52 protein-coding genes and 4 pseudogenes (2 of these 56 only partly in view) are annotated in these 56,583 nt (G+C 68.0%); 23 read left to right on the forward strand and 33 right to left on the reverse strand.

Annotated elements, in window-relative coordinates; translation table 11 throughout:
- A protein-coding gene (locus ACIA8R_RS33550) for a hypothetical protein (protein WP_397041952.1) crosses the window boundary here: on the forward strand, positions 1 to 402 show its 3' portion. Its footprint begins 762 nt before the window's first position; only the last 402 of its 1,164 coding nucleotides appear in the window; its start codon lies off the left edge, out of view; it ends in the stop codon at positions 400 to 402.
- Between the two features lie 463 nt (positions 403 to 865).
- On the opposite strand, the gene xerC is transcribed toward ACIA8R_RS33550, so the two are convergent.
- Positions 866 to 2,512 carry a tyrosine recombinase XerC gene (xerC, locus tag ACIA8R_RS33555; protein ID WP_397041953.1) on the reverse strand — a complete coding sequence of 549 codons (1,647 nt, stop codon included), beginning with the start codon at positions 2,510 to 2,512 and terminating at the stop codon, positions 866 to 868.
- Between the two features lie 1,569 nt (positions 2,513 to 4,081).
- Entirely contained in the window at positions 4,082 to 4,489 is a 408-nt protein-coding gene (locus tag ACIA8R_RS33560; RefSeq protein WP_397041954.1) for a hypothetical protein, read from the reverse strand.
- 635 nt (positions 4,490 to 5,124) lie between these two features.
- On the opposite strand from ACIA8R_RS33560, the gene ACIA8R_RS33565 reads away from it, so the two are divergent.
- Positions 5,125 to 5,379: a hypothetical protein gene (locus ACIA8R_RS33565; RefSeq protein WP_397041955.1), complete on the forward strand. Its 255-nt coding sequence runs from the start codon at positions 5,125 to 5,127 to the stop codon at positions 5,377 to 5,379.
- A gap of 309 nt (positions 5,380 to 5,688) precedes the next feature.
- On the opposite strand, the gene ACIA8R_RS33570 is transcribed toward ACIA8R_RS33565, so the two are convergent.
- Both ACIA8R_RS33570 and ACIA8R_RS33575 read right to left on the reverse strand, forming a co-directional pair.
- On the reverse strand, positions 5,689 to 5,811 hold the full coding sequence (locus ACIA8R_RS33570; protein WP_397041956.1) for a DUF397 domain-containing protein: 123 nt from the start codon (positions 5,809 to 5,811) through the stop codon (positions 5,689 to 5,691).
- A gap of 35 nt (positions 5,812 to 5,846) precedes the next feature.
- Entirely contained in the window at positions 5,847 to 6,113 is a 267-nt protein-coding gene (locus ACIA8R_RS33575; protein ID WP_397041957.1) for a hypothetical protein, read from the reverse strand.
- A gap of 10 nt (positions 6,114 to 6,123) precedes the next feature.
- Here ACIA8R_RS33575 and ACIA8R_RS33580 point away from each other — a divergent pair.
- Positions 6,124 to 6,515, forward strand: a pseudogene (locus ACIA8R_RS33580) (transposase); the annotation flags it as partial.
- Positions 6,515 to 6,639, forward strand: a pseudogene (locus ACIA8R_RS33585) (IS630 family transposase); the annotation flags it as partial. The pseudogenes ACIA8R_RS33580 and ACIA8R_RS33585, both read left to right, overlap by 1 nt.
- Positions 6,640 to 6,803: 164 nt before the next feature.
- Here the strand turns inward: ACIA8R_RS33585 and ACIA8R_RS33590 are convergent.
- From ACIA8R_RS33590 to ACIA8R_RS33610, 5 genes are all read right to left on the reverse strand, one after another.
- On the reverse strand, positions 6,804 to 7,250 hold the full coding sequence (locus ACIA8R_RS33590; protein ID WP_397041958.1) for a hypothetical protein: 447 nt from the start codon (positions 7,248 to 7,250) through the stop codon (positions 6,804 to 6,806).
- Positions 7,251 to 7,421: 171 nt separating this feature from the next.
- A complete protein-coding gene (locus tag ACIA8R_RS33595; RefSeq protein ID WP_397041959.1) occupies positions 7,422 to 9,575 on the reverse strand; it encodes an MMPL family transporter in 2,154 nt (717 codons plus the stop codon).
- A gap of 199 nt (positions 9,576 to 9,774) precedes the next feature.
- The gene (locus ACIA8R_RS33600) at positions 9,775 to 10,044 is read right to left on the reverse strand and encodes a hypothetical protein (RefSeq protein WP_397041960.1); all 270 of its coding nucleotides are present in this window, start codon (positions 10,042 to 10,044) and stop codon (positions 9,775 to 9,777) included.
- Complete coding sequence (locus ACIA8R_RS33605; RefSeq protein ID WP_397041961.1) at positions 10,041 to 10,385, reverse strand: ArsR/SmtB family transcription factor; 345 nt, start codon at positions 10,383 to 10,385, stop codon at positions 10,041 to 10,043. The genes ACIA8R_RS33600 and ACIA8R_RS33605 overlap by 4 nt, the downstream gene beginning before the upstream one ends.
- 42 nt (positions 10,386 to 10,427) lie before the next feature.
- Positions 10,428 to 10,853, reverse strand: coding sequence for a MarR family winged helix-turn-helix transcriptional regulator (locus tag ACIA8R_RS33610; RefSeq protein WP_397041962.1), 426 nt, complete (start codon positions 10,851 to 10,853; stop codon positions 10,428 to 10,430).
- Between the two features lie 53 nt (positions 10,854 to 10,906).
- Between ACIA8R_RS33610 and ACIA8R_RS33615 the strand changes: the two genes are divergently transcribed.
- Positions 10,907 to 11,320 (forward strand): RidA family protein, encoded by a 414-nt coding sequence (locus ACIA8R_RS33615; RefSeq protein WP_397041963.1) that lies wholly within the window; start codon positions 10,907 to 10,909, stop codon positions 11,318 to 11,320.
- A 3-nt stretch (positions 11,321 to 11,323) separates the two neighbouring features.
- A pseudogene (locus tag ACIA8R_RS33620) lies at positions 11,324 to 12,513 on the forward strand (DinB family protein).
- Between the two features lie 155 nt (positions 12,514 to 12,668).
- Here the strand turns inward: ACIA8R_RS33620 and ACIA8R_RS33625 are convergent.
- Positions 12,669 to 13,130 (reverse strand): STAS domain-containing protein, encoded by a 462-nt coding sequence (locus ACIA8R_RS33625; protein ID WP_397041964.1) that lies wholly within the window; start codon positions 13,128 to 13,130, stop codon positions 12,669 to 12,671.
- Between the two features lie 839 nt (positions 13,131 to 13,969).
- Between ACIA8R_RS33625 and ACIA8R_RS33630 the strand changes: the two genes are divergently transcribed.
- Both ACIA8R_RS33630 and ACIA8R_RS33635 read left to right on the forward strand, forming a co-directional pair.
- Complete coding sequence (locus ACIA8R_RS33630) at positions 13,970 to 14,242, forward strand: MerR family transcriptional regulator (protein WP_397042035.1); 273 nt, start codon at positions 13,970 to 13,972, stop codon at positions 14,240 to 14,242.
- Positions 14,243 to 14,385: 143 nt separating this feature from the next.
- Complete coding sequence (locus ACIA8R_RS33635) at positions 14,386 to 14,811, forward strand: STAS domain-containing protein (protein WP_397041965.1); 426 nt, start codon at positions 14,386 to 14,388, stop codon at positions 14,809 to 14,811.
- A 308-nt stretch (positions 14,812 to 15,119) separates the two neighbouring features.
- Here the strand turns inward: ACIA8R_RS33635 and ACIA8R_RS33640 are convergent, their stop codons facing one another.
- Both ACIA8R_RS33640 and ACIA8R_RS33645 read right to left on the reverse strand, forming a co-directional pair.
- Complete coding sequence (locus ACIA8R_RS33640) at positions 15,120 to 15,332, reverse strand: DUF397 domain-containing protein (RefSeq protein ID WP_397041966.1); 213 nt, start codon at positions 15,330 to 15,332, stop codon at positions 15,120 to 15,122.
- On the reverse strand, positions 15,323 to 16,141 hold the full coding sequence (locus ACIA8R_RS33645; RefSeq protein ID WP_397041967.1) for a helix-turn-helix transcriptional regulator: 819 nt from the start codon (positions 16,139 to 16,141) through the stop codon (positions 15,323 to 15,325). The genes ACIA8R_RS33640 and ACIA8R_RS33645 overlap by 10 nt, the downstream gene beginning before the upstream one ends.
- A gap of 592 nt (positions 16,142 to 16,733) precedes the next feature.
- Here ACIA8R_RS33645 and ACIA8R_RS33650 point away from each other — a divergent pair.
- The 3 genes from ACIA8R_RS33650 (at position 16,734) to ACIA8R_RS33660 (ending at position 18,086) form a co-directional block, all read left to right on the forward strand.
- On the forward strand, positions 16,734 to 17,210 hold the full coding sequence (locus ACIA8R_RS33650; protein ID WP_397041968.1) for an ATP-binding protein: 477 nt from the start codon (positions 16,734 to 16,736) through the stop codon (positions 17,208 to 17,210).
- A 329-nt stretch (positions 17,211 to 17,539) separates the two neighbouring features.
- On the forward strand, positions 17,540 to 17,743 hold the full coding sequence (locus ACIA8R_RS33655; protein WP_397041969.1) for a hypothetical protein: 204 nt from the start codon (positions 17,540 to 17,542) through the stop codon (positions 17,741 to 17,743).
- Positions 17,744 to 17,780: 37 nt separating this feature from the next.
- The gene (locus ACIA8R_RS33660; protein WP_397041970.1) at positions 17,781 to 18,086 is read left to right on the forward strand and encodes a hypothetical protein; all 306 of its coding nucleotides are present in this window, start codon (positions 17,781 to 17,783) and stop codon (positions 18,084 to 18,086) included.
- Between the two features lie 583 nt (positions 18,087 to 18,669).
- Here the strand turns inward: ACIA8R_RS33660 and ACIA8R_RS33665 are convergent.
- From ACIA8R_RS33665 to ACIA8R_RS33685, 5 genes and pseudogenes are all read right to left on the reverse strand, one after another.
- On the reverse strand, positions 18,670 to 19,392 hold the full coding sequence (locus ACIA8R_RS33665) for a site-specific integrase (protein ID WP_397041971.1): 723 nt from the start codon (positions 19,390 to 19,392) through the stop codon (positions 18,670 to 18,672).
- Positions 19,393 to 19,771: 379 nt separating this feature from the next.
- Positions 19,772 to 20,356 (reverse strand): annotated as a pseudogene (locus ACIA8R_RS33670) (hypothetical protein); the annotation flags it as partial.
- Positions 20,353 to 20,628 carry a helix-turn-helix transcriptional regulator gene (locus tag ACIA8R_RS33675; RefSeq protein WP_397041972.1) on the reverse strand — a complete coding sequence of 92 codons (276 nt, stop codon included), beginning with the start codon at positions 20,626 to 20,628 and terminating at the stop codon, positions 20,353 to 20,355. The gene ACIA8R_RS33675 and the pseudogene ACIA8R_RS33670, both read right to left, overlap by 4 nt.
- Positions 20,629 to 20,943: 315 nt before the next feature.
- Entirely contained in the window at positions 20,944 to 21,888 is a 945-nt protein-coding gene (locus ACIA8R_RS33680; protein ID WP_397041973.1) for a DNA methyltransferase, read from the reverse strand.
- Positions 21,888 to 22,835 (reverse strand): hypothetical protein, encoded by a 948-nt coding sequence (locus ACIA8R_RS33685; RefSeq protein WP_397041974.1) that lies wholly within the window; start codon positions 22,833 to 22,835, stop codon positions 21,888 to 21,890. Before ACIA8R_RS33685 ends, ACIA8R_RS33680 begins: the two co-directional genes overlap by 1 nt.
- A 587-nt stretch (positions 22,836 to 23,422) precedes the next feature.
- Here ACIA8R_RS33685 and ACIA8R_RS33690 point away from each other — a divergent pair.
- The 10 genes from ACIA8R_RS33690 (at position 23,423) to ACIA8R_RS33735 (ending at position 35,956) form a co-directional block, all read left to right on the forward strand.
- On the forward strand, positions 23,423 to 23,836 hold the full coding sequence (locus tag ACIA8R_RS33690) for a hypothetical protein (protein WP_397041975.1): 414 nt from the start codon (positions 23,423 to 23,425) through the stop codon (positions 23,834 to 23,836).
- A 373-nt stretch (positions 23,837 to 24,209) separates the two neighbouring features.
- Positions 24,210 to 25,046 carry a hypothetical protein gene (locus ACIA8R_RS33695; RefSeq protein WP_397041976.1) on the forward strand — a complete coding sequence of 279 codons (837 nt, stop codon included), beginning with the start codon at positions 24,210 to 24,212 and terminating at the stop codon, positions 25,044 to 25,046.
- Between the two features lie 332 nt (positions 25,047 to 25,378).
- The gene (locus ACIA8R_RS33700) at positions 25,379 to 25,798 is read left to right on the forward strand and encodes a pilin (RefSeq protein WP_397041977.1); all 420 of its coding nucleotides are present in this window, start codon (positions 25,379 to 25,381) and stop codon (positions 25,796 to 25,798) included.
- A complete protein-coding gene (locus ACIA8R_RS33705) occupies positions 25,795 to 27,522 on the forward strand; it encodes a hypothetical protein (protein ID WP_397041978.1) in 1,728 nt (575 codons plus the stop codon). The genes ACIA8R_RS33700 and ACIA8R_RS33705 overlap by 4 nt, the downstream gene beginning before the upstream one ends.
- The gene (locus tag ACIA8R_RS33710) at positions 27,519 to 28,478 is read left to right on the forward strand and encodes a PrgI family protein (RefSeq protein ID WP_397041979.1); all 960 of its coding nucleotides are present in this window, start codon (positions 27,519 to 27,521) and stop codon (positions 28,476 to 28,478) included. The genes ACIA8R_RS33705 and ACIA8R_RS33710 overlap by 4 nt, the downstream gene beginning before the upstream one ends.
- Positions 28,475 to 30,346, forward strand: a complete 1,872-nt coding sequence (locus ACIA8R_RS33715) for a VirB4 family type IV secretion system protein (protein WP_397041980.1) — start codon at positions 28,475 to 28,477, stop codon at positions 30,344 to 30,346. The genes ACIA8R_RS33710 and ACIA8R_RS33715 overlap by 4 nt, the downstream gene beginning before the upstream one ends.
- A gap of 29 nt (positions 30,347 to 30,375) precedes the next feature.
- Positions 30,376 to 32,931: a type IV secretory system conjugative DNA transfer family protein gene (locus ACIA8R_RS33720; RefSeq protein ID WP_397041981.1), complete on the forward strand. Its 2,556-nt coding sequence runs from the start codon at positions 30,376 to 30,378 to the stop codon at positions 32,929 to 32,931.
- Positions 32,932 to 33,002: 71 nt separating this feature from the next.
- Positions 33,003 to 33,941 (forward strand): replication-relaxation family protein, encoded by a 939-nt coding sequence (locus tag ACIA8R_RS33725; protein ID WP_397041982.1) that lies wholly within the window; start codon positions 33,003 to 33,005, stop codon positions 33,939 to 33,941.
- Positions 33,938 to 34,924, forward strand: a complete 987-nt coding sequence (locus ACIA8R_RS33730; RefSeq protein ID WP_397041983.1) for a C40 family peptidase — start codon at positions 33,938 to 33,940, stop codon at positions 34,922 to 34,924. Before ACIA8R_RS33725 ends, ACIA8R_RS33730 begins: the two co-directional genes overlap by 4 nt.
- Positions 34,925 to 35,236: 312 nt before the next feature.
- Positions 35,237 to 35,956, forward strand: a complete 720-nt coding sequence (locus ACIA8R_RS33735; protein ID WP_397041984.1) for a hypothetical protein — start codon at positions 35,237 to 35,239, stop codon at positions 35,954 to 35,956.
- A 100-nt stretch (positions 35,957 to 36,056) separates the two neighbouring features.
- Here ACIA8R_RS33735 and ACIA8R_RS33740 read toward each other — a convergent pair whose 3' ends face one another.
- The 6 genes from ACIA8R_RS33740 to ACIA8R_RS33765 all read right to left on the reverse strand — a co-directional run bounded on the left by ACIA8R_RS33740 (position 36,057) and on the right by ACIA8R_RS33765 (position 40,943).
- A complete protein-coding gene (locus ACIA8R_RS33740; RefSeq protein WP_397041985.1) occupies positions 36,057 to 36,524 on the reverse strand; it encodes a hypothetical protein in 468 nt (155 codons plus the stop codon).
- Positions 36,521 to 37,000, reverse strand: a complete 480-nt coding sequence (locus tag ACIA8R_RS33745) for a hypothetical protein (RefSeq protein ID WP_397041986.1) — start codon at positions 36,998 to 37,000, stop codon at positions 36,521 to 36,523. Before ACIA8R_RS33745 ends, ACIA8R_RS33740 begins: the two co-directional genes overlap by 4 nt.
- Before the next feature lie 131 nt (positions 37,001 to 37,131).
- A complete protein-coding gene (locus ACIA8R_RS33750) occupies positions 37,132 to 37,719 on the reverse strand; it encodes a hypothetical protein (protein WP_397041987.1) in 588 nt (195 codons plus the stop codon).
- A gap of 141 nt (positions 37,720 to 37,860) precedes the next feature.
- On the reverse strand, positions 37,861 to 38,337 hold the full coding sequence (locus ACIA8R_RS33755) for a hypothetical protein (protein ID WP_397041988.1): 477 nt from the start codon (positions 38,335 to 38,337) through the stop codon (positions 37,861 to 37,863).
- Between the two features lie 141 nt (positions 38,338 to 38,478).
- A complete protein-coding gene (locus tag ACIA8R_RS33760) occupies positions 38,479 to 39,483 on the reverse strand; it encodes a DUF932 domain-containing protein (RefSeq protein ID WP_397041989.1) in 1,005 nt (334 codons plus the stop codon).
- 269 nt (positions 39,484 to 39,752) lie between these two features.
- Complete coding sequence (locus ACIA8R_RS33765) at positions 39,753 to 40,943, reverse strand: hypothetical protein (protein WP_397041990.1); 1,191 nt, start codon at positions 40,941 to 40,943, stop codon at positions 39,753 to 39,755.
- 415 nt (positions 40,944 to 41,358) lie between these two features.
- Here ACIA8R_RS33765 and ACIA8R_RS33770 point away from each other — a divergent pair, with 415 nt between their 5' ends.
- Entirely contained in the window at positions 41,359 to 42,135 is a 777-nt protein-coding gene (locus ACIA8R_RS33770) for a hypothetical protein (RefSeq protein WP_397041991.1), read from the forward strand.
- A gap of 1,618 nt (positions 42,136 to 43,753) precedes the next feature.
- On the opposite strand, the gene ACIA8R_RS33775 is transcribed toward ACIA8R_RS33770, so the two are convergent.
- Complete coding sequence (locus tag ACIA8R_RS33775; RefSeq protein ID WP_397041992.1) at positions 43,754 to 44,329, reverse strand: ATP-binding protein; 576 nt, start codon at positions 44,327 to 44,329, stop codon at positions 43,754 to 43,756.
- A 283-nt stretch (positions 44,330 to 44,612) separates the two neighbouring features.
- Between ACIA8R_RS33775 and ACIA8R_RS33780 the strand changes: the two genes are divergently transcribed.
- Entirely contained in the window at positions 44,613 to 45,035 is a 423-nt protein-coding gene (locus tag ACIA8R_RS33780; protein WP_397041993.1) for a helix-turn-helix domain-containing protein, read from the forward strand.
- Here ACIA8R_RS33780 and ACIA8R_RS33785 read toward each other — a convergent pair.
- From ACIA8R_RS33785 to ACIA8R_RS33825, 9 genes are all read right to left on the reverse strand, one after another.
- A complete protein-coding gene (locus ACIA8R_RS33785; protein ID WP_397041994.1) occupies positions 45,025 to 45,993 on the reverse strand; it encodes a BTAD domain-containing putative transcriptional regulator in 969 nt (322 codons plus the stop codon). The genes ACIA8R_RS33780 and ACIA8R_RS33785 overlap by 11 nt on opposite strands.
- A 1,563-nt stretch (positions 45,994 to 47,556) precedes the next feature.
- A complete protein-coding gene (locus ACIA8R_RS33790) occupies positions 47,557 to 47,943 on the reverse strand; it encodes an SSI family serine proteinase inhibitor (RefSeq protein ID WP_397041995.1) in 387 nt (128 codons plus the stop codon).
- 1,165 nt (positions 47,944 to 49,108) lie between these two features.
- Positions 49,109 to 49,360: a hypothetical protein gene (locus tag ACIA8R_RS33795; protein WP_397041996.1), complete on the reverse strand. Its 252-nt coding sequence runs from the start codon at positions 49,358 to 49,360 to the stop codon at positions 49,109 to 49,111.
- 150 nt (positions 49,361 to 49,510) lie between these two features.
- Positions 49,511 to 50,050, reverse strand: coding sequence for a DUF6624 domain-containing protein (locus ACIA8R_RS33800; RefSeq protein ID WP_397041997.1), 540 nt, complete (start codon positions 50,048 to 50,050; stop codon positions 49,511 to 49,513).
- 28 nt (positions 50,051 to 50,078) lie between these two features.
- Entirely contained in the window at positions 50,079 to 50,732 is a 654-nt protein-coding gene (locus tag ACIA8R_RS33805) for a 3'-5' exonuclease (RefSeq protein ID WP_397041998.1), read from the reverse strand.
- Positions 50,729 to 51,868 (reverse strand): hypothetical protein, encoded by a 1,140-nt coding sequence (locus ACIA8R_RS33810; protein WP_397041999.1) that lies wholly within the window; start codon positions 51,866 to 51,868, stop codon positions 50,729 to 50,731. Before ACIA8R_RS33810 ends, ACIA8R_RS33805 begins: the two co-directional genes overlap by 4 nt.
- A gap of 18 nt (positions 51,869 to 51,886) precedes the next feature.
- Positions 51,887 to 53,932 (reverse strand): methyltransferase, FxLD system, encoded by a 2,046-nt coding sequence (gene fxlM / locus ACIA8R_RS33815; RefSeq protein ID WP_397042000.1) that lies wholly within the window; start codon positions 53,930 to 53,932, stop codon positions 51,887 to 51,889.
- 53 nt (positions 53,933 to 53,985) lie between these two features.
- Complete coding sequence (locus ACIA8R_RS33820; protein ID WP_397042001.1) at positions 53,986 to 55,050, reverse strand: lanthionine synthetase C family protein; 1,065 nt, start codon at positions 55,048 to 55,050, stop codon at positions 53,986 to 53,988.
- A protein-coding gene (locus tag ACIA8R_RS33825) for a lantibiotic dehydratase family protein (protein WP_397042036.1) crosses the window boundary here: on the reverse strand, positions 55,047 to 56,583 show its 3' portion. The gene runs 494 nt beyond the window's last position; only the last 1,537 of its 2,031 coding nucleotides appear in the window; its start codon lies beyond the right edge, outside the window — the gene reads right to left on this strand; the stop codon is at positions 55,047 to 55,049. The genes ACIA8R_RS33820 and ACIA8R_RS33825 overlap by 4 nt, the downstream gene beginning before the upstream one ends.

Raw genomic sequence — 56,583 nt, forward strand, 5'->3', positions numbered from 1 at the left:
GAGCAGGAAGTCCAGACCCGCAGGGCCGAGCAGGAACGCGACCAGGCCCGCGGCACCGCCGCAGCGCACGCGGCGGAAGCCGACCGGCTACGAGAGGCGCTGATCGTCGAACGTCAGCAGCGCGAACAAGCGGTCACCGCGGCCGCCGTGGCCGAACAAGCCCGCACCCTCGCCGACCAATCCAGAACCGCGTCCCTGAGCGAGACCGAACGACTGCGCACCGAACTCACCGACCTCGCCAACGCCCTGAAAACCGCCCAGCAGCAACGCGAAGAGGCCGTCACAGCCGCCGCCGTCGCCCACGCCCTCCTACGCCAGCAACAATCCCCGCGCGTATCCGATCAGCCAGAAGCCCCGGATGCCGGCGACTCGGCGGAGGAGTCAAGAGCATCGGACTCATAATCCGTGGGTCGTGGGTTCAAGTCCCACCCGCCCTACTCTCCAAAACCGCGTTCGACCTGGGATTTCTCGGTTCTCGCCAGCCTCGGATCGCGTTGTTGATCATGGTTGGTTGCTCGGTGGTTGCTCTTGTGTACGGACCGTGTATCGCGGTAGATCATTTAGGCCGCCACTGTCAGGTCAGACCCCAGAGATCACCATCCGAAGATCAAGCCGGAAGGTCCGCTCAGCGCCGCTGGTCAACGGGGTCTCACGCCCGGTCAAGCCTTGTCCAAGTCGGCTCGTCTTGCTGGCCAGGCCGCTGGTGACCAGCAGATAAAAGATCCGCTGCTTCTCGCTGCCATCCGCTCGCCCCGTTTCACGGCGCAGGGAGGGGATCGATCGGCTGCACGACCTGTGCGCTGACGGCTGACGACAAAAGAGCAGGCCCGCCGGAGGATCGACGGGCCCGCTCAGGTTCGACGGTTCAGGTGATGTTCTCGCCGGTATGGGCCGGCAAGGTGATCAACCGTGCCGTGCGGGCGCCAGCCGCTGCGGTGTTGACGAGGGCCGCGGTGGATTCGGCGGCGGCGCGGGCCACCTCCGGGTAGACGCTGGTGTAGGTGTCGCGGGTGAAGGTGGACGAGACGTGCCCCAGCGTCTCCTGCACGATCTTCAGATCGACCCCGGCGGTGAGCATGAGCGAGGCGGCTCCGTGGCGCAGGTCATGCAGCCGCACCGGCGGCAGCCCGACCTCGAAGGCCAGTAGGTAGAACTGGTCGCTGACCTGCTGCGGATGCAGCGGCCGGCCGATCTCGTCGGTGAACACGAAGCCGCTGTCCACCCAATCTTCACCCGCAGCCAGCCGCTCAGCCGCCTGCCGTTTGCGGTGCGCGCGCAGCGCGGTGACGGTGTCCTCATCCAAGGCGATGGTGCGGTCGCTGGCCTCGGTCTTCGGCCTGCCCTGCACCGGCTCCCAGCCCAGCTGGGTGATCTGCCAATGCACCCCCGCCGTCCCCGCGTCCAGGTCCACGTCCTTCCAGCGCAACCCGACGGCCTCACCCCGGCGCAGCCCGCGCAGCGCGATCAGCCGATACAGCGCGAACAACCGGTGGGTGGCCGCCCGGGCGAGGAAGGCGAACGTGTGCGCGGGCGTCCACACCATCACCGGCGATGGCCTCGGCGTGCCCACATAGACGCTGACCATGCCAGCGCGGCTCAGCATCGCGCCGCGCCGCTGCTGCTCGGCGGCGAGCCGCCGCTGCAACTCTCCGTTCCAGTCGGCGACCCGCTCATCGGTCCACACCAACCCTTTAGGACGCTCCGCGTCCGGCAGTTCGACCACCGCGGCGGGGTTGAAGTCGATCAGTCGATCCTGCTTGATCGCGATGTTCAACGCGTGCCGCAGCGTGGCCCGGATGCGGTGCATCGTTGCCGGGCCGACCGGCCGCCGGTACTTCACCTGCGCCCGCTGCTCGGCATCGCCGCTGGCGCGGGCGCTGGCGATGACGTCGTTGAACTCCTCGATCGCATCGAACATGCCCCCGATGTCGGAGACCCGCAGCCGATCCAGCCGGATATCACCCAGGTAGGGGGTGAAGTACAGGCGGATGTGCGCCTCATACGAGCGCCGCGTCGTAGCGTCGATCTTCCGCTTACGACGCAGAAACTCCTGCATCCACTCGGCGACCGTGATGGTCGGGTTGAGGTCCTGATGGGTGCGGACCTTGCGCCGCACCTCTTCCACCGGCGGCAACGCCTTGGTGTCTTTGAGTACGGACAGCATCAGCTCGGCGATCTTCCGCTGGACGTGTGGGTCCTCATCCAGCGCCAGCAGCGCGCGGGCCTGTTCCAGTTCGGCCTCGACCTCCTCCTGCGTGGCAAACCCCCGCCGCCGCAGCGGATTACGCCGCCGCCCATCAGCGTGCGGGGGCAGCTCCAGCTGATACGCCCACCGGCCGTGGGTACTGCTCCACCGCTCCCCGCCGCCGCCCGGGCGGCGCAGCTTCGGACACGCCTTGCCCAGCTTCTTGCCGCTCGCCTCGTCCCGGCACGAACACGTCTTGAAGGTGGTTCCGTTCATCTGCGGCGTCTTACCTTTCTCGTTGGTTTCTGCCGTGTCGTCGCTGCTCAACGACACACTTCTTCGGCGCCCCGCCGCCCGGGCGGACACGGGCCGTTCATGGGATGTGCACCCGTGCATGACCCCCACCGGCGGGCTGCCGTCCGTCCCGCAGGGGGCGCGGTCGGCCGTCCGGCGGTACGCGGATGCGGGCGCCGTTCCCAGGGGCGGTTGGCACCCCCGTCGGCCCGGTACACGGCCGTGGACGGCCGCAGCGGCACACCACGGGGGCCACCGGTTGGCAGGGGCGGGGGTATCGACGCCCACCTTCAACGCCCGCGTCAAGCGATATCCGCTGGTCACATCCCCCGGACACGCTCACGTCCCGCCCGGACGCCCGGCCGGCACGGCTGGTGGAAGGAGGCGGGCCTCACGCAGATGGCCACCGCTGGTCGCGCGGCGCCGGTTTCCCCTTCCGACGCGAAGGCAGAGCGATAAAGGTTCGGCGAAGCGGCTGAAGTGCACCATCATGTGCCTCGACCTGGCGGGCGAACGTGTCCTGTCACTTGTTCAAATACCGGCCTCAAGAGCCGAGTTCGGACACCGCGTCAGGTTAGCCTTTGGTCAAATCAGCATCGGAGTTCACGCAGAACACTCCGATCAACCACCAACCACACACGATTTCGTAACCATGACATTCAGGGGCGAATCGCCGCCGCCGTTTCATGTACGGATGCCCGAATTCCACGCATTTGCGCTAGCGCTTTCTGAACCTGTGCAACAGCACGCGACACTCTCCGGCATGCGGAAACAGAGCTGCGGGCTTTTAATCCGTAGGTTCCGGGTTCGAGCCCCGGGCGCCCTACCGCATCACACCCCGCCTGACCTGGGATTTCTCGTTTCCTGAGCCTCTATGAGAGGCGAGAATGGCCGAGTTCGTGCTCATCACATGCTCTTCGGCACGCGCCCGGCGCATCGGGGCCGGGCCGCGGGTCGAAATATCACGGTTCGAGCTGTCCGCTACCGCTCGCCTCGACCCACACCACACAGCCAAACTCGTACAACGCCCACCAGCAGGCCGGGTGAATCGCTGGACGAGCGGAACACGCCGGGCTTGATCGCATACTCGCCCGAGCACTGGCCAAGCCTGTCGTGCTCCACCTCGCGCATCAAATCGATCCGAGATTTCTCCCGCCAGGCCATGGGGCTCGGCGGTACTTGCCAAGGTCCTTCGAGTACCCTCCCTTCGACCGGCATGACTACTGGTTGTCATGACCGGGCGATGGCTGCTTCCGCAGTGAAGGCCGGTGCGGGTCGTCCTGCGCCGAAGATCGGTGTTGGCGTTTGGGTCTGGCTTCCCGCGCGCCGTCCTCTCGAACGAGACGCGCGACTATGCCATCTCTGGCATCCCGGGCGGAGATGACACCATCAGATGATCTCCACCGTGCCGAGGTGGAAGAGTTCCGTTCCCAGAATCGTCCGCGGACGATCAGAGGGGAGGCCGGGCATCGCAAAGTGCCTGTGAGGTGGGGCGCTCATGTTGAGAGCCGCCCCGATCAGCCGGCGGCGTCGGCCATGTTCGGCCCGGCGTTCCGGATGGTCCGGGCGGCTCTCACAACAGGCGCGCCGCCACGATCCCGGCTAGGAGCCGGGCCGCTGCTCCTCCACCTTCATCGACTCCTCGCTCTTGCGGTGCTGGGCGCTGATCCACCTCAAGCAAACGACCCCGACCACAATCATGACGCCCACTCCCGCGATGGCGACAAGCCACCCCGGCGCCGAGGCCAACTGCAGGAGGCCGGCCGTCAGAGCACCGGGCACGGCCGCAGCGATGACGACCATAATCAGGGTCTGCGCCAACCTCGTGGTCACGTGGTCGGCCGTCTCGGTCACCATCTTGAAGCGGAAACCCTTGAGGAGCTCCACCTCGATGTTGAGCTTGGTCGGGCTCCGGTCGGCCAGGACATCCGCCCTGACTGACGGAGCGCCTTCCTCTTGAGTGAGATCGGTGGTGTCGACGTTATGGATGTCGACTTCGGACTTCTGCACGGGCTTGGGCTTTCTCGAGAAGTGTCCGCCGATGAGCGGGGCGATCAGGTGACGCTGAACACAAACCCAAGATCCCGCGACTCCCGCAGGGGGCTGCGGACACCCGGCGGGATCTTTCGCGGCAGCCTACCACCAACCCCCTCTCACGAACACACAAGAGTCACACAACGGTCATACGTCACTCATCAATCAGTCGCTAAAATGAAGCATTGTGATGCATGACATGCAGCAAACAGCTTGACCTTAGCCTTCGCTGTTCGTACGATCCCCCGTAACAACCGATGCAACAAGATGCACCTTGCGAGGGGAAGCGTGAGATGCGTCGCTACATCGGGCTGATCCCTCAGGACCCCAGGAGGCGAAATGTCGAAGCGACAACCGCGAGCATCGTGACCCCACTCGACGGCACCGATGGCCGCCCCCTGTCTGCGCAACACGTCCATCACCGCAACCGTCAAAACGCTCCTGGCGCGGCTGGGCATCCCCTCCGTCCGCCGTCCAAGCCGCCCCACCTCGCCCTCACCCAGCACCAAGGCCCCACGGCAAGTTTCGCTGCCCCCAGCCGTGGTATGCCTCGCCCGAGCCCCAAGTCGCCACTAGGGGCCGGGGACTCCGCAGAGGAATGAACTGACACCATGGCCAAGAACGGAACTGCTGCCCAAGATGAGACTGCTGTTACGCAACGGCTAGAGCGGGTCACGGTGAACTTGACCCCTCGATCGTCACGTGCACTGGATGAAGCCGTGAGCATCACCGGCGACAGCAAGACCGACACCATCAACCGTGCCCTGCAGGTCTATGCCTACCTTGAACGCATCCAGCGCGAAGGTGGCAAAGTGTTCGTCCAAGACGCCGACCAAGACCTTCCGGAACGGCTGAAGTTCTTCTGACGTCTTTCCGGCGGCCTGCAACAACGCGTCAGACCATCGGTCTTCACGCGCAGCGGGTCCCGAGAGGCGGGTCCGGCCTTCCGGCCGGGACCCGCCTTCGTGTTTTCACTCGTATGGGCCCGCCGGCTACTTGTGGCATGGCTCTCTTACCACTGGCCAGCACCTCAAGAAAGACACAAGCGCAGCGGGCCGAGGCGTCATGCTGTCTTGGCTGCTTGGGGCAGGGTGCATGGCACAAGTGGTGAAGTCATTCGCAGTCGCTGTTCAACCCAGCCAACGAGGCCCTATCTCCTTCGATAGCAGTGCTGGTCAGAAGTCGAACTCGCCCTTCTTGGCGCCGTCGATGAACCCGGCCCAGACCGAGGGCAAGACAACATATGCGGGATTTTCAGGATGTTCGGAGTCTCGCAGCCTGTACCGCTTCAAAGTCATCGCATAGGGCTTGAGCTGGTCATTCTCCGGAGCGGCTACGCCGCTCGATGGCACTCGTTGATCGACCCGACGGCACACCAGTCGCCGAGTTCCTGCTCCACATCAAGGACACCGACGCCTGGTGCCGCTGGAGCGACGAACCCTTCGACGTCCACGAGTGTCCAGGCGCACAGGATAGGACCATAACGACTCGGCAACATGTCCGGATAAGCGTTGATGTGCTGCCTTATGGACGGACTGAGCCGGGCCACGTTTTCATCCAGCACCAGATAGGTTCGCGCCCGCAGGTAACGAATGGCCAAGAGCCGATGGGGCTTCCCCCTCGCCCCGTCCCTGACCGGCGGCAACCGCAACGACATCACCCAGGTCATGCCGCTGCTGCGGTCGATGCCGCCGGCGGGGATCGTCGCGGCCGGCCCCACACCGGCCCAAGGTGTTGTACGCCGATCGGGGATGCGACCACGACAAGTACCGGCGGATGGTCTGGGCCACCGGGATCAAGCCGGTCATCGCCCGCCGGGTGCCGGGCACGGCTCCGGCCTGGGCATACGCCGATGGGTGATCGAGCAGAAGATCGCGTTGCTGCACTGGTTCCGCCGCCTGCGCATCCGCTGGGAGATCCGCGACGACATCCACGAAGCCTTCATGACCCTCGCCGCGCGATCATCTGCTGGCGACGCCTAAACCGCTGTTCATTCTGTTAGGACTTCTTAAACAGATCCACGCCTTCTTCCGTGCCCGTTCGCCCGATCAGATGCTCACCGCGGCAGCGCCCTGGACCAGCCCCTGGCTGCCTGCGAGTTACAGCGGAACTTTTGGAATGCCGCTGGGCTGCCCCGGACGCCTTTCACGTCGCGTAGCCGCTATATGGCGTGCCGGAAACTGCACACCATATAGCGGCGCTTATCCTGCCGTTACTCCCTGAAGCCCCTTACGGCATCCGACTATGGACACACCGTCACGGCGTCACGGTCCTTGTTCCCGAACACCTTTCACACGCTCTCCGGCGGCGGTGGCGCAGATGTGTTGCACCAGGAGTAGCCATAGAAGGTGTCGCCGGTGTCACCATCCGAACCGCCATCATTGTCGGCAAACCAGTACCATTTGTACTTCCCCGCAGCGCCGTCCCATGTGGAGCCACTGACAAAGTGGTTACCGGTCCTGTGGGAGTGTCCCCACGCCAACTGCATGTGGTCTCCGCCGGGGCTGTCATTGATAAGGATCGCGCTCGCGCTACACCGGGTGTCTGCGTGCGCTGCGGTTGCCCCGCCCATCACGACCATGGCCCCTGCCATGGAAATGGCCGTGGCGCCGAGGGCACCCCATCGCCTGAGATTTGTCTTCATTTCTTGTCCCTGTACGTAAAGTCCTTCGAAAGTTCCTGTGCCAGAACCCACTTCGGCGGATCCGGCCTGCACAGCATACTTACGGTCGATCATGTAAGTCGTTGGCAGAGAGTGCACCCTCCTTAGCACTAGGCGCAAAGGCATGCACCGCTCGTGCCCGCATGCTGCGGTGCATGACACCGTCGAACCAGGAGATCGAAGGATTGGCGGGTGAGCGCCGGGCGCCGGCGGGCGGGACGCCACCCGGCACGCCGGCGCTTCCTGCTACGGCATCGGCGTCGCGGGGCGGCGCATCCAGGTTCGCTCTCCGAGCAGCGTCATCGCGGCCGGCAGCAGCACACCACGGACCACGGTCGCGTCGATGAGGATGGCAACCGCCATGCCCAGTCCCAGCATCTTGTACTCGATGGCCGACAGTGTCACGAAGACCGTGAAGACGCCGATCATGATGAACGCGGCGCCGCTGACGACCCCGGCGCTGCCCGCGATGCCACCGACGATCGCCTCGCGGGCGGAGGCGCCGCCGAGCCGGCGTTCCTTGATCCGGCTGAGGATGAAGATGTGGTAGTCCATGCTCAGCCCGAACAGGATGACGAACATGAACAAGGGCAGCCAGCTCACCACCCCGCCATAGGAGACGAATCCCAGCAGCGACTCCAGATGGCCGTCCTGGAAGACCCAGACCAATACCCCGCACGCCGCGCCGATGGACAGCAGGTTGAGCAGGATCGACACCAGCGGGATCGTCCACGATCGGAACGTCACGGCAAGCAGCACGAAGGCCAGAGCGAGGACGAAGGCGACCACGATCGGGGTCCGCTCATTCACCTGCGCAGCGAAGTCGTGGGGCGTGGCGGTCTTGCCCGTCACAGCGTAGGAGACACCGGTCACCTGCCCGAATGTCGCAGGCAGCGCCCGCTCGCGCAGCATGGCCAGCGCCCGATCGGCCACCGGGTCGGTGACGGCCCCGGCCAGTGGAACGCGCACCACCATCACGTGGCCGACCGCAACGGCGGTGATCGGTTCGAGCAGCATGCCGCCGCTGGAGATTGTCTGCTGGTGCAGCCCTTCGATCGCGGCGCGTACCCGCTGGGTGTCGGCCGAGCCGCCATCCCGGCGTGCGAGGACCACGCGAGCGGCCGTCGCCGCGCCCGGAAACGCGCCCTGCATCGTGGTCGCGGCATCCACGGCCGGGGAGATGCCCGGCGGCAGGCTGGAGGTCACGGCCGCGTCCTGGAGCCTGATGCCGAGGACGGGCAGCGCCAGCACCAGCAGCACCATGCTCACGGCGGCCCCGCTCAGCACCGGTCTGGCGACCACCGCCTGGGCCACCTGCCCCCAGATGCGGGACTCGCCGGCCGCGATCCTGTGTCGGCCCAGCAAGGGGATGCGGGCCCAGTCCACCCGGTGCCCCAGAACCGCCAGCAGCGCGGGCAGTACCGTCAGCGAGCCGAGCACGGCCAGGCCGACGACCAGGACCGTGCCGGCGGTCAGGCCCTTGAAGACGTCCACGCCGGTGAACAGCAGGCCGGCCAGGCAGAGCATGACGGTCAATCCGGAAGCCACGATCGCGTGCCCCGAGGTCTGTGCGGTACGCCGCAGCGCCTCGCGCACGTCATGGCCCGCGGCGCGTTCCTCCCGGACCCGGCGCAGGTAGAACAGCGAGTAGTCGATGCCGACCGCCATGCCGATCAGCAGCACGATGGCCGAGGCGGCGCCGTTGAACGGCACCCACTGCCCGATGAACCCCAGCAGTCCGAACGTGGCCGCCACGACGGTCGCCGACAGCAGGAGCGGGATCCCGGCGGCGATCAGCGAGCCGAACACGGCCAGCAGGATCACGATGGTCAGCGGCAGAGACGTCGTCTCGGCACGCCCGAGGTCGTTCTTGATGCCCTTGTCGACTGCACCGGACAGACTGCGGTCGCCCGCCTGGCTGAAACGCACCCCAGGATGGCTCCGCTGAGCCTGCTCCACGGCTGCGACTGCAGCGGCGTAGTTGTCGTCGAACCTTTCGTCTGGACCGACGACTTCGAAGGTGACCAGCCCGGAACGACCATCGCGTGACACCCAGCGCTCCCCGTGCGCCGCCAGCGGCGAGCCGATGTCCTGGACTGCCTGCGGTGTCCGACGCAGCAGCGTCACCAGATCTTCCGCGGCGGCGCGCAGCTTCGGGTCATCGGAGAAGAGGCCTGTGCCTTCACGCGGCTGGATCAGCACGTTCTCTCGTACGGAGTTGCCGCCGCGCTGGGCGTCCACCATCTGCTGGGCGCGGCCTGCCTCGCCGGGGTCGACGGCGCGCGCGTCGTCGCCCGAAACCAGCGCGCTGGACAGCACGGCGGCCAGGACCAACGCGGCCCAACCAGCGATGGCCAGGGCGCGGTGCCGGACCGACCAGCCCGCGACGGCCGCGATCACGCCGGTCCTGGCCCTCGGAGGCCCAGGCGCCGTGCCGTCGCGAGGGGCCGATTTGCTTTCGGGCAGCATGAACTGCTCTCCTCGTTCTTGGTGGAGTGTTCCTGTGGAACTCGCCTGCCGGCGAGGTGGTACATCTCCCCCTCCCGGGCCGTCGAGTTGCAGCTCGGCGGCCCGGAATCGTGTCTGGGGGGTTGGGGTGCTACTCGACAACCTTGAGCATCAGCTCAATGGCGTCGGTACGGTCGCGCAGCGCCGAGAGCCGGTCATTGATCTCGGCGAGCTGCCGTCCGATGTCCTGCTGGGAGGCGGCGGCGGCCTCGGCGATCTTTTTGTACTCGTTCTCGCGTGCCAGCTGCGCCTTGGCCCGCCAGGAGATGGCGAATTGCCAGATGACCGTGACGACCACGACGGTGATCAGGACGAACACGCCGATGGTGCCGATGACTTCCTGCCACTCATGCTCGTTCATCGCTCCGAGTCCTTCTCGGTGGTCAGCGTCCGTGTTGCGTCCAGGATGAGCTCCGGCGTCAGGTGGATCGAGAACCTGCGCAGCTCGTAATACTTCATTGCCTTTCCTTCTTCCGACAGCTCCAGCTGCGAGGCAACCAGGCCGGCGGCCTCCAGCTTCTTCAAGTGGACCTGGAGCAGCGCTCTGCTGATGCCCAGCTCACGCGCCAGTCGGCTCACGTAGTTCCGGCCGCCTGCTAGGGCCGCGATGACGCGCAGCCGATGCGGGCTGGACAAGGTGGCCAACACCCGCACCAGGTCGTCTCCCGTAGGCGCGGGATCACTCACCTCGACGTCCAGCACATGCCAACAGACATTAGCAGGTGCATAGCCAGGCTTACCGCCCTAGCTGTCGCGGGGGAGCCGGGCCAGAGTCTGCACGGCGCACAGGAAGGTGGCGCGGTCGGCCGGCGGCAGCCGGTCGAGCAGGCGGTCCTCGCCGGCTTGGATGGCGGTACGTACGGACCGGTGAAGGAGGGCGCCTTCGGCGGTGATCGCGAGGATGCGGGCGCGCCGGTCGCGGGGGTCGGGGTCCCGGGTGATCAGCCCTGCGTCCTGGAGCCTGTCGAGGGTGCTGATGATGCGGGTCTTGTCCGCGCCGATCGCCTCGGCTAGGGCGGCCTGCGTGCGCACGGCGGTGTCAGCCAGGGCGGTGAGCACCGCGTAGCCCCACATGGAGATCCCGTGCGCGGCCAGCACGGGCTGCTCGGCGGCGATGAGCGACTGCACCAATGGCTGGAGCATGGCCGCGAGATCAAGGCGATCTGTCACAGCACCCAACCGTACTCGTTGACAGATGATAAGCAAGTGTAGATTATATGCGAATGCCTAGTAATCCTGGTGTCCGACTGATTCGCGACGAGCGGCTCACTCAAGCCGTCGACTACGCCTACGCCGCGGTCGCCGACATCCCCGTGCGCTGCGTGTGGGTGGCCGGCGCCTGCCCCCTCGACCTTGACGGCAAGACTGTCGCCCCTGGCGACTACGCCGCCCAGAGCCACCAGGTGATGCGCAACCTCGTCACCGCGCTCGACGGCGCCGGCGCGTCCCTGACCGACATCGCCAAAAGCACCGTCTACGTCGCCTCCTCCCGCCAAGCCGACCTCGTCACCGCCTGGGAGGTCTACCGCGAGTACATGGGGGACCATGACGCGCCGAGCACGCTGCTCGGGGTGACCGTGCTCGGCTACACCGATCAGCTGGTCGAAGTCGAGGCCGTGGCGGTGGTCCGCGCCTGATGCATGTTCGAGCCGTTGGGACGAGCCGCGCGAGACACGGGGAATCCCGACGGGCCGCACGCCCGCCGACCTGTGACAGCGACCGGGACCAACCTCCTCGGCCTTGTCAAACACGTGGCCACCATCGAGGCCAGGTACTTCGGCAAGGTCTTCGACCGCCCTTCCCCGAACCGCTGCCCCGGTGGCAGGACTCCAACGGCAGCGATCTGTGGGCGACCGAGGACGAGACCCGCGATCAGATCATCGGGTTCTACCGGCGCACGTGGGAACACTCGGACGCGACGATCAACGAGCTTCCCCTCGACGCCCCCGGCCACGTGCCGTGGTGGCCGGAGTCAACACCGGCCAGGCACACGAACCTGTTCGCCATCATGGTCCATGTCCTCGGCGAGTCCACCCGGCATGCTGGGCACGCCGATATCCTGCGCGAGGGCCTCGACGGCCGGATAGGGTTGCGCGCCGAACACGAGAAGCAGATCGACGAGGAAGCCGGGCAGCCTACTGCGCGAAGATCGAGCAAGCCGCCAGGGCGGCCGCATCAACCAAGGCTTGACCACAATCACGCCACCGTGGCCCCGTCAAGGGCGGGGCCACGGTTCACCTCCAGGCAAGATCACTTAAACGCCAAGTGTCGGAGTCCTGCGACGCGCCCCAAACGACCTCGAGGCGCTCTCCACACGCTCGGTTCTTCATGGGCCTGGGCTACGTTCGGTCAACTTGGCCTACGTGAAAGAAGAGACCATCATCCTCTGACCTGCTGGAAGGGTCCTCCAACCCTAGACAACCAGGGGAAAATGGCGGACATGGGCCGCTCTACTTTGCGGCTGGTGGCACCGACCCGAGTGCCGGGCCTGCTACACCTGGACCGGTACCACCAACGCCAAGGGCACCTGCGCCGGCGGCTACACCGGAAACTGGTACCTGCGCCTGAGCTGCGGAGACTTCAACTCCCCCACCCTCCGGACCTCGGCCAAGCAGACAGGGGATGGTTCGGTCTACGTCAGCTGCCCGGCGGGGCAGTCCGCGATCAACAGCTGGATCCTCAAGGACCAGCCCTAAGCAGGATCAGTCAGAGTGCCAGGTGGGTGCACATAAAGACGAAGGGGCCTGGAGTGGCTCTAACACCCCAGACCCCTGCAGCACACAGCGTAATTGGCCCGGTGCTCGGGTTCTTGTCACCAGCCGCAAAGTAACGCTCAGCGAGGAAACACCTCACGCTGGGTGTAGCGGCCGGGCACGCCCTGACCGGCGGCGGCCCAGAGTTGCGGAAGTGACCGCCGAGGGTGTGCCAGGACAGGTGCTTGAGACCGCAGGCACTCTGATCGGTGATCCTTGGCCTGGCCGGGGTTTACCCGGCGACCAGCTGCGTAGAGCCACTCGGCACGGCGACCGGCGGGCCGGGAAGCAGCCGGAAGATCCGGTCCAGGCCGGTGCGGTGCAGCAGCCGTGCGCACCCGCCGCGGGCCCCGGCCAGCACCAGCCGGCCGCCGAGCTCGCGCGTTCGCCGCTCCGCGCCGATCAGCGCGCCCACACCTTCGAAATCGCAGAACGCCAGCCTCGACAGATCCACCACCACCGCGGCGGGCCGGCTCGCCAGCACGCGGTCCGCCTCCCGGATGAAGCCGGCGGCCGTCGCGGCGCGCAGCTCACCCCGCAAGCCGATCACCGGGCACACCGCCGAATGCCACACCACGATCGCCAACCCGTCCCCTGCGCCCCTGATCGTCGCCCTTGCCCCGTCGTGGTCCTGGTCGTGCTCGCCCATCGCCATCACCTCACCCCGGCTCTGCCCGCTTCTCGCGTCGATCATGTGGCGAGAGGGCAACATCTTGCCTGACGCGCGCAAGGAAATCTGTTGCCGCAACAGTAGACATTCGCGCGGAGAGCGGCTAGAGTTCCTGACATCGCAAGGGACGGATCCACGCGGGCAGCGCAGGACGAGCAGCACGACGAACTGCCCGGACGGACGTGGACAGCAGCAGTACAGAACGAAGTGAAGGCAGAAGGTCGGACTGCCGGGGCCGGCGCAGTAGAACAGGGCCCGGGTGGTGGACGCGCTGCCGTTGCACGAAGGTGGCACCAGAAGTCGAGGTGCCGGAAACGCAGAACAGAAGCAAGTGAAGTGAAGGCAGAAGGTCGGACTGCCGCGGCCAGGTGGTTGAGCAAGAGGGCCGGGGCGGTGGACGCGCTGCCGTATGCAGGAAGGCGGCACCAGCGGTCAGGGTGCCAAGGCACGGATAACTGGAAGGGAGTGTTGAACGCCATCAGGATCGCCCGTCGCCGGCCGCATGTCGCCGCACGGGTACCGCAGCTCCACGAACAGGACGGTGGTCTACGGTCACGCTTACGCGATCCCCGCACCCCCGCATCTGGCGGCTGGCGCGGCATAAGTGAACCGCCCCTGCAGCACGCAGGCAGGGCCGGTCGATGGTGTTAAACCTCTGGGCCCCGGCGCATCATGGCGCCGGGGCCCCTGTTCGCATTCGGGAAGGTTGAATGGATCAAACACCTCAGGCAACAGTCACCGCCTCCAGGCGGGAGCAGCCCCGCCTCACCGGCGCTCACCCAGCCCCTCATCCGGCCCAGGAGGTCGACGCGGCCGCCAGTCCCGGGCAGCGGCTCGATGACGAGGACTATCCCGCCTACAGCATGGGCAGGGCCGCCGAGATCCTCGGCGTCACCCCGACGTTCCTGCGCAGCCTCGGCGCCGCCAAGCTGATCGAGCCGCTACGCAGCGAGGGCGGCCACCGCCGCTTCTCCCGCTACCAGCTGCGCCTGGCCGCCCGCGCCCGCGAACTCGTCGACGCCGGCACCCAGCTGGAAGCGGCCTGCCGCATCATCATCCTGGAAGACCAGCTCGCCGACGCGCTGCGCATCAACGAAGAACTCCGCCAGCGCGAAGAACTCCGCCAGCGTCACTGACCGCTCCCGGCCCCCGGCCACACCCGGGGGCATCAGGACAAGCCGCACCCGAAACACCAGGGAGCCACGACAAGTCCGCGACAGCCAGACCGGCGCGGCGCCGGCCATTGAAGCTGACCGCCCTTCTCTGAGAAAGACGTCCCGTGACCGAGGACCACGGCTCCCTCGAGAGCTTCGCCGTCTCCATCGTCGTGCACCAGGACTACATCGTGGCGCGCGTGGCCGGCGAACTCGACTACCAATTCGCCGGCCTACTGCACCACCAGGTCAAAGATCCCTGGCAGGCGGCCCTGTCCAGCGCGCTGGTGGTGGACCTGAGCGGCGTGACCTTCTGCGACTCCACGGGCGTCGGCGTCCTGGTGCTGCTGCTGCAGCAAAGCCGCCAGCAGCAGGCCGGCCTGGTGCTGGCACAGGTGCCGGCCCGGCTGGAACGCATCCTGTCGATCACCGGCCTGCGCGCCGCGTTCCAGGTCGCATCATCGGTTGAACAAGCCATCCTGACCGTGACCGCGACACGGGCCGTGACACCGCCCCTGGGACCCTCGCCCAAGCCGCCGGAAGCGGGCTGACCGCCTGCCCCTGGGCCGTCACGATCAGGATTCCTCCGGCCGCAACGGCAGGTGTTCACTCACCTCGGAGAACCTCGCCGACGCCGGATTCCGTTCCAGATCTCTCTGACCGCCGCTGCCTGGAGCAGGGCTCGGGGTGGCCGGCCATAGCTTCCCGCGCGGTGCGTGACCAGCTACTCATGGTGTGTGAGGCATCCGTGCTGGGATCTTGGAGAAACCGGGGCCAGCGCCTGCTTCGAGGTGACGTTCAGGCGAGCTCACAGGGCCTCGGCTTAGCCGAGGCCCTGATCGTTGCCGTCGTCGAGGGGTCAGAAGTCGAACTCGCCCTTCTTTACCCCGTCGATGAACGCGGCCCATACTTCGGGGCGAACAACAAAGGGGGCCTGATCAGGCGCTTCGGTGTCACGGATGCCGACACGGCCGCCGGACAGTGGTGCGACTTCAATGCAGTCTCCGCCGTTGCCGGTCGAGCGTGTCGCCTTGCGCCAGGCCGCCGTCTCCAGCTCGGCCGTCAGGTCCATTTCTCCACCATCTTCCTGATGAACTCGACCGACGCCCTCTGAGGGAGAGCATCCGCCCGGATGGCGTCCAATTTCATGGTAACCATTTCAACCACCTCGGCATGGCTTGTGACGAGCGGTTCCGCGGCGGTCTCCAGGTACACCGTGCGACGGGTGCCATTGGGAGCTTTCGCGATGACGATACCTCCGCTCAAGCCGGGGTTGGCGCCCAGCGGGCAGATCTGCACGGTGATGTGTGGGACGTGCGTAGCCTCCAGCAGTCGCTCCAATTGCTCGTGCATGACTCCAGGATTGCCGATGGGCCGGCCGAGTACCCCTTCGTCCAGTACCACCAGGTAGCGAGGCGGATTGGTGCGCGTGAGGATCTTCTGTCTGGCCAGACGGGTAGCCACGAGGGCATCGATGCGTTCGGCGTCGTAGCCGTTCTCGCTTTCCAGTAGGGCGCGGGCGTAGTCGGCCGTCTGCAGCAGCCCGGGGATCACCAGAGGCTGCCAGGTGCGCAGGGATTGGGCCTGTTCCTCTTCCTGCAGCCAGGGTGCGAACCAGGTTGGGGCGGTGTCGCGGTGGTGCGACAGCGAAGTCCACAGGTCACGCAGGCCGGGCCCGAGTGCCTTCTCGACCTCGGTGAGGAATTGTTCGGTGGGCGGGCGTTTGCCGACCTCGACCGCGCCGATCTGGCTGGATGAGTACCCGGCGCGGCGTCCGAGTTCGGCCTGGGTGAGCCGGGCTTCCTCGCGCATGCGCCGCAGCTCAGCGCCGAATGCCGCTGTCCTGCTCTCGTTCGGGTCGAGTTGGCGTGGTGCGGGCATGTTCCACCTCCACATGATTGGTCCCACATCGGCCACGCATCCCACACGCATGAATGCGACAGGCTGTCGGATGAATGGCGGCGAAGACTGCGCCACAACTTACCTCCAAGACACCAAGCTATGGAGAGAACACAGGGAGTCAAGGGGCTCGCCCCCCTTCATTCCACAAATGATCTCGTGAATGGTGCGGCACCTCCGGCCACAAAGAGAGCAAAAGCGACAAGAGGGTGTTCTACGTGAATTCGCATTCGTGTGGTGATTCGGTGCGCCTCGGCTTGGCCTTGCGTCAAACACGGCACGCCGTCATCCAGATCGGGAAGATTCACGCCGGAATCGAACTGGGCGCCCGAGAGCAGACCGCCGAGGCTGGCAGAGATTTTGAAGCATTTCGAAAACCAGACGAGCTGCGGCTGACGGAACTTGGCCTGAAATCGCGCGTGCGGCCTTGCCGACTCAACGTCAACCGCAGGGCCTCATTCTCTGACATACGCAGGGGTCGGCGATCATCACAGCGTGTGTCTACACCTCACATGGACGCCGAAAGTGCTGATGAAGGCTGGGAAGTAGCGAGGCGAATACGGTGATCTATCCCATGACTCCCATCACCCACTTCGAGGAACTTGGTGCCACCCAGCTAACGTGCAGCGACCAAGCGCCATACCTAGCGCGTCAGGCAGTGCGCACATGGCTGGGAACCGGACACGCCGCCTACGAGATCGTGACATTGGCGACCTCGGAGCTGGTCACCAACGCCGTGAAATACACCGACGCCACCACCGCTGACGGCTCCCCTTGCCAAATCACACTCAAGTTGTCCCAGGACGAGACCGTCCTGCGGCTGGTGGTGACCGATCCCGGCTCACGCTGCTCGACACCCGCACACATCCCCATGCAGGGGGCGAATCTGCACTCCGAGCACGGGCGAGGACTGGCGATCGTGGACAACCTGTCGCGCAGCCGGTGGGGAAGCTACCGGACGCCCGGAAGTGAAACCCGCTGCGTGTGGTGCCACCTGGACCGCAAGCCCACCCCAGCGCAGCTGGAAGAGCTCTTCCAGACCCCGATCTAACCCGCCGCCGGACCACGCCCTTGGGTTCTGGCTGACATCAGACAACGGGAACGCATTCATCCGACACCATCACCTGATCACGGTCCTAACGCTGTTCGTCACCGCCGGACTCGTCGGCTGGATCACCGCCTCCCCCGAAAGCGCCCCCCTTCCCGGTCATCGTCGCGGTGCTCGTGCTGGGGCCGAACGTCTTCGCCGCCGCGCTCGGGCACCGGTGGCGAGCTCGCCGCCGGCAGGCCAGCGACCGCTCACTGTTCTGCCGCTGACCACCTTCACCCACGATCCCGACCTCACGACTCTTCCCCTCTCTAGTGAAGGAAGGTTCCTCCATGTCCCGTGACAAGGTGCTCTGCGCGATGGCACTGCTCCTGACTGCCGGGTTCGTTGCCTTCGTGCTGCTGGCCCCCGCCACCCTGGCTCGGCCGGCGTCCCAGGCGGTGCTCGGGTCCATCCTCTGCGGCGTCGTTGCAGTGATCGCGTGGAAGGTCTTCCTCGCCCGGCGTTCCACCGGCCGTAACCAACCACCTGCCTAGAAGTCGCCGCTGACCATCCTCTCTGGGAGACCGTCTCATGTCTGAACCTGTCCCCGCCGCCGTGGCCGACCAGGCCAGTACCTACCTGGGCGACCTGCAGACTCTGCTGAAGGCGCAGGGCCTGCACACCCGCATCCTCACGCAGCCTGAGCGGCTGCCGAGACTGAGAGTCATCAATCCCGGCTGCGCCTCCCTGTGCGAGGTCATCATGGCCGCACCGGTAGAAGGCGAGTGGAGCTTCTGGTGGTCGTGGGCCGAACCGATCACCCCGGTCAGGGACGCGGCCATCGCCGCCAGACGCATCGGCCACGTGCTGACTCCGGCCGCCCATCAGTTCGCCTGACCTGCCCAGGGCGGTAGCCGCCTCCGATATCGTGCGCCCGCCATCCCGCGACGGCGGCGCACAGGACTTGAGAGACCGCCAAAGCTGCCCGTTCGGCACCATCGGACAGGCTCCACAAACCCTGTCAGCCGCAACCCGTCATCGGGGCGGGAGCCTGCGGCTGGCAGCGCTCTCACCCGGCCGTCCGGGAGACCCGGTGAGAGCACACTTCTCGGGCGCGCTCGACCGTCGACCAGACGAGCTCGACGCACTCTCGAGATGGAGGTGACCGCGAAGGCCTGGAGTGCAGGCGTGGACGCGTCACCCCCGACGTGGCAGGCCGGTAGGCGGAGACCGGCCTGCCACCTGTCCGGCGGCGATCACGGCGGTGCCCCCGTCCGCCTGATCGCCGCCCAGGGCGGCCCCTCGATTGAGATGGCGTCGCAGACGCAGAGCCGTGCGACGTGAGGGGCCGCCCACCTCCGTAGACGTCCGGCAGCAGCACGCCACCTTCCCAGCCTGTGCTGCTGCCGGACCGAGACGCTTGGAGAAGCACCGCGGTCACGTCCGCAGGCCACAGCACCGACGTGCTTCTTCAGGACGGCTACCTGGTGGGCAGGTGGATCACTGCCCCCTTCGTCTCGCTGGGCATCTCCGTCCTTGTGGGATCAGTGGCGGCTCGTCCGAACGGCACTGGCCGGGGCGTGGGAACGGCCGGTCCGGTGAGAAAGGCGGCGGTTGCCTCGGCGGCAGCCGCAGCCGCCTCGGGGTAGACGCTGGTGTAGGTGTCGCGGGTGAACGCGGAGGTCTTGTGCCCTAGTGTTTCCTGCACGATCTTGATGTCTACCCCGGCGGCGAGCATCGCGGTGGCCGCGCCGTGGCGCAGGTCGTGCAGCCGGACCGGTGGCAGGCCCGCCTGGTAGCAGATCTGGTAGAAGCGGTCGGTCACATGCTGGGGATGCAGCGGCCGCCCGAACTCATTGGTGAAGACGAACCCCGAGTCCACCCAGTCCTCGCCCGCGGCCAGCCGCTCCCGAGCTTGCCGCTTCTTGTGTTCTTTGAGCAGGGCCATGGTCTCGGTGTCGACGGCGATCTCGCGATCGCTGGCATCGGTCTTGGGAGTGCCCTGGATCGGGTCCCAGCCGAGCTGGGTGATCTGCCAGTGAATCCCGATCCTCGACCGCTCGAAGATGACATCGGTCCAGCGCAGCCCCACCCCTTCCCCACGCCTCAGGCCGCGCATCGCGATCAGCCGATACAGGACGAACAACCGGTCCTTTCGCGCGTGCATGAGGAAGGCGTTCGTCTGCTCGGGCGTCCACACCATGACCGGCGAAGGCCGGGGCGCAGGCGGCGACCGGGTGGACCCGCTTACCCTGGCAGGTCCGCTTGAGCCAGTCCAGATGAGCGGCGTGGTCCTCTCGCCACTGGGTCACGCGCTCCACGGTCCAGATGACCGGCTTGGGCCGGGTCACCACACCGAGCTCGACAACGGCGGCGGGGTTGAAGTCCAGCAGCCGATCCTGGCGAATCGCCATGTTGAGCGCATGTCGAAGCGTCGCGCGGATGCGGTGCATCGTGGTGGGGCCGACCGGACGCCGATACCGGACGGCCTGTACACGGGCGGGGTCACCGCTGGCGCGTTCGGTTGCGATGATCTCGTTGAACTCCTCGATCGCGTCGAACATGCCGGCGATGTCCGACACCCGCAGCCGGTCCAGCCGGATGTCGCCCAGGTACGGGTTGAGGTACAGCCGGATGTGGGACTCATAGGCGCGTTTGGTGGTCGGCTCGATGGCGCGCTTGCGCTTGAGGAACTCCTCCAGCCACTCGGCGACGGTGACGTTCCGGTTCAGGTCCTGATGCGTGCGTACCTTGCGCCGCACCTCTTCGGTGTCGGGAAGCTGCTTGGTGTCCTTGAGCACCGACAGCATCAGAGCGGCGATCTGCCTGCGTACTGCCGGTTCGGAGTCCAGGGCCAGCAGTCCGCGAGCGTGATCCAGCTCCGCCTCCGCGTCCTCCAACGTCGCGAACCCGCGCCGCCGCAGCGGGGTCCGCCGCCTGCCGTCGGCGTGCGCGGGCAACTCCAGTTGGTAGGCCCACGTGCCGTGCGTCGAGCTCCACCGCTGGCCGCCGTCTGTGTGCGTGCTGCGCAGCTTCGGACATGTCTTACCGATGTTCTTGCCGGTCTCGGGATCGGTGCAGGCGCAGATCTTGTGCGTGGTGCCCCTGGCGATGGTCGGCCCCTTGCCCACCGTCGGCTTGACCAGCTTGTTGGCCATCGTGGTCATCCTTCCTCGCTGGTCGGACGGCTGTCGCCGCCCGGGCTGATGTGATCGAGTCGTTCTGCTGATGGGTCGAGTAGCGCCCGCAGCCCGCGCACCGGTACGGCGTAACGGCCGCCGATGCGCAACACCCGGCACGGGAACTCCCCCGCTTTCGCGAGCCGGTATGCCTTGGTGCGGCCCATCCCGAGCAGCCGCCCGGCCGCCAGCAGGCTCACCACCTTTGGCCGCTCGGCTGCCCCGGCTGCGAGGAGCTCGTTCGGGGTTGTCCTGGTCATGCGTCACCTCCATGCGCGTTGATGAACAGGGGCCGGTCGGTGCCGCGCGGGATGCGCGGCACCGTTCAGCCGGTGCGGGCTGTGGCGGGCGCTACGCCGCCGACCCGCCCGTGTCCGGTCCGGGGCCGGGGGTGGCCGTCCCCGTTGACGACGGGGCGGTCACAACCCCCGGCACGCCGGGGACGGGCGGGGTTGGGTTGGCGACGGGCGCTATCGACGCCCACCTTCATGGCCTGTGTCAAGCAAAATCCGCAGGTCAGGATACGAATCCCTGGTCCTGGCCCGAATACGGGCCGGGACCAGGGCCACGGGGCGCTACTTCAGCTCGCGGCCGTCTGGACGGTGCGAGCCGGGCGCGGCTGGCCACGGGCGAGGTGTCTGCGGGCGAACGAACACCAGCAGGTCCTCGTGCGCGACCGCGTGCACGGGCAGGCCGCGCGCCCATGCCTTGCGCGCCTCGTAGAGCTGGAAGAACGACGCCCGGTTGAGGAGGTGGCCGTCTCCGAGGCCGCACAGGAGGCACACGATCCGGTCGGCGAACACCAGCCCGGCGGCCTCAGCCACCTGATGAACGTGGCCGGGCAGATCGACCAGCTCGCCGCGAACCCGGTACGGGCGCACGGTGATCGCCACCACCCCGCCAGGGCGCAGCAGGTCCCTACATCCGGCCAGGATGCGGCTGAACCCTTCCAGCAGTGCCGGGAGTTGCTGATGGGCGAGGTTGCCGCGGTCGGCCGAGTAGTGGTGGTTCCACTTGCGCACGCCGGGCTCGCCGGTGTCGCGGGTGGAGCGGATGTGCCCGTGAGTGTAGGTCCCGTAGGGCGGAGAGGTGAGCACCAGCGCCGCCCGCCCAGCCAGGTCCGGCAGCAGCCGGCTGATGTTACGGGCGTCCCCAGCCACAACCTGGCCGAAGCCGGTCGCGCCCTGCTTCTTGGCGAAGCCGAGGTTCGCCGCAGCCAGGCGCACCCACTGCTCCTCGTACTCCACGCCCGCGGCGTGCCTGCCCAGATGGGCGGCTTCGACCAGGGTGGTGCCGATCCCGCACATCGGGTCGACCACCAGCTCCCCCGGCCGCGTGTAGGTGCCGATCACGCGGGCGGCGATGGAGGGGAGCATCTTGCCTGGATGCCCCATCGACTCCGGCAGATACCGGCCGCGCCGCTGCAACCGCGACGGCTGCTGCCCAGTCGCCCATACTGATGTGGTCGTCGTGATCGCGGTCGCCTCGGTCGAGGGCCGGTCCTTCGTTGGCTTGATCATCAAAGCTTCCCTCCCGCTGGTGCCGCCGTCGCCAGCTCGTTGGCTTCGCCGTGCTGTTCGGTGGGCCTGGGTTCCGGCATCGATGGACTCGAAGGCGTCATCGGCTTGGTGAACAGCAGCACGTCGCTGTGCGCCCTCGCGCTCGCCGGCAACCCGGCATGCTCTGGCGACTCCTGCCAGGCGGCCAGCGCCTGACGGGAGAGGCGGGGTTCGATGCGGTCGCTGCGAGCGGGCTGGCGCAGGGCGATGATGTGCTGCAGATACACCAGCCCCGCCTCACGTGCTCGGGCGATGATCTCCGGTAGCGGATCGACCACACGGTCAGCGCGGTGCAGTCCGGTGACCACGGCCAGATGCCCGCCGGGCTTCACCAGCCCCGCCATGTCGGCGAGGTCCAGGACCTGCGCCTCAGGGCTCGAGTCTGGCCGGCCAGCAGCAGCGAGCGCCTGCGGGCAGGACCGCTCGGCCACCACCAGGCCCGCGTTCCCAGCTAGGTCGGCCAGCACTGACGGCCCATGGTCTGCGGGGTCGGTGACGCGCAGGTCGGTGACCTCCAGGTCGTAGTCCGGGTGGGTGCGCGCCAGCCGGGTCCAGGTCACCCCCGCCAGTCCCGCGTCGGCGAAGACGGCCACCGGCAGGCGGCCCGCCGTCAGCGCGGCCGACACGACCTGGTGGTCGGTGGCGCCCAGATGGATGACGCTCTCGCCCACGCGGGTGCAGGCGGCGATCAGGTGACGGGCCAGCGGTCCGGAGACCGGGTGGCAGCAACCCGCCTGGCAGGTGGCGGCTACTTCGGTGTCGGCTGCGGCCAGCCACACCGTCAGCGGCACGTGTCCCCGTGAAGGGTCCTGAACCTCGCGGCTGACGCACAACTCCCGGAAGAGATCGATAGCCGGGGTGGAGGTGGTGGAGGTGCTGGACGATGAGGTGGTGGTCGGTTCGGTCATGTGGGTGTGGCCCGAATACCGGGTCAGCGATCCCTGTCACTGATCCAAATACCGATGCAGGAGCCTGGGTTGGGACATCAGGTCAAGCAAAGATCCCGTAATGCCTACCCGTATCGGACTCGCCCTGGCTCCTGCCCGGGGCCTCTCACCGATTGTCCACAGGCTGTGGCCAGCCTGCGCCAACCGGGCCGCCTGCTCGCTCATCGAGACCGCGCCAGCATCCTGTAGGGCGCATTACCGGATTTCGATTACGCCATTCACCCAACGTCCTCGCTCGATTACCCACAGGCTGGTTTGGCGGGTCGGACGCTGGAGGGGGGTCCGACCCGTCCCGGGTTGTCCAGACCCGGCCGCACCCTCGCCTCAGGCCAGCACCCCAAGACTGCCGCCGCCGTACCACCGCCAAACCTCGCCAACCTCCGCCTCTGTTCCTGTTTTCGCAGGTCACGGCTTTCTTGTACACGTGCCGTACACCTCTCGGGCAGCGATCCATCGCCCCCCTTTATCTCGGTTGGCCGCCACGGCCCGGCAGCATCGACCTAGGGTGGGAAGACACGCCCCAGCCGTGTCAGCGGGAGGTGGTGCACATGCCAGACCGGAAGAATGAACTGGCCGAACGCCGCTTCGCCAGGCTCGTCGATCAACTCAAGGCAATGATGAGCGCCGGCCTCAAGCCGGAGTACCGCGGCTTCTACGGCCAGCTCATCCTCACCCACGACGCCGTGACGGAACTGGGAGAGCTCGCCGGCCTACGACGAGCCGCCCGAGCAGCCGGACGCCAGCTCGGCTGGCACGTACGCACTCACGTCGCCGACAACGAAACCCTCTTCATCATCGACGACCGTGACCCTCCGCAGGAGATCCGCCAACTGGCGGACCGTCACGCGGCCGAGGCTGTCTCGGCTGTCATCACCCGCGCCCGGAACGAAGCCCGCATGCGCCGCACCAGCCAGCCCACCGCCTTTCCCGGCCAGCCGGACGACGTGGACCAGGATCACTGAACGTCCGGTCCGGCGGCCAAGACTGTGACCGGAATGCAGCGCTGGATCACCAGACCGAACTTGTGAGACCGCGGCCAGATGATGGCCCTACCCCTTGACGCAAGCTTGACCCGGCAGTGTCGGCGACGTCTTGTTATCGCAGGTCAACGCAGTTTCCTGCGTCCAGTACCGCGAAAAGCGATCTCCTGCCCGCCTGTGTCCCCCCGCCCCACATTCGGGGTTTCCGCAGGTCACGCATGGTTCCCGAGCATGGCTAGATCCTGGTGTGATCATTGCCGTGCCCGATGTCTGATCATTTCCCGCCCGGTTCCTGCACAGGCGCTCTGACCAGATGGCGACGTCCGAACCGAACCTCCTCTTCGGGAGCGTCGCCATGTTCCACACCTCGGTCCATCTCTCCACGGACCCCACCTCAACCACCACCACGTCGACCACCTCGGCCGTCACGACCGCGAGTTCGCTGCCGCTGGACGTGGCCGGGCACGCGTTCGAGCTGCTCATGCGCGGCCCGCAGCCACTGTCCGTCGATGGAGCCGAGCTCGGGGAAGGGCTCCCCGCTCGGCTCATCCCGCTGGACGAACTACGGCACCTGCTGCTGCACCCGTCCTGCACCCGCGCCATTCGCGACCATGTGTGGCGGCACCTGATCATCCAGGCCCGCACGCACCGGGGCGCGTGGATGGTCGCCGCCGTCGCACTCGCCCGCCCCATGCTGGGCCGCCTCGTCACCGCCCTGACCGACAAGACCCACATCGGACAGAGCGGCCATCCGGACCGGCTCACCCGCATGGATCAGGAAGACCTGGAAGCCGAAGTCCTAACTGCCTACATGGAAGCCCTGGTCCGGGTGAACCTTGCCTGGTCGCACCCGCTGCTGCGGCTGTCACGGCTGACGCAGTTCGCCGTGCTCCGCGCTCTGGCCGTCGAGCCGCCGCGTCCGCTGGCCGACCCCGACCTGCTCGACCGCGCCGAGAGCGGGCAGCAGGCGCTCACCTACCCGGCCGGCCACCCTGACCTGCTGCTCGCCCAGGCGGTCGCCGAAGGGATCACCACCCTGGATGAGGCGGAGATGATCGGCTTCACCCGGCTGGAGGGCATCTCGCTCAGCTTCTACTGCCGCCGCCGCGGCCTGCTGTACTGCACCGCGCTCAAGCGCCGCCAGCGCGCCGAGAATGCCCTCTACCAGGCGTTTCTCAAGCGCAACCTGTAGCGATCGGGCTGGCGCCAGCGCAAGGTCGCCAGCAAAGACGACGCAAAATCCGCTGGCCACCATGTCCCAACTCGACGCTTCGACCTGGTCTTTGGACAGGTGAAGGCAGCGCGGAAGATCGCCGAGCCCGGCAGCGGGACCCGTACCTGGTCACCGGTCCCTGTCACCCGGCCCAGCCCACGCTCCGCACCTCGAAGGAGGAAGCCCACCTCGGCCCCGCAGCCGGGTTCGGCACCTCCGCGCCGCCCTCTTCCCGCACCATCGGCCCGCGCAATCGCTCGCCCGCGACCGCGACCGCCGTTCGCTCCGCTTCACGCCCTGGGAGGCAGCACATGACCCGCCCGCGCCGCACCACTTCACCGCATGCCCACAGCTTCAAGATCTGTCTCATCGTTCTGGTCGTTCTCGGCGGTCTCGTCATGGGCACCCTGCTCGAATACGTGATCGTCCATGCCGTCGCCTTCGCTGCCGCCCACGCCGACTCCACCGGCCTGGACTCGGTCAACGCGGCAGCGGCTCCGTCCTCGCTGAACGCGGTGATCGACAACCTGCGCAACGTCATCGTGGGCCTCCTCGTAGCACTCGCCACCCTGTTCCTCACCGTCGCAGGAGTCCGCTACATCCTGGCCGGCGGCGACCCAAGCGAAGTCGAAGCCGCCAAGAAGGGCCTGCGCTACGCCGCCCTCGGCTACGGCATCGCCGCCCTCGCCCCGCTCCTGGTGACGATCCTCAAAGGCATCGTGGGCGCGTGATGATCCGCCGCCAGGAACCGGGCGGAGCGGGAAAGCGGCGGACGGCCTGGCTGGTTCGGGCCTACTTGAGCTTCCTGCTCGCCGCCGCAGCAGCCGGGCTCGCCGCACCCCCGCCAGCCCGCGCCGAGCCCACCCCGACGCCTTCGGCCATCACGAGCCCGAGTCCGGCTCCGTCGCCGCAGGTGACCTGGATTCCGCCTGCCACCACGCCACCTTCCGTTCCGTCCGGTGGGGTGCCGGAGTGCGGGTGGTTGGATGTCGGTTGCAAAATCAACCAGGCGATGAACGGCTGGTTCACCAGCCTTGTCACCGACGCGATCAACCCCGCCTTCGTCCTGGTCGGAAGCACCCTGCTGGCCGCCCCGCCGCCGATGATGCTGGAGCGGGTCCGGGAGCTGTCCGGCCATGTCCAGCTCGTCGCCAACGCGCTCCTGGTGCTCATGGTGCTGGCCGGTGGCGTGATCGCGATGGCCCACGGCAGCCACCCCGGCAACTCCACCACGCCCGGCGAGATCATCCCACGCCTGATCGTCGCAGTGATCGCGTTGAACGTCTCGCTGACCATCTGCCAGTACGCCATCGAGCTGACCAACGCCATGGTCACCGCGCTGCTCGGCGATGGAGTCGACGGAATGCGCGCGGGGAACCTGATCGCGGCCAAGGTGGACGGCCTGATCAAGGCCCCTAAGGGCACCGTGCTCTTCCTCGTGCTGCTGATCGGCGTGGCGGCGCTGATGGGCCTTGTGCTTGCGTTGATCGGCCTCATCCGCATCACCCTGCTCGTGTTCCTGATCATCGTCGCGCCGCTCGCCCTGCTGTGTCACGCGCTGCCGCAGACCGAAGGGATCGCGCGCCTGTGGTGGCGCTGCTTCTTCGGCCTGCTCGCCATCCAGGTCCTGCAAGCCATCGGGCTGATCCTGGCGTTCAAGCTGTTCCTCACAGACTCCGCCGCCGCCTACCCCCTCGCCCCCGCCAACCCCGGCACGGGCGATGCGGTCGAGGCCACGATGCGGCCCACGTTCAACCGGGCCCTGGACGCGCTCATCTTGATCGGTGTCCTGTTCGTCCTGATCAAGATCCCTGGCTGGGTCGCCAAGACGATCTGGCAGCAGGGCCAGCCCACCACGCTCAAACGCCTCGTCAAAGCCGTGATCGTCTACAAGGCCCTCGGTGCCGCCCGCTTCCTCGGCAAGACCGGCCGAGCCGCCGCTGCCCGCAAAGGCGGTACGGCAGGAGTCCACCGGCACGGCGGACCAGGCAACGGCATGAGCGGCCCCGGTCGAAGCCCGAAGCCGGGCAGCCCGACCAGGCCCAAGCGCCCTGGCCCCACAACTCCAACCAGCCCGCAGACGGGAGCCGCCATGCCCAACCGTTCACCGTCCTGGCGGCAACTCGAGCTCCCGCTCAACATGCCGGCGTCCATCCCATCCGCTCCAACCCAGGAAGCGGCTGCCGCCTCAGCCCGCCGGGCCCGGCAGGGCACCCAGCTCGCGATGCCGTTCCCGGTCGCCCGTGTCCCCCGCCCACCCGCACCGCCGGGTGCTGCGCCGTCGCGCACGCCTTCGGCGTCGGCGTCGGGGCCGTGGATTCGACCCCGCCCGCCGTGGGTGCAGGACCGGCTACCCGGCATGCCCACCCGCGCGCCCCGCCGCGGCCAGCTCCGCCTGCGCCTTGACCCGGCGCCCCGCCGCACCCCGCCCACTCCACGAGGAGGGAACGGATGAAGCACGAGGCAGAGCCGCCGCCACTGGCCCGCATTCCGGCCGACATCAACCAGCCCGACAAGATCGCCTACGGGCTCTCCTTCCGTCAGCTCCTCATCGTCGCTCTGACCGGCGGCATCGCCGCCGCTGTCTATTACCTGTTCCACCAGCTCCTGCCCGTCGTCATCCTGGCTGCGATCCTGCTCCCGCTCATCGCCCTCGGCATCGCCATCGCCCTCGGACGACGGGACGGGCTGAGCCTGGACCGGTTCGCCCTCTCCGCCGTACTGTTCGCCTGGACTGCCAAGAGGCTGGTCGCCGCGCCGGACGGAGTCACCGAGCCGCCGAGGTGGTGCCGCCTGCGCGGCAAGCTGCCCGCGCCCCTGCGGCTCCCGGTGCGGGCCATCCGCACGGACGGCGCGCTCGAACTCGCAGACGGCGGCGTCGCCGTACTGGTCGAGACCGGCACCTTGTCGTTTCACCTGCGTACCACCGGCGAGCAGGCCGCGCTGGTCGGCGGGTTCGGCAGGTGGCTGAACTCCCTCGAAGCACCCGTACAACTGCTGGCCCGAGCACGGCCGGCGGACCTTTCCGACCTCATTCAGTCCGTCGAGGCCCAAGCAGAGGTCCTGCCGCATCCGCCGCTGGCCCAGGCAGCGCGCGAGCATGCCGCCTACCTGGCCGAGCTGAACACCTCCCGCGAACTGCTGACCCGGCAGGTTCTCGTCGTGCTCCGATACCAGGCGGCTTCTGGCCGAGGCCGACGGTCAGTACGGCGGGACACCTCCGCTGCGGTGGTCTTGCGCCGGGCGGCAGAAGCCGAACGCGCCCTGGCCTCGCTCGGCGTGACCACTCGTGTCCTGGCCGCCGATGAGGCCACACACGCGCTCACCGAATGCCTCGACCCCGGCGCCCGTCATCCCGCCGGCCAGGTCCTGCCCGACGAACTCATCACCTCGACCAGGAGTACGTCATGAAACTGCGCCGCCGTACCCGAGAGCAGCGGCCGAGCGCCCTCACCAGCCCAGCCGCCGTGCAAATCGGCATCCGCGCCATCGCCCTGCCCAACGCCGTCGCAGCGTCCTTCGCCGTAACCGGCTACCCCCGCGAGGTCGGCGCTGGCTGGCTCGAACCCCTGCTCACCTACCCCGGCCACCTCGACCTGTCCCTGCACATCGAACCCATCCCGCAGCAGGTCGCGGCGATGCGGCTCCGCCGCCAGCTCGCCCGCCTGGAATCGGCCAGTCGCGCCGACGCCCAGCACGGCCGCCTCCAGGACTTCGCCGCCGAGGCCGCTGCCGATGACGCCACCGACCTGGCCGACAGCCTCGCCCGAGGCCACGGCCGCCTGTTCAGAGTTGGCCTGTACCTCACCATCCACGCCTCCAGCGAGGTCGAGCTGGCCGCTGAGGTCGAACGCGTGCGGGCGCTCGCCTCCTCGCTGTTGCTCGACGCACAGCCTGCCACGTTCCGCGCGTTGCAGGGGTGGACGACAGGTCTGCCGCTCGGCGTCGACTCCCTGAACCTGACCCGAACCTTCGACACCAGCGCGCTCGCGGCGGCCTTTCCGTTCACCTCACCCGACCTCGCTACCGAGATCGGCAAGACGAGCGTGCTGTACGGACTGAGCGCCACCGGCTCCGGCGTCGTTCTGTGGGACCGCTACGCCCAGGACAACCACAACTCCGTCGTGCTGGCCCGCTCCGGTGCCGGCAAGAGCTTCTTCACCAAACTCGAAACGCTCCGCCTGCTCTACCAAGGGGTCGAAGTCGCGGTCGTCGACCCCGAAGACGAATACGCGCGCCTGGCCCGCGCGGTCGGCGGCACCTGCCTGAGCCTCGGCGCCGCCGGGGTCCGGTGGAACCCATTCGACCTGCCCGCCAGCCACGGCCCACGCGATGACGTGCTCTCGCGCCGGGCGATGTTCCTGCAGACGCTCACCGCCACCATGCTCGGCGGACAGCTCACCGCCCAGGCCAGAGCTGTTCTGGATTCGGCGATCATCGCCACCTACGCGGCTGCTGGGATCACCCGCGACCCCGCCACCTGGACGCGGCCCGCGCCCCTCCTCGCCGATCTGGTCACCAGCCTTACCAGAATGGAAGGGCGAGGAGGAGAAGCCACCAATTCGGCCGGGGCGGAGCTGGCCGCCCAGCTCGCACCCTACGTGTCCGGCTCCTACCGCGAGTTGTTCGACGGCCCCACCACCACCCATCCGTCCGGGCACCTGACCGTGTTCTCGCTGCAGGACCTGCCCGAGGAGATGAAAGCGGTCGGCATCCTGCTCGCCCTGGATGCGATCTGGCGGCGGGTGGCCAACCCCCGCGACCGCAGGAAGCGCCTCGTCGTCGTGGACGAAGCCTGGCTCCTCATGAGGGAGCCCGAGGGCGCGCGGTTCCTGTTCCGGATGGCGAAGGCCGCACGCAAGCACTGGGCCGGGCTCGCCGTCATCACCCAGGACGCCGCGGATCTGCTCGGCTCAGAGCTGGGGCAGGCGATCGTCGCCAACGCCGCCAATCAGGTCCTGCTCCGCCAAGCCCCTCAGGCTATCGGCGCGGTCGGGGACGCCTTCGACCTGACCGACGGCGAGCGCCAGTTCCTCCTCACCGCCGAACGCGGCGAGGCGCTCCTGGTCGCCGGCCCCGCCAGCCGAGCCCCCTTCCACATCATCGCCTCTCCCCAAGAAGCAGACCTGATCACCACCGATCCCGCCCACCTGGCCGAACTCGAGCAAGGCGATCAGCGCGCCCCGCAACCGGCCGGGTCCGCTTGTCCGCTCGATGCGCCCGGCTTCACCGAGTTCAGCCGTGACCACCAGGACGATGAGGAAGGCGACCCCTTGTGATAACGGACCTGCGTTTCAGCTCACGATTGATGCCCTCGGACCTGAGCTCACCCTGTCTGCTGTGCGGCATCGATGAGAACCACGTCCAAGACGCTCTGGACTTCCTCGCCCAGCTACCTACCCGCCTGCCCGAGTTCGCTCTCGCCCACGGGCCCTTTCTACTCGCCGTCCTGGCCCTGACCTGGGTGGTGGACCGCGCGGTGCGCTCCCTACGCGGCTGGGCCCGTCACGCCGACATGATCCCCCAGGCCCGGCTCATCGAGATCTCCTCCCCGCCGCGCAGCGATCCCGAAGGCGCAGCGGTGCTGTGGCGGCAGCTCATCGGCCTGCTCCGCCCCGCATGGAAACGGTTCTTCGACGGGCAGCCGCATCTGGTGTGGGAGTACCACGGCAGCGACGCAGGAGTGCGCATCCGGCTATGGGTACCCGGAACCATCCCGCCCAGCATCGTGGAGAAGGCCATCCACGCCGCGTGGCCCGGCGCGACCACCACCATCAGCCCCGCCACCCCGCCCATCCCCGCAGAGGCGAAGGTTGCGGGCGGGCGGCTCGTACTCGCCGCGCCCGAGCACTTCCCGCTCACCACCGACCATGACCACGACCCGGCCCGCTCACTGCTGGAGGCGATGAGCGGACTGCGCGAGGGCGAGCACGCCGTCGTACAGATCCTCGCCCGCCCGACCACTGGCCGCCGCCTGCGGCACGCCTACCGGGCCGCCGCCCACCTTCGCGGCGGAGGCAGCCGACACCACCTCGGCCGCCTCTTCGACGAGGTTCTTCAGCTGCCCGACAGCCGCTACCGCCACCGCACAGGCGAGCTCACCCGCGACTTCCCCGAGCGCGCCGAGCAGGTGCGCGCAATCCTGGCCAAGGCCGGCCAGCCGCGTTACACGGTCGCCATCCGCTACGCCGTCTCCACCAGTCGCGAGCCCGCTGCAGCCCCGCAACCATCCAATGTCCGTGCCGGTGCCACGACTTCTCCGGACCTGGTCCGCGGGTGGCTGCGAGGTCAAGCTCACACCTTGGCCGGCGTCTTCGCTCTCTACACAGGCAGCCACCAGTACCTGCGCCGAGCACGCCTCTGGCGGCCCGGCCGCGCGATCAGCTCGCGCCGCCTCGACGACGGCTGTCTGCTGTCGGTCGCCGAGCTGGCCGCGCTCGCCCACCTACCGTGGGACATCGACGCCCCCGGCGTCACCCGCGCCGGAGCCCGCCCCGTCGCCCCGTCACCGGCCATACCCCGCAACGCGGCCGGTGGTACCGCACGCATCCTGGGCGACGCCGACAGCGGCCCACAGCGCCCCGTCGCGCTACCGGTGCGGGACGGGCGGCACCACACCCACGTGCTCGGCGGCACCGGCGTCGGCAAATCAACCCTGCTGGCCAACCTCGTCCTGGCCGATGCGGCCGCAGGCCGGGGCGCCCTGGTCATCGACCCCAAGGGCGACCTGATCACCGACATCCTCAACCGTCTTCCGGCACGGGCCGTGGGAAAGACAGTCGTGTTCGACCCGCAAGATGCAGGGCCGCCGCCGTCGATCAACATCCTCGCCGGGCCTGATCCCGCCTTCGCGGTCGACTCCGTTGTCACCATCTTCCACCGCTGCTTCTCCACAGCCTGGGGACCACGCGTAGACGACCTGCTCCGCTCCACCTGCCTCACCCTCACCTCCGTCCTGGGCCGCAAGGCGGCCCTGGGCGAGGTGCCGAGGTTGCTAACAGATCAGGCATTCCGCGCGCAGATCATCACCAAGCTGGATGACGGGCTGCTGGGCGGGTTCTGGGACTCCTACGAAGCCCTCACCCCAGCCGGGCAGGCAACCGTCATCGGCCCGGTGATGAACAAGCTCCGCGCCGTCCTGCTCCGGCCGTTCGTGCGGCAGGCACTGGCCAGCCCGGACACCACCGTCCCCATCGGCAAGCTCCTCGATCAGGGAGGGCTCGTACTGGCTCGGCTACCCAAAGGGATCTTGGGCGACGATGCGGCCCGGCTGTTCGGCTCTATCCTGCTCGCCCACACCTGGCAGGCCGCCACCCGCCGCTCCAACCTCGCAGAGGCCGACCGGCTGGACGCCTCCCTCGTCATCGACGAGTGCCACAACTTCCTCAACCTGCCCGGCCACGTCAACGACGTCCTCGCCGAGGCGCGCGGCTACCGGCTCTCCCTGGTACTCGCCCATCAGCATCTCGACCAGCTACCGGCGGACCTGCGTGAAGCGCTGTCGGCTGACGCGCGGAACAAGGTGTACTTCAACGCCTCGCCCAAGGACGCGAACGACCTCAAGCACCACACCGCGCCCCTGCTCACTCCGCACGACCTCACCCACCTCGGCGCCTACCAAGCAGCCGCCCGACTCATCATCGGCGGACAGCAAACCTCCGCGTTCACCCTGCGCACCCGGCCCCTCCCCGCACCGATCGAAGGCCGGCAAGAAGCAGTCAGGCAGGCGTCCCGAGAGCAGTTCACTCAGCCCAGCCGTACCCCCCGGTCTCCCGTCCGCAGGGCCCGTCAGATCCGCGTCGAGCTGGACCTGCGCCCTGCCATCCACAGCCAGACGACTACGCGAGACGAGCAGCTCGACTGAGGCTTTCTCGGCCAGCCACTCCCCCGCCACCACAGCTCCACCAGCATCCATCTCAACCTTGGAGAACCGTCATGCCCATCACCCGCCGCCCGCTCGGCCTGCCCCGCTTCGACGCCGCCGCCATCGCCCACGCCGCAGCCCGCCTCACCCCACGCGACTACCAGGTCCTGGAGCACCTTCTTCACCACCGGGTCCTGACCACTCACCAACTGGAAAAACTGTTCTTCACCAAGCCGCAGCCCACCCGCCGCCGCCTGGGCATCCTGCGTAGCCTCGGCATGATCACCCCCTACCGGCCCTGGACGCCCACAGGCTCCTATCCACACCACTGGATACTCGGCCGGGCCGGAGCCGAACTCCTCGCGCTGCGCGACCAGACCACGATCAAGGAACTGGGCTATCACCCGGACCGGTCCATGAGCGTCGCGGTGTCATCGCTACGGGGTCACCAGGTCGGCGTCAACGACTTCTTCGTCAACCTCGCCCACCTGGCCCGCCACCGTCCCGACACCCAGCTGCGGGCCTGGCTGTCAGAGAAGCAGTGCGCCCAGATGTGGGGCGACCTGGCCCGGCCCGACGCCTACGGATGCTGGGCCGAGAACGGCCGCCAGATCGACTTCTTCCTCGAACACGACACCGGCAGCATGACCCTGGCCAAGGTCACCGGCAAGCTCGCCTCATACAGCGACCTCGCCGACACCACCCGCATCACCACCCCGGTGCTGTTCTGGCTGCCCAGCCGCACCCGCGAATCCAACCTCCGCAAGCTAATCATCACCACTGACCTGCCGATCGCCACCGCCGTACAGACCGAACTGGACGACGGCCCGGCCGGGCCCTGCTGGCTTCCCACCACCGCCACGGCCGGACAGGGAAGGATGCGGCTGGCCGACCTCGCCAACGGCTGGCCCCACCTCACCCTTGGCCAAGCCCCCGGACAATCCACCATGGCTGAAGACGGCGACGCATTCCTTGACCGCATCTTCGGCGCGGAGGAGCCGGGAAGGTGAAGGTCGCCGCGGCCGGCGCCGCTCTCCTGCTGCTCATCGTCTTGGCCTTCCTCGCAGCCGCCACCATCATCGTCACCGGCTCGGCAACACCCGGCGGCATGGCCTGCGCGATCACACCCGCGACGACGGCGAGCAGGACGGCGGGCGAGCCGGTCGCGGCGCCCCTGACCGCTACCAGCCTCGCCACCGCCATGACCTTGGACGGCGAGCAGCAGGCCAACGCCACGCTCATCGTCGAAGTCGCGATGGAACGCGGTCTGCCCGCGCGGGCGGCGGTGATCGCCGTCGCCACCGCCCTGCAGGAATCCCAGCTGCGGAACCTGCGCTACGGGCACCTCGATTCGCTGGGGTTGTTCCAGCAACGCCCCCTACAAGGTTGGGGGACGCGTGAGCAGATCCTTGATCCCCACTATGCGACCGGCACCTTCTACGACCATCTGGTCAAGGTGAAACGCTGGGAGCAGCTCCCGCTCCCCCGCGCCGCCCAGGCCGTGCAACGTTCCGGCTTCCCTGACGCCTACGCGCAATGGGAGGCACTCGCGCAACGCGTCGTAGATGCCTCGGCCGGGACGTGCGTCACGATCATTCCTGGCGAGCAGGTCGCCGCAGTCATCGCCTACGCCCACGCCCAGCTCGGCAAACCCTACGTCTGGGGAGCCGAAGGACCAGCGTCCTTCGACTGCAGCGGGCTGACCATGCGCGCCTTCCAAGCAGCCGGGATCTCCATCCCGCGCGTCGCCGCCGACCAATGGCGATGGGGACCCCCCATCCCGAGCGGGCAGGAACAGCCCGGCGACCTCGCCTTCTTCCGCATGGAACCAGACGGGCCCGGACACGTCGGCATCGTCCTCGGAGGCGGCCAGATGATCCACGCACCCAACAAGCGCACCGTCATCCAGATCGACACCTACCAGCGCAGTGACTTGATCGGGTTCACCCGCCCGGCCGCCCACGCACCCACCAGCCAGCCCGACCCGCGCTGACCATCCGTCACCCGACGCACCGGCCCCGGATGACGCGCCGTTCGGCATCCCGACACGGGGGCTGTTTGGAACGCCCTTACCGGCCGCCATACGGCCCGTACAGCGCCGCCAATGGGCCCTGCGGCACACCGTGACAGGGCCCAACCGGTGGTGACATGACGCCGCCACAAACGTGACCCGCCGGGTTGCCGACACCCCTATCCGCACGGTGAGCTGCGTGCTTCTTACCCAAAACCCCTGATTACTCAGGGCGACTTGACCGATACTGTTCGGGAAGATCTTGTTGTGGCACCAGGTGAAGGAGGCGCCCCCGTGCGCGCGATGCGGCTCGCCCCGTCCCAGCTCGTCGTCAGCCTGCCCGAGGATCTCAACCACCCGATCAAGATCCGAGCCAAGCACAAGGTCGCCGGCATGCTCCTGCTCGACCGAGATCATGCCAGCCGCCTCGACCGAGGCTGGAACGTGCCCGGCGTCTACATCCTGCTGGACCGCCCCGACGCGAAGGGCCGGTGGGGCGCCTACGTCGGCAAGGCCACCAACCCGGGCCTGCGTCACCGAGTCCTGCAGCAGCTCAAAGACCGCGACCACTGGTACAGAGCCCTGCTCATCCGCTACGAATCCAACGACGACGAAACGCTGAACAGCGCCGAAGCCGGATGGCTCGAAGGCGAGCTCTACAACTGCCTTGAAAGCTCCAGACTGGTCGACCTCCACAACCGAAGCAGACCCCAAGACCCCACCCTGACCGAGGACGACGAAGCCAGCCTCTTCGACTACCTGCTCCCCATCGAATCGGTGCTCCACTTCATCGGCCACACCCTCACCCCCCGAGCATCCGATGCTCTCGACGGTGATGGCCCTTTCACAAGGAGGATCGAATCCAAGGCCGAGCCTGGCTCAGACAAGCCCAAACCATACGTAAGCATCTTCGGATATGGCCCCAACCCGTATCTTCTCCAGAACCCAACCATGGAAGAGGCAATGGCAAGGTTCGCGCTGATCTTGGCAGGAAAGCGCCCCATATCGCGCTGACGCCGCCACACACCCTCTTGTGAGCCGGTGGTGAAGGAGGTGTGCCCCGGCCAGCACACTGGACTTGTGCTGGACGGGGCATACCTCCTACATCACCGGCTCAGCTACCGCCATACTCCTCCTCGTTGTGCCCGTACTCGTCCACGTCACCGCTGGACTCTCCGCCGAAGATCCGGCAGGCGAGCTCCTCCTCGGCCGTGAGGATCACCGCCGACAGCTCGGGAACGCCGGTGGCCAGCGCCTTGTACAGGCGGTGCCAGCCGTCGATGATCAGCATGCCGCCGTTCGGGACGGTGGCCACGATCAACGGCTCGGACAGATCTACGTGGGCGGCGTGCTCGGTGCTGATGGCGATCAGCCGGAGCATGCCCGCCCATTCCCTGGGATCGATCCGGCCCTGCGGGGTGCGGGCGCGGGTGAGCTTCTTGGCGGTGGTGATGTCCCACCTCCATGCCATCATCTGGAAGAACTCCACCCGCGAGCTATCCGGGTGGCGCGTGCCGGGACGGCTCGTGGCTGGCGGCTCGGGCGCGCTGGAGGGATTGCCTGTGGCAGTGCTGTTGCTCATGCCTTCGCCTCCTGCGCCGAGCTGCTGCTGGGGGCCTCTGCTGGGGAGGCCGGCTGGAGTGTCTTCGCCTGGGCCAGGAAGGTTCGAGCCGCGTCTTGCCGGATGAGGGCCAAGGCCCGCTCGAAGTGGGCCAGGGCGAGTTCGTGCTCGCAGTGCAGTCCGAGGATGCGGCAGCTCGTAGCGGTGTCGAGCGCGCTGGCGTCGTCGTCCAGGTAGGGGCTGATCCAGGAGACGAACCTGGCCACCGTCTCCTCCGAGGCCAGGCCCCGGCCGCCTCGGGCGTGCCGGATGTGCCGGTCGACCAGCAGCCACCACCCGGCGAGCGTCTGGGCATGCAGGATGTCGTAGAGCACCTCCGCACTCAGCCGCTCGCCCCGGCTCAGCCGCCGTCCGATGGTGTCGGCGTTGTGCTGCCGCATCTGGCGGGCCTGCTCGGTGATCGCCTCCACCGACACCGGCTCGCTTGGGTTGAGCACGGAGGTGGCGGCAGTGCCAGTCTTGGGTGCAGGAGCCGGTGCATCGGGGTGTTGTGGGTTCCGCATGGGACTGTCCTTTCGTGACGTGGTGGGGTCCGCACCGGGGCGCGCTGGCGCGGGGTGTTGGTCGTTCATGACGCGTCCGCCGACGCTGGGGGCATCACCGGGGACGCTGCTGAATCGTCGGCGTGGCGGTGGTTCACGGGTGCGCCCGGAGCCGGGATGTCGGCTTGGTCGCCGGACTCGGTGGCGAGGTAGTGAGTCAGGATCTGACCGCTGGCGTTGAGGAAGTCGCGGGCGGCGATGCGTGAGGCGTGGGCGAGCGCGTGCTCGAACAGCGTTCCGGGCCGCCCGGCCGGTGCCTCGTTCGTGAGGTAGTGGCGTGCCCAGGAACGCACCCGCCGCACCGCGTGATCACAGGCCAGCCTCTTGACCGTGATCTGCACGTCCACCAGATCCCACCAGCCGCGCGATGATCTGGTGTGCTCGGCGGCGAACAACTGCTCGCCCGACAGCCAACGTCCGTTCTGCAGGGCGGCAACCGCCTCGGCCGCCGCCGCGTAATGCGCGTGACGTGCGGCGGTGATCTTCTCGAACGTCAGCTCGTCCAGCGAGCATTGCGTCTGCCCGGCCCAGACATTGGTAGTGCCCGAGGTCGGGGCGGCGGTGGGCGGCCCGTCATCCGGGAGCGGGGGGCGCGGCCGGTACCGGTCATTCATCGCATGCGTTCCTTTCGTCGGGTGACATGGATAGGTGCGGGATGAGGGTCATGAGGTAGCCCGCTGGTCCGGCGCTCCGCCCTTGCCACTGCAGGCAGAGGGCGGGCGAGACCATGCGGACAGCGGGTGTCAGCCGCACTGTCACAGCAGGTACTCCTTGGCCGAAGCCCCAGACTCCGCAACGGCGGGCGTTGCTGCATGAGTGGCGGGGCCGTCAGCCGGGTGGGCGTCTCGTGCGGGCGGTGGGGTGAGTGCGTCGGCGAGATTCTGGGTGGCGTCCAGGAAGGCACGCGCGCCGCCTCGGCGGGACTCGGCCATCGCCAGGGCGAACAACCCGCCGTTGGTCAGCGGGCGAGCGTTGATCAGCAGGTCCTGTGCACGTTGCCGGACGATCTCCAGCGCGGTCGCGCCGTCGACGGTCTCCTCGCGGCCGTGGGTGAGGTCGGCGACCTGCTGCCACCACGACATCCGCTGGTAGGCGTAGGCGATACGGCCCAGGTCCTTGTCGCGCAACGTGCCTTCGTCGTCGAGGGAGGCGATGCGGTTGAGGGCCTCGCCGAGCTCATGCCGGGTGAGACAGGCGTTGTGCAGGACTAGGTCTTCGAGTCGTCCCATCATGAACTCCTTGAATCGCGGTTGATGGGTTCTGAGAGCGGGCGTCCGATCCTGCGTAGCCCGGGGCACGGGGACGCAGGGCCGTGGTTCTGGCGGCGGTTCCGGTACGGCCCCGCGCTGCGGGCCGTACCGGAACCGTCGCTGTCAGGCGGTGGCCAGGAGGCGGAATGCGCGGGCCTTGATCTTGGCGTTGTCGTGGTCATCGAGCAGGGCACGCTCCGCGCGCACCGTGGCTACATCGCGGCTGCCGAACACCGGGCTCTTGTGGTCCAGCCGCTCGGTCACCGCGTTGTAGGCGGCCCAGCGGGTGTTACGGATCGGCTCCTGGGTGGGGGCCTGCGCGAACAGGTACTCCAGCTCGCGCATGGTCAGGTCGTGATTGCGCTTGGCCAGCTCCTTGGCGTCGGCGGGGAGTGGGTGGAGCCGGGTGGCGAACTGACGGAACTCCTTGACGTCCATCGGGACCGCGAGCAGCTTCTCGGCCTCGGCGGCGAACGCCTCACCGTGCTTCCACGTGAGTTTCAGCGCCTCGCGCGCCTCGGCGATGCGTCCGGCCACGTTGCCGGTATGCCGGACGGTGAACTTCGATGCGTGGTTGGCCAGCGCTGCCCGTTCGGTGTTGGCGCACACCACCCGTACCGGGGTCGCGACCGTTGTGAACGCGCCCCACCCGTCATGCCGGGAGAACGCCGCCATGTAGAGGTCGATCTGGTCGAACCCGCCGACCATGAGCGGCTCGGGCAGGCGCATGGTGACGAACACGCGCCGCCCGTTGTTCAGCGATCCGCCGGTGTCGAAGATCGCCCCTGACTCATCTACGAGAGTCTGGAGAAAGTCGGTGACGTCCTCGTTCTGCAGGACCTGATACTCCTTACCGACGCGGCCGAGCCGTTCCGGTCGGCCGGTGACCGGGTTGGTACGGACGACCAGGAAGTCCTCGTCCGTGACGACCGGCTGGCCGGTGACGGGGTCGGTGACCTGACCGACCGGCACCTTGCGCACGTTCCACCCGGCGAGCTGGGCGTGGGACAGGAGCTCCTCGGCGGTCATCGGGCCGGGCGCGGTGTAGCCGAGCCCGTGCCAGCCGGGCTTGCCTGCGGCGGCGAATCCGGCCGAACCGTCGGCGAAGATCTCGATCTCGTGAGCCATGACAGTGCCTTTCTGATGTGAGGTTCTGATGTGCGGGCACGCGGAACAGACGCGATGCCGCGATGGGTGTTGTCAGTGGGGGTCCCGCCCCGGCCCCGTGCGGGCCGGTGTGCCGGTGATCAGTGGGTGAGGGACGTTGGTCCGGCGCGGGGCCGGGGCCGTGCTCGGGCGCGTTGCGGGCCGGTGCGGGCGGTCCGGTAGGGGTGTGTCCCGCCCGCACGGGGCCGAGGTGGGCGGGCTGGTAAGGGCGGCCCGCCCAACCTCGGGCTTCAGGCCGCGTCGTCGTTCACGTCGGTGTCGGTGTCGGTGTCGTGGGTGTAGGCGGGTGCGGCGAGGGTGGGCTTGGCGGTGGGGGCGAGGCCGAACCGGCGGGGCCGCTCACATGTCAGCACCGCCTCGCCGAGGCTGACCAGCCGGTCCAGGGCGTTGGCCACCGCACCGGACGAACGGTTGATGACCTTCCCGATCTCGTAGGGGGTGAAGTCCTTGTCGGGGAACTCGCTCAGGTGTGCGTACACCAGGTCCCGCAACGCACCCGGCCGAACCGCGTCCCCCGCGCCCGCGCCGCCACCGGCCCCCGGACGGGACGCCGACACCGGACGGGCCGGGGCGGCGGTGCCGGTCAGCGCCGCCCGCGCGTTGCGGTGTGCCGAGGCGACCTTGGTCATTGCCATTTCCAGGCACCCCAACGCCATCACGGCGTTGCCCTCCTCGTTCGCCGAAATCACCCCGCCGAACAGGTTGACCAGTTCCGCCAGTTCCGCCCGTGCCCGCGCCCACGCCGGGTCATCCGCCACAGGCTCGCGCGCGTCGAGGTCGCCGTCCGTCCCGTCCGGATCCTCCCCGGGCGCCTCATCGGCGATCAGGTCCTCCTCACCGATCGGTTCATCCGCCGATGCCGGATCAGCCGAATCGATCACGACCGAAAGCTCCTCTTCCGGCTCGGGCACCGCGCCAACATCCGGGATGTCGGCATCCGTGCCGGGTGCGGCGATCGCCTCGGGCTCGGCGTCCGGCGTCTCAGGGGCCGGGGCGGGCGCGTCGGCGGCACCGGTCGGCTCCGCGTCGGCGTCGGTGGCCGTAGCGGCGTCGGCGTCGGCGTCGGAGATGATCGGAAACCACCGGTCAGCCGCCCGCCCGCGCCCACCCTCGCTCACGCCCGGCTCACGCCGCGCCCGGCCGTCCGCCTCGAACTGGTTGAGGATCTTGCCCGCCGCCATCCGGCTCAGACCCGCCGCCGCCCCGATCGCAGTGGCCGACCCGCCCGGCTCGGCGTTCAGCGCCGCCCACACCGCCATTTCGCGCCCGTCGGCGTCCGTCGCGGGGTCAGCGTCCGGGGCGGCGGTCGCGGGGCTGTCAGGGGCCGTCAGGGGCGCGGTAGCAACCGTTCCGATAACGGCGACTTCCGCACCAGCGGCGACGGTTTCGGTAGCAGTCATTTCCGGGGTGTGAATAGCCATTGCGTGATGCCCTTTCCGGTCGAATTCCCGACCCCGTCCGGGCCGGTGTTTTTCGTTTGCGTCACGACCATCCCTCGCCAATAACCCGGATGGCAAGCCGATCCGGCATCAAATAATGTCACCGCGACGGCTGGAGAGGCTGACCTAACAAAACAAGCGCTGATCTGCGAAAACATCTTGCGAGAAGGTCGCCGGATCGACTTGACATTCCGGGCCGGCCCGACTCTTCACACAACAAGAAGACGACGGCGAACGATGCCGTATTACCCGAATAACCGCACGAAAGAATCTGCGAGATGAACACGAATCCCGGTTGACATCAGTACGGAAACGAGCGTCCATGGAATTAGGCGGGAAACGCCGCTAGAACACCGCCCCGGAATAACGCCGGGCCACAGGAAAGGGCACACCACAGATGACGCACACCGACCTCGGAACTGGCAACGGGAACGGCACCGCCGCCCGCCGCACCGTCGAACCCGCGCACGCCCGCGCCCTCGCCGACCATGGCCCCGGATGGGCGATCATGTGGGACGACCGCCACGATAACCCCGTCATCGCCCGCCCGGAACGCGGGGACGACGGCACCCTGCTGGAAATCTGTGCCTACGAGCACATGTTCGGCCTCGGCGGGGATTGCGACACCTGCGACGACGCCCACACCTGTGAGGCATGCATGCCGGGCGGGCAACCCGACTTCGAGGCGATCGCCGCCCACATGACCGACATCCTCGGCGACTACTACCTCAGCCGCGCCGACATCGCCGCGTACATGCCCCTCACGCTGCCCTACACCCGCGCCCTGCGGGCCTACGGCTACCAGCGCCACCTTCAGGGCAGCCGCCGCCCCGGCAGCCGCTCCCCCCGTATCTATGACACCTACAGTCAGGAGTACCGTTCGCCTGAAGGCCACCGTGTCGAGGTGAACATCCCGCTGACCGCGCCCGACCCCGCCCACGGGGACGCGCCCGCGCCGCCGCTCACGATCCGATGGATCTACCTCGGCCGCATCGCCTCCGGCGGCACCTACCCGCGCACGGATCTCCGCGCCGACATCCCGCCCGCTGACGTGGCCGCGATGATCGCCACGCACGTGGACATCCACCCGCCCGCCGTTCCGGATTCCGTCCCGGACGCCACCGCAGGCGGCGCGGACGGGCCTGACAGCGCCGCCACACCCGCCCGCGTCTAACCCCTACCCCCGGCAACGCAACCGGCCCCGGCACCACCCTGCGGCGGTACCGGGGCCGCGCGTTTGCCCCAGCCGCTCAGCCCACGTCGAAGAACCCGTGCCCGGTCGCGTCATCCAACGCCGCCAATCCCAAACACCCCACCCCGCACGGTTGCCGCGCCCGCGTCGCACCCGCCACACGCCCGCGCCGGGTCGGCCGGACAGAAGATGTCGATCATGCCGTCAGGCAACGCGGACGGGTCCGCCACAGAGCGGGCCCGGTTCAATATCACCGACGAAGGCACTGCTCCCCGCACAGGACGAGGTCACCGCGAGGCCGGCCCGCGGCCAGGCCGCTGGCCGGCAACTGCTGATGGAAGAAGGGTAGGGCGGGGCGCAGAAGCGGAACGAGAGAAGACAAAATGATGGTGCAGGCACCCGCGAGAACGCGCGCACACATATTCAATGGAGTCGTCTATAGGCGATTCGGGGCGGCCAGCGCAACAGCCGAGACCCGCATGACGTGAGCGCACGGCACACCATTGGATGTCGCGCTCTCAGCGGCAACACCGGACGCGACAACAAAACGCGACACCGGATGCGACACCGAACAACGTCCAGTTTTTGAGTCCGCAACAGTGAACGCGACACCCACACTTCCAGGCTCACTCTTGCGCTCGGCGGTGGGTTCGCCTCGCCCCTTACGCGAGGCGAACCCACAGGGCCGCCGCCAGGGCCGCCAGTGCACCCCTCCGTGCCGGAGGGGCGGACCGGTATCAACACCCACCTGCACCCCAGGTGTCAAGCCCGCCCCGCACCCACGGCCGGACGCGGCCCGCAACCTATGCCGCGATGCCGCCAGCCAACTTCGGGGGCCTGGACCGGACACGGCGATGACGACGTCGAGCACCTTCCTCCGGCCCGGCTCGGCGGGCCGGAGGAGTCGATTCCCCCGCTCGCGGGTCTGGCCGTGACCGGTCACGCCGCCGACCCCATGGCCACCATCCACCCTGCCGCCGCGCCACCCGCGCCCCATCAGCGCCCGCGACCGCCCACGTGCCCGTCACCGACCGCTCCGCCGCCATCACGCCCAACGGCGGCGCATCGGCCGTCCACGGACCGCTCATCCCCGCAGCGACCCCACCACCCACACTGTCCGCACCCGCCTCCGCGCCGGGTGCGGACGCCGAGGCCAACAGCGGCGGCACGCTAGAGGGTGCTCCGTTGAGCAACTCGGCCAATCTCGCCAGGGGGCAGACCCCAAGCACTCGGTGCTCGACCAGGCCAGCGAGCTGCGATCCTGACTCGACAACCGGCTGGGCCGGGATCGGCGGCAAGGCATGCCGCAGTGCCTGCGGCCCGGTGGCACTGATCATCACCTGCTTGCCGCGCAGCGCCAGCCACCGGTAGCCCACCACCAGGAAGGCCCAGTCAGGCCAGCCCCGGCGTAGCGCGGCGAGTGCATGCCGCGCCCACGGCTCCTGCCCGTAAGCGGACACTTGGTCCGCCTTCGACCTCAACTCCTCTCCCGCAGCGCCGCGGAAGGGTCCAGCCCGACACCCCTCCTGACGGCTAGAACCGGGTCTAGCGGCCGATGGCAGTCCCAGAACGCCACTCGGCTCCTCCACCCGGTCACCTGTCACGTCATCCGAGGAGGGTCCGGCAGCCCCTCCATCAGGGAGAGCTCCGCCCACACCGCGTGCCCGGTCGCCGCATTACCCGCCACCCCGGTGCGGTCCGCCAACTCTGCCACCGCGGCCAGCCCCCGGCCGTCCTCGGCAGTCTCCGGTATCGAGCCAGGCGTCTGAGAAAAGTCCGGGACCGGGCCGCCACCCAGGTCATAGACCACGATCCGCACCGACTCCGCCCCGCGCAGCACCTCGACCACGAAGAACCCCCACTCTCGACCCGAGAAGGAGTGCCGCAGCGCATTGCTGACCAGCTCGGCCGTCACCCACCGAGCATCGTCGGCCCGCCCGGTGTCGGCCAGGAGCTGCCCGACCCTCCGGCGGGCGGCAGCCGACTGATCCGCCCTCCCGGCGAACGCCCGCCGCCAGGCCACCCCGGCCCACAACCGCGAGGAATGGAACGTCGACATCACCAGCCCCGGCGCCAGATCCGGGAACTCCTCCATCAACGACGGCTGCTGACAGCCTCGCGGAATGAGGGCGTCGACCGCCTCGCCCGAGATCGCGTGCTGCGTGAGCTTGTCCATGCGGAGCTATCCCTTCCGGTCACGCCCCCGGCCGATCCAGGAGCGGCCAGCACGATCATCCACCTCGCCGCCCGTATCACACCCCCAACCCCACCACACCTGCACCGCACCCCCGACCTGCGGCAACACCGGTACTCCCGCCGCCCACACCCGGCGGACCACTCGGCGATCACCCCACGTCCAGACTGGAGCCCCTCCACCAAGCCCACCTACCGTCCCCCAACCCGAAACCCAACGGGCCCGCCACGCGCAACCGCACGCAAACGCGAAGGGACACCAGGCCATGTCCGGCACCGGATACCAAACCCTGCTCGACTGCCGACGCCGCAGCCGCTACCTACGCCAGCACGGCTTCACCACCGACCAGATCGCCGTCATCCTCGGCCTGGACCACCCCGCCACCCCACTACGCCTCTACCGATATGCCGCCGGGCTCACCGCAGCACAGACGGTCGACGCCTTCCATCGCCTCGCCCGCACCGACGGCACAGGACTGCGCGAGTCTCGCCTGTATGACTACGAGAACTGGCCACAAGCGGGCCGGCGCCCCTCGGTCTTCACCTTGCGCCTGCTGGCCCGCATCTACGGCACTCGCCCCGCGCACCTCATCACGAGCGACGCTCTGGTCACCTACTCGCAGCGCGACCAGCACATCATCCGCCACCTCGGGTGCATCGACAGCTCCCGAGACACGCCTAGCGGATGAGCCGTTCGTGCATCTGCCGAGCCTGCGCGCTCGGCACCGCGTCGATCTCCGCCATCCGTTCCTTCAACAGCTCAAACGTCCGCTGAACCGCGTGCAGGCGCCCCAGCTCACCCTGGATCGACATCAGCAGGCACCACAGCACCTCGCTGTGTGGATCGACACGCTCCACTGCCAGCCGTAGTACGTCCACCGCTCGGTCCGGGTCCTCCGTCCGCGCCAGTTCGGCGAAGCGCTCGGCAGCGTTCACCGCCTGCCGCTGTGCCGCTTGCCGCAGTGGAAGCACCCAAAGATCATCACGTCCAGCCAGCAACGGCCCCCGATACAGGGCCAGCATCTCCTGCAGGGCAGCCAGTCGGGCGGCCCTCCCCTCCACGGTGCCCGTTCGGACGAAGGCGGACTCGAACCGCCACAAGTCCACATCGAAGTAGGCGGCCGCCAGTTGCCTCTGCTGTCTTACCTTCACCACGAACTTCACGCCGACCCCCAGGCCGGATGCCTGCCGCATCACCTGGTTGAGCTGCCGAACCGCCGACTCCAGCAGGCGACCGCCACGATCATCGTCGCCAGGCCACAGCGTGTCGATGATGCCCTGCGTCGACATGCCTTCCCGCGTGGCCGACAGCAACGCGAACAAATCAGAGGCCTCTGCCCGGCCGAAGGAGAGCTCCGAGTCACCGTACGACAGCCGCAGTGCTCCCAGCACTTCGGCCTTCGCCTTTCCACGGGCCGCGACGAACTGCGATGCCACCAGCGCCGCGGAGGAAGAAGCTGCCGGCGCCTCGGTCGCTGAAATGCCCGTCTCACCTGCGTCTTTCTTGGCCTTGCCCGACCGAGGCGCATCGACATCGGCCTCTTCTACAGCCTTCTCTTCCGTTTGCCCGATGCGGAAACCTCCGACGACGAACCCCGCCACGGCCGCGTCGATCTCCGGTGCCGTCACATCGGCAGCAGCCACCATGTCGTGGCCTTGCCCGCTCTCAAGGGGGTGCGCAGTAGACCCAGCCTGGGAGGCCGGAAGCGCGGTACCCGGTCGAAGTCGTCGACGGATGATCAGCGCGGCTCCCAGCAGCATGACCAGCAGCCCGAACGCCAGCGCGGTTCCAAGTGGTCGCCTCACCTCAGATGTGGTGCCGGCAGGGTTGGCCGATACATCTTCTGCACCGCCGCCCGCTGCAGGCAAGAGAGGCGATCGTGACACCGAGGGCGATGGGGAGGGCAGCGGCGGAGTACCTGGCTTCATTCGCGCGTGACGCCGATGCGAAGGCGCGCGGTTGTCCTGATCGTGCCTGCGATGAACTCGCCTGATGGTGTCATTTCGGCTCGGAACAGGCTTCGACGGACGATCTGGCCGTGGGACCGTCTCCCGCCGCTTGCGCGGCTCGTCTCTGCCCGGCTCGTCTGCTCCGTGTTGCCTGCTCGGCACAGGCGCAGGTACGGGCACAGGCGTTGGCCGGGGACGCTTCTTTCTGGAGGGCGAGCTCTTCGGTATGGATTGCGCCTGTGGCCCCGGTGCTGGTGCTGGTGCCGTCAATCTTGGTACCCGCTGAGTCTCGGCCATCCGCCTTCCGAGATCGACTGGCCGACCCTCCGCCAGATCCCCGCGGACCAACGCGCACAGCTTCTCGACGTCGAACATCTGGCGTGCCTGCTCGGAGACATATTCGGTCGGACAAGCGGGATCTGCATGGGCCAAGGCCATGCTTGGTTCACTCAGCAATTCAAACGTCAATGCACCCGCGATAATAATTCGACCCAAAAGCTCGGAAGCCTCGCTCTTCCGGTCATTTGTAAGGCATTCCCGAATCACCAGATTCCTCCAGAGGGGTTTGTCTACGTCAAGGATGTACCACCACACCCCTCGCATGACGACAAGGAAACGGAATGCGCATCACAAAGACTTGAAGCCGCGCCGAACCCCGCGCTCGTCGGCTCTTATTCCAGTACCCCGACGCTCAGCCCTACAGCATGACCTGCGAGCCGATGAGCACGCCGCAGGCAAGGTGATCGCACTGCTAATCTGCACCGACCTTCAGGGCACGCCATACGCTTTCGAGGTCACTTATCTGAAGCACCTCGGCAAGCGCATAATAGGAGGGGAGATAGCGTGGGGCGCGCATATGCGCTACGCACAACGGTGGAAGGGAACACCTCCTTGAGTTGAAGGTGCCGCCTGCGCCACCGGGCAGGACGCCTCGGCGACCGAGCAGCCGGAGTCGTCAAATGCCCTTAGTACACGAGGGCTGTACCGCGTCATCGCCGTCAGGCATGCGCTGCCAGGCGCTAGAACCGCCGCCCTCGCCATCAAGAGAGCGACGTACGCAGGTTGTTGCCCGTCTCGGGTTCCATAACCTGGCCACCACGGCCTGGACGTCCTGCAGGGGCTAACCTCTCCCCGTTCTCGCCAGCCGGCGGGAACTGGGAAACCGCCGTAGCATCTGGCACTATCGACCGTTGCGGGGTAAGCGCACGCGCGATCTCCGACTCAACCGTTCAACAGGTCGGTCCAGGCGTGCAAGCCCTTTCAGAAGAGGAAGATTGCACCCGTCTTAGCGTAAAGCTCACAAACATTGGGAAAGGTCTTCTGCCAGCTGATTGACCGATCTTGCCACATGCCATTCATCGTCGCCGTGACCGAGCCTTGCCCCTCGGGGCACCGACGGGGCGGACGGCTGGGGAGACGGTCGAAGTCTCCGTCGACGGCATCGATGGAGGCACATGCAGCCTCGCCGTACGGGTGCCCCTGCGTCGGATTCGGACATTGCACGTAGACGGCCCTCATCGTGGTGCCTCCATGGGCCGTAATGGAGAGGAAGACCGCGTTCGGCCGGGCAGCACCGTAGGCCGGGATGGCTGCGAGGACGAGACCAGCACAAAGACCGACATTGGCGGCCAGCAGAGGCAGGCGCATCGACGCTCCAAACACTCGGCGACTTAAAGTAGTTGTAAGGCTACAGTAAGTGCTTGCATCGAGTCTGGTATCTACTGGGTAAGCCTCGCGAGACTGAATCGCTTCTCCTTCGACGAGGGGCGTCCGCGAAGCCGACCCATCCACCTCACCCCTCCCCGAATCCGTCGCCCAGGGGGTGTCCTGGCGAGACACGGCCGCTCGCAGACACACCCAAGATCAGCTCGACGATCACTGGCGAAGCGACCCGACAGAGACGCAGCGACGCGCACGAGATGGCAGCGTCACGGGTCCTCAATGGACGGCCAAAGCCGAGCGGATGTCCACGGAGTCGCAGCTACGCTACGCTCCGTAACGATCAAGAGCATCGGAGATCAAGGACATGCCTGACATCGGCCCGCGAGTGCGTGGCGTTCGCATCCGGACTCTGCTTCTAGGAGGCGGAGCTGCTGCCGTAATAACCGCCGCGATAGCGCTGAGCGGCGCCGGAACAGCCCACCCCAACGACCAGCGAGGCTCTGCACCTCAAGCCGTGGACGCTCGGCCAGCCGTCGCCGGCCACGATGCCGCCAGGCCGGCTCCGCTAGAGCACAAGGCCAGCGCCTCATCCGCTCTCCGCGCACCGGTGTCACTCGCCCTCCCCCACAAAACTTCCGACCGAGATGAGAGGACGAGCAGCGCCAAGGAGAGGAGCACGGCCAGAACCCGTGCACACTTGCCTGAGCCGCACCGTCGCCACGGGCTTCCGCACTCAACAGCGACAGCCGGTCCCGCAGCCGACCGCCACCCATCGAGGCCGAGCAGCCAGGCAAAACGCGTAGCGGGCGACCCACGCCCACCCTCATGGGACCTGTCCAGTTGGGGTATCAGCCCATCGATGATCGGCACGAGATGCGACGAGTTGTTCCCACCTCGCGCACGCGAGTACCGGCTACGCAATATCGCATGCCACCACGTCTTCAACTGATTCACCGAGGACATTCCGCTTGATCGCCTCACAGCAGTAATCGTTCCTCTATTCCATGAGCGCACGGTGCCAAGCAGCACGCGCCAGGCCTGAGGCGGGTGGGGCGGGTCGGCCAGCAACGACGGTCCGGCGGTGCGGCAGCCGAGGCGGCTGTCAGCATGCCGGGACCGCGGTGAGGCGTGCGCAACGGCACCGCCGCGTTCAGCTTGCGTCGTCAGCAGGCTGGGGCCGACCTTGCAGACTCGTCTCGGCGACCTTCGCCCCGCGGAAGAGCTGGACGGCCTGCAGCATCTCGGCCTGGAGCGAGCGGGCGCTGATCGAGCTGGTCGGCACGCCTGAGGTGTCGTGCTTGGTCGTGACGGTGTTCTGGGCTGAGTGGGCGTCGGCCAGGGGTGCCTCGGGAGCGAACAGGTGGCGGCGAACCTTCGCGAAGGCCGCTTCTACCTGTGGCAATTTGAGTCGTGCCTCGCTCGATGAGTCTGGCGACCATGGCGGACCGCGGGTGATCCGGAGACTGCTGTAGGGAGGCGGCGTCGGCGGTTATCGGACAACGCTACTTTCGCTCATCGACGGGGTCAGGCGGCCGGCGAGTACGGCAGGCGGTCATGGCAGTTCGCGGGGCTGTTCTTGAGGCATGTCGTACTGCTCGTGCATGTGCTGGTCGTACTCGGCGTGCGGGCCAAGCCCCATCTGAGCGCGCCGCTGGTCCAGATGCTCGGCGTCCTCAATGGGACGCGGCTGCAGTCGTCCGTCAGGTTCGTGATATTGCGTGCCGTACAGCTGCGGGCGCCCCTCGGCGACATAGACCCGGTCGGTCAGATACGCGACATCGGGGAGCGCGGCCTGCCCGGCTGCGGCAGCAGCCTGCAGCAGTTCCAGGCAGCGGCGTTGGAAGACGACGTCGTGGTCAGCGTGCTGCGCGAGTAGCCAGGCAGCCTTGCTGGCGTCGTCGCCGACGAGATCGCGGCCCGGCCAGCCATGTTCAGCAATGACGTCCTTCAGGAAGCGAGTGTTGTCGTGGTCGACCTGCTCCCATTCCTGCCAGGCCTGTTCGGTCATCGGCTGCCCGAGGGGAGTGGCCGTACGGACGGCTTGATCGCGTTCCATGCGCCGCAGCAGCTCGTCGCGGAGCGCAAGGTTCATGCGGACCTCCTCTTGGGCAGGGCGGCCGTCAGACATCGAGCGCGACCTGCTCGACCTCAGCCATGCGGGATGCCTTGCCGAGTAGGGGTACCCCGGCGAGGCGGGTCAGTTCCTCCATTGTGGGGGAAGTAGTGCTGGGCAGGTCCTCGATCAGTGAGGGCAGCAACAGGGCTGCCCCGACCGCGTCCCAGAGGGCGCGGTGCGGGCGGCTGGCGGGGACGAGCTGGTGGACTTGGGCGTTGAGGGCATACTTCTCCAGCAGCCGGACCAGATTCCAGCGTCGGCTCGCAGGGTGACCGTGACGGTAAAGCTGGGCGGTATCGATCAAGGCCGATGGCTGGGCTTCGGGCACGAGACGGCGCAGCAGCCGCCAGTCCACGCCGATGTTGTGCCCGACGATGATCCGCGCGTCGAGACGATCAACGATCTCAGCACGGATGTCGTCCAAGGCGGGCGCGGTGAACAGGATGTCGCCAGTGAGTTCCCGGGCGATCCATGGGCGGGGCGCGACCATGCGGCCCGGGTTGACCGTGGTGTCCCAGGCAGCGGTCATGTCCGGGAAGCCGCCGTCCAGCGGGACGATCGCGATCTCCAGGATCTGCTCGCGGTCACGATCCTGGCCGCCGGTGCCTTCCAGGTCGAGGGCCACAAGCGGCGCGGTGGTCCAAGGCTGACGCGTCACGTCTCCTCCAAAGAGGTCGGGCGGGGGTACACAGTTGTGGCGAGCAGGTTCCGCAGGCGCTGCTCGGCGTGCTCCACCCTCTCGACGAGGGCTTTGAGATGGACGTCCGGGATGCTCCCGGTACCGAGCGCCGCGGCGGCGATCACGGCGACGAGGTCCTCGTGCTGCTGGCCTGTCATGCGGGAGCGCATCGCCGGGTTGGCGAGGACATCGCGGGCGGCGTAGGCATCGGTGGAGGCGACGTCGATGACGGCGGCGGCCAGCTGGGCGCCGCTCGGCTGGCCTTGGTTAGCCGTCACGTCAAGAGCGGTCAAGGCGAGGCGAGCCCGGAACGCCGCTGTGGTCGGCTCCTGGGCGGCGACCAGGCTGTACGTCTGCGCGAGCACGTGCTCGACCTCGTCCTGCGAGGTGGCTGTGGTGCCGGGGCGGATGGCGATGCGCAGGAGCGACGCCACGACCGTCTCCCATGGCTCGGCTGGCACCGTGGAGTCGATCAGCGCGGTCGCCTCCGCCGGGCGTCCCTGCTCCAGCAGGGCCATGATCTTGAGCTGGCGGCCGTCGAGCAGCCGGTCACCGATACCACGGTGGGATGCCATCGCGTCGGCGGCCTCACTCCAGCGGCCCTGTTGGGCCAGGGCGCGGGCCCCGTCGATGAGCAGCGCGACCCACAGCTCCGTGCACACCGCACCGTGGTCGTCGTGGGTGCGGGTCAGGGGCGACAGGTCGACGTCATGTCCATGGATCACAGTAGCGGCGCGCTGCTGGGCCGCACGGTAGAGCTGATCGAGCAGCTCGTAGGCGCCTTCGCCGTCGCCTTCGCGAATCAGTAGCCGGCCGAGGTTGATCAGCGGCATCAGCGACATGACGGCGATCTCCCGGTCGAGATTCCCAGCCTCGGCGAATACCCGGTGCTGCCTCCAGCACAGATCGGCAGCCATCTCGGGCAGGGCGGCGTCGGAGGCGATGAGCGCGGAGATGTTGAGGACCCCGCAGGCGCGGGCCACCAGGTCATGGCGGCCAGCGCCTGCGGGTTCGATGCTCAGCGAGGTGAGATCGGCGATGCGCTCCGCCAACGGCTTGCCGGGCGGTTTGGTGCGGCAGACCAGCGGGATACGGGCGGCGATCGCCGGGTTCATCACGACGCTGACTCCTCCCTACGGCCAGTCGACTACGAGGCGGCTGGCCGGCTTGTCGATGATGAAGCGCGGATCGGCGGCCTTGAGCAGGTCACGGTTGTCGCTGGTGGCCATGCGGAAGCCGGGGGCGGGGGCGCGGTTGCCGTAGTCGCGGTCCCATTCCTCGATCGCAGTGGCGACCTGCTCGGCCAGGGCTGTGGCGCGTGGGCCGTGGCCGATGACGCCGATCTGCCAGAAGCGTCCTTCGCCGTCCTCGCCTTCGCGGATGGTCAGGTAGGCCAGGGTGTCTGCGTCGAGCGCGGCCATCGAGCCCCACGCGAAGTGCGGCGTGAATCCCGGCCGGTTGCCGGGCATCCGGGACAGCCCGTTGGGCAGGACGCAGGCCAGCCACAGATACAGCCACTGCCACGGGTCGCCCTGCCGGAACTTCACCCCGGTGTAGGCCGGGTGGGCTGGGGTGTCCAGGATCGTGCGCATCGCCTCGCGGTCGACGAGTTGCTCGCTGAAGGTCTCCAGATGGACATCGCCTTCGCCCTCGATGGGGACGCGGGTGTAGATGTCATCGCCGATGCCCTTGCGTAGCGGCACGAAGGTCGCCATCTCGCAGGAGGCCGTCTTCCAGGTGTCGCCGTCGCGCTCGAAGGCGAAGGATCGGGAAATGCTTCCACGGATGCGCATCGGGATGACCAGACGACCGTCCGGGCCGAGTTGGTCGAGCACCCGGGTGGGGATGTCGCCGGCGCCCACAGTGAACTGGATGCGGTCGAAGGGGGCGTGCTGCGGCAGCCCGGCCGCGCCGTCGCCGAGCAGAGCTGTCACGTTGCCCATCCCGGCCGCTTGCAGGTGCATCTGGGCCGTGTCGACGAGGTCTTGGTCGACATCGATCGTCCACACGCGTCCAGTGGGGCCGACCAGGTGGCCGAGCAGCGCGGCGTTGTATCCGGTGGCTGCCCCGGCCTCCATGATCTTGTGCCCGGGGCGAGCGCCGACCTGCTCCAGTTGGGTGGCCACGATGGACGGCGCGGAGATGCACGAGATCATCTCTCCGCCGGGGTCGTGCTTGATCGCCACGGCGTCGTCGACGTAGGCGGCCTCGATGGGAGCGTCGGGGACGAACGTGTGGCGCTCGACCGCACGGAAGGCCTCGATGATCTCTGGCGTGCGAAGGTGGCCGGAGTCGATGTACTTGGCCACCATGGCCTCGCGCAGCTTGGTGGGATCGACGGCGGTAGTGATGGTGGTCTCCATCCTGGTGAAGGTAGGTGTTACTGGCGAGGAGGGGCTGGTGGACACGGCGGCCGGTCCGTCCTCTCCGAAGGCGACCTGCCAGCCGAGCCAGGCCGCCGCGGCTTGCTCGGCCACGGACGTGCCGGCGCGATTGAACGCGAAGATGGCGTGGTGAGCCAGGACGGCGCGCAGCCCTCGCTTCAGGTACCCGTCCTTCGCGCACCGGGCGAGGCGGCGGCCTGCGTCCTCAAAGGCGGCCACGCGCTCGGCCCACCCCGGTTCAGGTAGAGGCCGCTGGGCGGCATCGGCGTTCATGAGGCGCCGCATCGCGTTGATCGCCGCCGCCCGGCGCGCTTCGGCGGGCGGGTCAATTGCAGGACGCAGCTCGCCAATCTTCGCCCACACGTCGCCGACCTCGAACGGGTCGAGCCCTGCCGCCCGGAACATCGCCGACAGAAGCAGAATGCATCGCTCCCTGCCGTCGGGACTGCCGGTCTCGGCCAGCGCGGCGGGGCTGTCGGCGCTGAACACCTCGTGGGCGATAGCCATGCCCTGCGGGCCGCCGAACGCCTCCGTTTCGGGTTCGTACATGCCGCTGACCCACCTGGCCACCACCTGGCCCGCGATGAGCTGGTCGAGCACGACGTCCACAGGCTGATCCGTGCGCAGCCGCAGTCCGCCCTCCTTGCGCAGGAAGTGGAAGCGTCGCCCGACCAGGGCGGCCGACAGCGCGAGCGCCGCCTCGGGGCTCACCCCGATGCGGTCGGGGAAGCTGATCGTGGCCTGCCACCATTCCGGCCCGGCCGGCGGGGCGAGGTTGTCCTCATAACTGTTCATGGTGTCGAGTCGCTCCTGCTCGCTCCGTGTTCGGGTCGGTGGGACGGTGAGGATCAGTGAAGGAGTAGGGCGCAGGTCCAGCCGGTGCGGTTGGAGCCCTCCAGCGCCAATTGCGCCCCGGCACGCCCCTCAAGAAACCCGGGCTTGGTCAGGTCGCCGAGTCCGGCGGCCAGGCGTTGGTGCACTCGCCGGATGCTTGTGGTGAACCGAGCCGGGGAGGCACTGTCTGCGGCGATGGCGGTGGCGACCGTCAAGATCCCGGCCCAGCCGTGACACAGCGACGCATCGCTTACCCGACCGAGCCGATCCGAGTCGAGCAGCGCCGCCATCGCGACATCCTCAGCCTTCTGCCTGCGGGCCGGGTCGCCCAGTGCGAGCGCAGCCAGTTGCAGGGCGCGGGCGATCCCCAGGTCCCCGTAACACCAAGACGGCCGCAGAGGCGGTACCGGCAGCGGCTTGCAGTCGGTGAGCTGGTCGAGGGTGATCCAGTAGGAGTTGCCGAACTCCTCCAACCAGGTCGCGAACACGCCGATGGCGTCGCACTGGCCGTCGACCTGGAAGCTCCGCCGGGCGGCCAGCGACAGCAGTGCCAGCGGCCCGGCGATGCCGTGGGCGATGCCGTTGTTGCCATGACCGCCGAAGACCTGCGCCTCGTGTGTGGGGTTGTCCGGCGACCACCACCCCGGCAGCATCCGCCCATCGACCGTGACCGGGCGCGCCAGCGACACCAGATAGGTCAAGACCTCTTCGAGCAGAGGTGAAGCGCCCGGCCGGGCCAACAGCAGCGTCCCCAACCCCGTTAGTCCGCTGATCAGGTCGAACTCCGCCAGTGACGGCAACAGCCCCTCCTGCTGCCGCTGCCGGGCAGCGGACAGACGGGCGGCCACGACACGGTCAACGCCGGCCTGCACATCCCGGTCGACGCGCCCGGCGCGGCTGAGGACGAACTCCAGCGCGGGAGCTCCGTGATACAAGCTCGCGTTGGAGCCGATGCTGACGCCGCCGCATACCGCTTCCTGCAACAGGGGACGCGCGGCGGCGAGATCGGCGCGCTCGATGTGCAGCAGTGCCTGGCCGAGCGCCCCCTCGGCCAGGGCCTGCGTCGCGAGGGTGTTCATGGCGTCGACTCCACTGAGACGACAATGCTGTGTGCCCGGCCGCCCAGCCACCCATCGGCGTCCGGTGGCGGCGCCTCGAACAGCACCGCGACAGGATTGCCGCTCAGGTGCGCGCGCAGCAGGTCCACGTCCATCTCTCGCGTGAGATCTAGTGGCAGGTGCTGGTCATCAAGGGCCAGGAGTATCCGCTCCGGCACCCCGGACCGGACGCGCCAGGCGTGCAGGTGCTCGGCCCACTCGTCCAGGTGTGCCGTACGGCCGGGCAGTTTTCGGGCGTGGAGCTGCCATCGGGCGGCGACGAGGATGGTGCGCCGGTAGTGCAGCGCCGGAGTGTATGGCAGCGTCCACGCGGCGCCCCAGTCGAACCACGTCACCTGGGTGGTGGCGGCGCGGCTGATCTCGGCCAGGAATCGGACCAGCGGCGGCGTGTAGTTGTTCCACAGGAAATTGATCGCCGTGGGGGCCAGTAGCTCCAGGCGTTCCCCGGTCGCGGCCACCGCCAGATACAAATGACCGTCGCGGAAGCCGACCGACAGATCGCGTGGGAACAGCACATCCTCGCCGCACCGGTATTCGCCGACGCTGACCAGCTTCGGTAGAACGCGCGGTGCCCTGGTGAGCAGGTCTGCCTCGGCCCGTGTGGGGTGGAACGACAACTGCGCCAATGTCGCGCCGGGCGCGACGGTGGGCAGGGCAGCGTATCCGGCAGCCAGGTCCGGCACCAGATGCCAAAAGCGCCCGGACATGGAACCGGCCGCGCGGGAGACGGTGTGGACGCGCAGCCGGAAGTCGCCCGCGTCGAGCGCAGCCGCCGTCCGGGCCTGGACCTGCGCGCACACCTCGAAGTGCGGCGCTGGCGCGATGTTGCCGAACGGCTCGGCCGCGGCGGCCTCCAACTCCTCGACAAGCGCCTCGGACAAGATGACCGCCTGCTTGCCCTCGACGGCAGCGGTCCCGGCCAGATCCAGCAGCAGCCGGTCGCGGCGTGACATCGGCCTGGGCGGCTCCGACAACAGGCCGAACCCGTCCGGAAGGCCCAACCCCCGCTCAGGGTCGGTGAGCTGTTCGACGGGAACTTCGGTCCCCTCACCGAACCGGTCAACGAATCGCTCGGCGTATCGCCGCCAGGCCGGAGTACCAGCGGGATGGGTCGCAAGCCGGGCCAGCACGGTCGCCGCGGTCTCCACCTCAGCCGCGACCGTTTCAGGCAGGCGCACCTCGGCGTCCAACCGCAAGTCCACCGCTGTGCGCTCACAGGCGGCCAGCAGCGCGGGCGACACGACGTTGGCCGGGTTGGTGACGGTGGCCGGCGCACGCAGCCGGGAACGCAGCAGCCGCGTGCGTAGCAGTTCAGCGACCAGTTCGGCCCGGCGGCAAGGCTCGACCTGCGGGAACTCTGCGGCGAGCTTCCCCAGCAAGGCCGCATGTGGGATCGGAGAGCTGGCCGCTTCCAGCACCAGCTCCACCGCTGCCGTCGAGGCCAGGGAGAATTCGTCCGCGCCCTCGGCCGGTACATGGACGCGGCCGTCGCGG

It is taken from the genome of Nonomuraea sp. NPDC051191 (assembly GCF_044455665.1).
GTDB lineage: Bacteria > Actinomycetota > Actinomycetes > Streptosporangiales > Streptosporangiaceae > Nonomuraea.

Bases quoted from the DNA above. Each gene is read 5' to 3' on its own strand.
- ACIA8R_RS33715 (WP_397041980.1), top strand. From the start codon at position 28,475: ATGAAACTGCGCCGCCGTACCCGAGAGCAGCGGCCGAGCGCCCTCACC.
- ACIA8R_RS33785 (WP_397041994.1), bottom strand. From the start codon at position 45,993: ATGGTGGCTGCTGCCGATGTGACGGCACCGGAGATCGACGCGGCCGTG.
- ACIA8R_RS33710 (WP_397041979.1), top strand. From the start codon at position 27,519: ATGAAGCACGAGGCAGAGCCGCCGCCACTGGCCCGCATTCCGGCCGAC.
- ACIA8R_RS33615 (WP_397041963.1), top strand. From the start codon at position 10,907: ATGCCTAGTAATCCTGGTGTCCGACTGATTCGCGACGAGCGGCTCACT.
- ACIA8R_RS33770 (WP_397041991.1), top strand. From the start codon at position 41,359: ATGACGCACACCGACCTCGGAACTGGCAACGGGAACGGCACCGCCGCC.
- ACIA8R_RS33765 (WP_397041990.1), bottom strand. From the start codon at position 40,943: ATGGCTATTCACACCCCGGAAATGACTGCTACCGAAACCGTCGCCGCT.
- fxlM (WP_397042000.1), bottom strand. From the start codon at position 53,932: ATGAACAGTTATGAGGACAACCTCGCCCCGCCGGCCGGGCCGGAATGG.
- ACIA8R_RS33725 (WP_397041982.1), top strand. From the start codon at position 33,003: ATGCCCATCACCCGCCGCCCGCTCGGCCTGCCCCGCTTCGACGCCGCC.
- ACIA8R_RS33760 (WP_397041989.1), bottom strand. From the start codon at position 39,483: ATGGCTCACGAGATCGAGATCTTCGCCGACGGTTCGGCCGGATTCGCC.
- ACIA8R_RS33700 (WP_397041977.1), top strand. From the start codon at position 25,379: ATGACCCGCCCGCGCCGCACCACTTCACCGCATGCCCACAGCTTCAAG.
- ACIA8R_RS33720 (WP_397041981.1), top strand. From the start codon at position 30,376: ATGCCCTCGGACCTGAGCTCACCCTGTCTGCTGTGCGGCATCGATGAG.
- ACIA8R_RS33630 (WP_397042035.1), top strand. From the start codon at position 13,970: ATGGGCAGGGCCGCCGAGATCCTCGGCGTCACCCCGACGTTCCTGCGC.
- ACIA8R_RS33820 (WP_397042001.1), bottom strand. From the start codon at position 55,050: ATGAACACCCTCGCGACGCAGGCCCTGGCCGAGGGGGCGCTCGGCCAG.
- ACIA8R_RS33780 (WP_397041993.1), top strand. From the start codon at position 44,613: ATGTCCGGCACCGGATACCAAACCCTGCTCGACTGCCGACGCCGCAGC.
- ACIA8R_RS33685 (WP_397041974.1), bottom strand. From the start codon at position 22,835: ATGACCGAACCGACCACCACCTCATCGTCCAGCACCTCCACCACCTCC.
- ACIA8R_RS33645 (WP_397041967.1), bottom strand. From the start codon at position 16,141: ATGCCCGCACCACGCCAACTCGACCCGAACGAGAGCAGGACAGCGGCA.
- ACIA8R_RS33755 (WP_397041988.1), bottom strand. From the start codon at position 38,337: ATGATGGGACGACTCGAAGACCTAGTCCTGCACAACGCCTGTCTCACC.
- ACIA8R_RS33625 (WP_397041964.1), bottom strand. From the start codon at position 13,130: ATGATCGACGCGAGAAGCGGGCAGAGCCGGGGTGAGGTGATGGCGATG.
- ACIA8R_RS33810 (WP_397041999.1), bottom strand. From the start codon at position 51,868: ATGAACCCGGCGATCGCCGCCCGTATCCCGCTGGTCTGCCGCACCAAA.
- ACIA8R_RS33750 (WP_397041987.1), bottom strand. From the start codon at position 37,719: ATGAATGACCGGTACCGGCCGCGCCCCCCGCTCCCGGATGACGGGCCG.
- ACIA8R_RS33775 (WP_397041992.1), bottom strand. From the start codon at position 44,329: ATGGACAAGCTCACGCAGCACGCGATCTCGGGCGAGGCGGTCGACGCC.
- ACIA8R_RS33690 (WP_397041975.1), top strand. From the start codon at position 23,423: ATGCCAGACCGGAAGAATGAACTGGCCGAACGCCGCTTCGCCAGGCTC.
- ACIA8R_RS33675 (WP_397041972.1), bottom strand. From the start codon at position 20,628: ATGACCAGGACAACCCCGAACGAGCTCCTCGCAGCCGGGGCAGCCGAG.
- ACIA8R_RS33695 (WP_397041976.1), top strand. From the start codon at position 24,210: ATGTTCCACACCTCGGTCCATCTCTCCACGGACCCCACCTCAACCACC.
- ACIA8R_RS33665 (WP_397041971.1), bottom strand. From the start codon at position 19,392: ATGGTGTGGACGCCCGAGCAGACGAACGCCTTCCTCATGCACGCGCGA.
- ACIA8R_RS33800 (WP_397041997.1), bottom strand. From the start codon at position 50,050: ATGAACCTTGCGCTCCGCGACGAGCTGCTGCGGCGCATGGAACGCGAT.
- ACIA8R_RS33790 (WP_397041995.1), bottom strand. From the start codon at position 47,943: ATGCGCCTGCCTCTGCTGGCCGCCAATGTCGGTCTTTGTGCTGGTCTC.
- ACIA8R_RS33570 (WP_397041956.1), bottom strand. From the start codon at position 5,811: ATGACTTTGAAGCGGTACAGGCTGCGAGACTCCGAACATCCTGAAAAT.
- ACIA8R_RS33650 (WP_397041968.1), top strand. From the start codon at position 16,734: ATGACTCCCATCACCCACTTCGAGGAACTTGGTGCCACCCAGCTAACG.
- ACIA8R_RS33740 (WP_397041985.1), bottom strand. From the start codon at position 36,524: ATGAGCAACAGCACTGCCACAGGCAATCCCTCCAGCGCGCCCGAGCCG.
- ACIA8R_RS33640 (WP_397041966.1), bottom strand. From the start codon at position 15,332: ATGGACCTGACGGCCGAGCTGGAGACGGCGGCCTGGCGCAAGGCGACA.
- ACIA8R_RS33660 (WP_397041970.1), top strand. From the start codon at position 17,781: ATGTCTGAACCTGTCCCCGCCGCCGTGGCCGACCAGGCCAGTACCTAC.
- ACIA8R_RS33590 (WP_397041958.1), bottom strand. From the start codon at position 7,250: ATGATCGACCGTAAGTATGCTGTGCAGGCCGGATCCGCCGAAGTGGGT.
- ACIA8R_RS33680 (WP_397041973.1), bottom strand. From the start codon at position 21,888: ATGATCAAGCCAACGAAGGACCGGCCCTCGACCGAGGCGACCGCGATC.
- ACIA8R_RS33565 (WP_397041955.1), top strand. From the start codon at position 5,125: ATGGCCAAGAACGGAACTGCTGCCCAAGATGAGACTGCTGTTACGCAA.
- ACIA8R_RS33600 (WP_397041960.1), bottom strand. From the start codon at position 10,044: ATGAACGAGCATGAGTGGCAGGAAGTCATCGGCACCATCGGCGTGTTC.
- ACIA8R_RS33655 (WP_397041969.1), top strand. From the start codon at position 17,540: ATGTCCCGTGACAAGGTGCTCTGCGCGATGGCACTGCTCCTGACTGCC.